This window comes from bacterium, assembly GCA_023145965.1.
Taxonomy (GTDB): Bacteria; UBP14; UBA6098; order UBA6098; family UBA6098; genus UBA6098.
The window spans coordinates 1-50,269 of record JAGLDC010000080.1 but is presented as its reverse complement, the minus strand read 5'-3'; the positions used below and the strand labels follow the sequence as shown (position 1 = coordinate 50,269).

Below are 50,269 nucleotides of genomic sequence, written 5' to 3'. Positions count from 1 at the left end.
CGATATCTTGGGTGCCGGCTTCGAATATGAAGTCCATTACTATATTTCTGCTTGTGATACTTTAGGTATATGCTCCACTCTCCCTGAGAGTTGGCCGCTCGAGTTTTTCGGTTTTTATGTTGGGACAGATACGATAGCTCCAGTAATTCACCACAGACCTTTGAAGGATGCCGCACCAGAGGCGGCACCATATGAGGTTAAATTTGTCGTCGAGGATAATCTTGGGGTAGATAAATGCCTTGTTATATGGTCATTCAACCATGGGTCGCCGGAAACCCTTGTCACTATTCCAGATAGCATTGGGGAGTGCTTGACCTATCTAGAACCCGAATTCATCGATACGGGTGATAACATCGAATACCGTATTGAAGCAATCGATGGAGCGATAATATCGAACATCACGCTTTTGCCTGTTGTTGGGAATTTTAGTTTTTCGATTGTCCGCTCTATTTGGGTTGATTTTGAGAGCGATGATGGCGAATTTATTTCGCCACGCGGTTGGCAATGGGGTATCCCGCGTGAAGATGTTGGTGCCTATTCGGGTAGTAAATGTTGGGGCACGATGCTTACGGGCGATTACAGTAATAACGCTGATTATATATTGAAAACGGATGATTTCGATGTGATCGGATGGAATTCAGGGACTATGGAGATGTGGTCATTCTGGGCTGCTGAAAGGCCATTCGATGGAGGACATCTTCGTATAAGCTCCGATGGTGGTGTTCGATGGTATGATATCGAGCCTATCGGAGGCTATCCATCATCGATGGTTGCTGCGAGTGGTCATGCTGGTTTCAGCGGATATAGCGATAGTTGGGAGAAGGTTATTTTCGATCTAACGCCTTTCATGTCCGGTGGTTTCGATCTAATTAGTTTCGAATTTATCTTCAAATCTGATGATGGCGCCAACGGTCCGGGTTGGTATATCGACGATTTGGCCCTTCTTGAAAAACAAATTGTTTTGTCGCCCGGTAATTTAATTGCTGAATCGGGCTACAATATTCATATTCCTTTAAACTGGGCGTCACCTGATCCTTCATCTGGCACTACAATTCGCTTTAGGCCAGCGAGTTTTGATGGATATAATATTTATCGAGCGTTAAGCCCCGATGATTTTACAATGACTCCAATTAATCCTCACCCGATTATTGACACATTTTACACGGATACAGATGTTGCAAATGAAATCCCATATTATTATCGGGTTACTGCGCTCTATCATGATGAGGAAAGTCTTCCAACAGCCATAGCCGAGGCAATGCCATTCAATGCCATCGCCTCGATAGAACCGGACAGTGTTGCCCTCGTTCTAACATATGGCTCAGAGCCATTCGATACTCATCTATCGATAGCTAATATTGGAAGTGGAGGTTTAGAATTCGAAATATCCGAATTTAATTCTGAACCGGAGACAAGGGAATGCGGCTCTGTGTCGTCCGATTTTGGTAGGCGCATTATGGATGTCCTGAGACATATGAATGAAGGCAGTGCCTTCGACGACTTGATTGTCGATGCTATGACTTCGCCTTCACCAGACGATTGGAGATTTTTGTTACGCGATCCAGACGAGCCTTCGACAGATAAAGATATTCGTGATATTTGGGGTCAACATGACGGTGCTAATGTATGGTTTAAGTTTGATTCGTGGAGCTATATGGGCGATCCCGAGGAGGATTTTGCCGCTGGTTTCGGGATAGATATCGATATGGATCCCAGTACCGGAAGCCCTGACTTCATGGGAGTTGAATATCTTGTTGCCGTGGGCGCAATTCCGCTTCCTACTCCTGGAGTGATTCTTAAATATGCGCCTTCGAGTTCTTATGGTTGGGATCTGGCAGGAACACCACATTGGATAATGGCTAACGGTGATTCCGCTGGCGTTGGTTTCACTAAGGCACAGATAGAAGACCCGTCGTCGATATATATTTACGCTGCAATTATTACCGAATTCACAGGGGTCCCGGTGTTCGAAGATCAGGCTCCGAATCCCGGGAGTTCCCCTATCTTGTATCTTCTATCGGATGCTTGGTGGCTGGATGAATCGCCAATTAGCAGTGTAGTTTCTTCCGAAGCACCGCAGAGTGTGAATCTTCATGTAGATGTTCCCTCTATTTCGATAGGCGAATACAGGGCTTGGCTTGGAATAACAACAAATGATAGAGCTAATCCCAGCAAGGTGATTCCAGTGTATTGCCGGATTGTTCCAGTAGGAATTAGCGAGATCGATAAACCGCTTACTCTTTCTCTTGGAAAACCTTTTCCAAATCCGTTCAATTCCGCATGTCGTTTCGAGTTTTCGACGCCAGAAGGATATGTTGAGATCAAGGTTTTCGATATTGCTGGAAGACGGATAAGAGAACTATTTTCCGGTGATGTGTCGGCAGGGAAATATGGGACGGTTTGGGATGGAACAGACGAAGCTGGGAAGCCGCTTCCGACCGGCGTCTATAATCTCAGTATCTCTATCGGTGAATCGACAGAAACCGCAAAAATTCTTCTCGTTAAGTAAGGTTCTGATGATAACAATTCGACCAGTTATGAATAAAAACGATCTCGGTGATTTTATCCGGGCACCATATCATATCTATAAGCATGATGAAAAATGGGTTGCACCTCTTAAAATGGATGAGTTTAAAAAACTAGATAGAGAGAAAAATCCGTTTTTCGAACATGCCGAAGCCGAGTTTTTTGTTGCGAGAAAGGGGAGAAGATCGGTTGGACGAATCGCAGCGATAGTCGATAGGCTTTTCGAAGAATATCATCGAGAGAAAGTTGCATATTGGGGATGGTTCGAATCCGAGAACGATAAAGCTATGTCCAATGCCCTTTTCGATTCGGCGATAGAGTGGGCGCAAAAGCAGGGAGTTTCTCGAATCATTGGTCCTCTCAGTCCATCTGCAAACGATATCGCAGGTCTGCTAATCGATGGCTTCGATTCCTCGCCTGTCTTGATGATGGCCTATAACCCCCCACATTATATAGACCTTGTCGAGAGATACGGTCATAAAAAATGGAAAGACCTCTATGCGTGGCTAATCGATAAACCCGAGATGCCGGAAAGGCTTGAAAAGATTATTCCTCGGCTTATCGAGAGAGGACGTTTCACTATAAGAAACATCAATATGAAGGATTGGGACAATGAGATAGAGCGTGCCAGAATTATTTATAACGATTTTGAGCAGGTAAATAATATATATACTCCCATGACTGAAGCTGAGTTTAAGCTACTTGGAAAAGACCTAAAAATGATAGTCGATCCCGACCTTGTCTTTTTTGCCGAGATCGATGGTAAACCTGTGGGGCTGTCGATTACCATTCCGGATTTCAATGCAGCTCTTAAAACGGCCCACGGAAGGCTTTTCCCGATAGGTATATTCAAAATATTACAAGCAAAAAAGAGAATAACTCGCGCCAGAGTTATAACTATGGGTGTGATGGAGGGTTTCCGCAATCGCGGAATAGACCTTGTTTTTTATTATAAAACATATATAAACGGTTTAAAAAAGGGATTCACAAGCGCCGAACTATCATGGGTGGACGAGGATAATCATCCTATGAATAACACTGCTATAAAACTCGCAGCAAAAAAATATAAAACTTATCGTATTTATGAATATAAGCTATAGGCTGGATAATGAGGATACTCGTAACAGGCGGTACCGGTTTTGTGGGCTCGCATATAGTCGATAGACTTTGCGAAGAAGGGCATCGTGTGGTTGTCGCGATTAGGGAAAGCTCAAATTTACGTTGGTTGAATAAAGATGCAGAGAGGATCATCGCACCAATGGAAAGGCTCGATGCCCTGAAAACCGTGCTTCCCAAGATGGATGCTGTTGTGCATTGTGCTGGTGCTGTCAGAGCTAAACGGAAAAGCGATTTTTTTAAGACAAACCTTCTGGCGACTGTTAAGTTAGCCGAATTATGTTCGCAGTATGCTAGTGGCCTTAAGAGGTTCGTTTTCATATCTAGTCAGGCTGCAGGAAAACCCGGTCGAGATTGCGAAGTAATTAATGAAACAACCATGGAGTGTCCGGTATCGAGTTATGGCTGCAGCAAACTCGAAGCCGAGAGAGCACTTCGATCTTTTTCTTCGTTGTTTCCAGTAACCATTATAAGGCCACCGATGGTGTACGGCCCACGCGATAAGGATGTTTACACCTTTTTTAAGATGATTTCTAAGGGTATCATTTTATTTCCGGGAGATCCTGAGCGGCAGTTCTCGGCTATTTATGTCAAAGACTTGGCAGAAGCAGTTTCCGTTTCATTGGATTTTAAAAATGATTTTTCGGTTTACTTCATCGAAGATGGCCAAACTTATACTTGGCGTAAATTTACGAGTGCTATTGCCAGAGAATTGGGTAAACGAACACTCAGTATTAGACTGCCTAAATTCTCCTTGATTACGGTTTCGGGACTGGCTAGAGGGCTTTCTCTAATAAATCGAAAGCCACCACTTCTCTCTCTGGAAAAGGCGTATGAGCTTTCTAAAAACTGGGTTTGTGATGGTTCACTTTTCAGATATCAAGCCAATTGGGAACCACATTATAATGTTAAACACGGTATAGCCGAAACAATCGAATGGTATAAAAAAAACGGCTGGTTATAACCAGAGCCTCATAAAACATCTATTTTGGTGATGACCTGTTTAACAGACAAATTCATTTCCATGATTATGGGGACTTTGACACGGAGCTCCATCTCGAAGTAGGATAGGAATTTATAACCGTCTCGATAAGTTAATTTCAACACAGCACTGAAGTCTTTTATTGCGAATGGTTTTCTAGCATATTCGAAATCCATGCGTTCTAAATAGGCGGTTGTCGGATCGAACCAGGCTATCCCATCGATTTTGTTTTTACTTCGTTTTTTAGAGCGAAATCTGATTTTTCTTGTGGATTCGCTGTTTAGTGTAACAACACCGAGATCCTCGTAAATGTAATCTGGGAGAGTGTTTGTGTTGAAAGGCATATCCTCGTCGGCGAGGGTTTCTCTCTCTTCACTGTTTCCCTTGCCATTATCTGGCAATGAATCACCTTCGACTGTGGTGCTAAGAACCTCCACTTCGACGCTATCCTCTCCGTAAATTGTGTATCTTTTTTGAGAAAACACTGCGCCTTTTTTTTCAGTCCTCTTTTTGTCTTGATATGAAATAACTGTTTCCTCAGCAGTAAACATATACTGCTCAGGTGTTCCAAGAGTATCTGAAGCTATAATCCGTGTAACAAAGTCATCAAGCGATTCAGCGCGAGCACATGGAGACGCTGTAAAGAGCAATCCAAGAGTGAGGATAAAAACACCTAATATAGGTCTCATAGCTATTTTACTTAATATATAAAAGTTTTTGTTCTAATGACCTACCTAAGGTTGCAATGCGCGCAAAATAAACTCCTCCTGAGAGGGAATTGTTGGGAGTCCAGATTATAGTGGTATTCTTTGCGGGATGGACGATATTCTCGGAATGCACCTTTTTCCCAAGTATATCGAATATTTCAAGTTCAATTGGCCCAGTGGTGTTTGAAATATCGATTTTACAGGCGCCATTAAATGGATTTGGGTGCGAAGAAACGCTCAGCTTTGCCGGAAGCAAGTTTTTGTCCTCGATGCCGTGAGTGCCTTCTAGCCAGTGATAATTGAAGTTTGGTAAAACATCATAAACTCGTTCGATAGCGCCAGAATTCCATTGGATTACAACCGAATCTATGGATACCTCTTCGCCGATACCGAAATGAGCAATGGGTTCAGATTGGGAATGCAGGCCTCCGTATTGAGCGCCTATCTCGCGAAGCTGACTGATACCTCCGGCGAAAAGATAAATCCTTGTGCCGATACCCAGCTTATTTCCATCGGCGCCATCGAGTTTGAATCTCGCCCAATTATTGGATTCGGAGGTTATTGTAGCGGTTTTATTCTTATAAACCAATTTTTCTCTACCTAACTCCACAACCAGATCGAGATAGCCATCCATATCGATATCGCCCCAACCTGCGGCCGAGGCACCGTTGAGTATAAGTCCGGATTCTTCGGTGACATCGGTAAAGGTGCCGTCAGCATTGTTTTTATATAAAACTGCGTAGTTTCCGGGTGCCATTGCTGTGGCAAAAATGTCGAGCCAACCATCATTATTATAATCGATAAAGCAAGGGACACTGAGGTCATTGTGGTTGGATATACCACGCATTGCACGCTGATCGGTCATATAGAAATAGGGTGGTCCTTCGTTAATATAGAGGAAAGACCTGTCTGCGGTTGAATAACCAAATGCTGGTGATTCATTGGCAACAAAAAGATCCATGTCTCCATCGTTGTCTATGTCTCCGAAGCAAGCCCCCATTGAATTTCCATATATGCCCCCACCTTCATTATATCCATCTACTCCATAGAAGAAAGCTACCTCGCCAAAGGTGCCATCGCCATTGTTTTGCCAAAGATAATTGGAAAAATTGTGGCCATTGGCAACATAGATATCTGTCCAGCTATCATTATTCCAATCGCCCAGAGCGATTCCCGCGCCATATTGGGCAGTGCTAGTAGCAAGGCCAATTCCAGCGGCATCTGTAACGTTGGTGAAATATGCGCCTTCGTTGCGATAGAAAAGGTCTGGATAAAATGTCCATATAGAATCTGTGGAATCAAATGAGGCCGAATTGGTAACATAGATATCGAGATCACCGTCTTTGTCGTAATCCAGCCAGGCGGCAGCCTCGGTGATGTAGTCATTTGCGATGTCTCCCGCAGGCGAAGTTACATCGTGATATAAATACCCGGTTCCACCGTTGGCATACAGCTTGTCGGTTCCTATTCCACTGCAGAAGAAAATATCTGGTTCTCCGTCGAGGTCGAAATCGCCCCAAAAAGGATAACCAATACCGGAAATGCCAGTTCCGGCTACAATCCTAAATGTGCCGGAATCGTTGCGGTAAATTTGGCTTCCAGTTGCAAGGTCGGGATCGGAGTCTGCATCGCAGTCACAAAGCGCTACGCCTAAATTAGTCGAAGTAATGAAACTAGTATCGAAATCGAAGAGTGTTTCATCTGGAATGTTATAATACCAGCCGTGCGCGCGAATAAGATATGTAACATACCAGCTTCCGGTCGAATCAGTATAACTTGGTGGTAACCATTGACGCGACGATGGTATATAAAGATAACTTCGATTCTCGGTATCGACCATACGACTGAGATAAAGTGTTGGCATGAGAGGCGTAATTATTTTCCTGCCGACGAAACACTCACCGAGAGGTGGAAGATATATTTTCGTTGGTAATAATATTTCCTCCCATCCACCGAAACCTGCGGAATCTAAAACTTCCAAGAAAGAAGGAATGAGCTCATGTGTGCTCGGTTTACGAAGCGAATCTACATCCCATATATGCACTTCGAGCGAACCTCCATTGAAAACGTAGAATTCCACGGATTCGAGGCTACACGCGTGTTCGGCTTGGATTCGCAGAGCCTCGCACATGTTTTCGACCGGAGCAGAAAGAGAAAGCGTTGCAAAACCATCGTCGTATTCATAATCGAACGGTTCGGAATAGTCAAAGGGATTTGCGGCTCTCATCATTAACCCGGTGCATTCGGCTTCGAAAGTGACTCTCTGAGGTTTACAAGATGTGTTCGGATTTACTGAGAATGCTAAACCTATAACCAACATTAAAACGATAAACCTATAGAAAATAGACATTTGCTCCTCCGTTATTCGATAATGTTTTTCAATTCATTGAGTTTTAACAATTTATGACCATAATGTTTCATTAACAAAGTTACTATAATGATTGCCGATAATGCAAGTAAAATATATCCCACAAGAGAAAAAACAGGATAAGACAAATTTGCACCCATGCCCCCTTTAATGAAACCCAAGGCCCATATAGATAATGTTACAGCAAACCAAGTTGTTATTATTGAACCGATTATACGATATACCAAAGCCAAGAAGACACCCAGTAGGGTAACTGCAGGGAAAACAGAAATAAAGAACTTACCGATTTCGGCTATTTGGTTCGTCGATAATGGATCCGCTCCAAGAAAGGCGAATGGAGCTAATCCATAGACCAAGCCTGAAATAATCACAGCGGGAACCCAACCGAAATCTTTTGATAGTCGGCCCACGAAGTAGCCCCGAAAAAGGACCTCTTCGGCAAAGGCATGAAAAGCGCCGCCTATTATTAATACAGTCAATGGCAATGGCTCCATAGTGAATTGAAGATAACCGGCAAATCGTGGATCCAAAGAGCGTATGCCCATTATAGCAAATCCTGCAAGAAGGCCTAAACATAAGGCCAGGAGGCCATATTTGCGAGTTATGCCGAGGTCGGAAAGCCGGCCACCGGATTGAAAGGTGGCGAAAACTGCCCAGATAATGTAAGATAAATCTATCAATGGAATAACGAAACCGACGGTGCTTGCATACTCTTGTGGTGATTGAACTAATACTCTAACGAGAAGAAGAATAGCAATACCCATAGCCCATAAAATAAACGGTCCCATACTCCAATGTGTAGGTTTCCATTTAAAAGCGGGGGTTTTATGTGCGCCTATGGCCATTATTTGCATTTCTCCCATAAACGCTCGAATTCATTTGTATATTTCCGCGCGAGTTTTTTATCTCTAATCAAAAGCAAGTTTTCGTCGTTTTTATTCTCTGCTGAATTAGACCAATTATAGCTTCCTGTTAAAATAACAGCGTTATCAATAACGGTGAATTTGTGGTGCATATATCCTGTCGAACCGTCATATCGGACTGGTATTCCGTTATCAGCTAAATATTGAGTTTTGCTATACTTGCCGGAGCTTTGTTTATCGTCGGAAATGACGCGGGTAATAATGCCTTTACTGTGTGCCTCAATCAATGCTCTGGATAGTTCGATATTGGTTAGCGAGTAAACTGCAACATCTATTGTATTGTTGGCAGATAAAATTTTCTTCAAAATTAAGGCCCTGCAATCCTCAACAGCCGAAAAACAGACATCGATATTTTCTATGTTCTCGGATATTTTTTTTGAAGAAAAATCGCCTTCTTTGCCGGAACACGCTGTCGTTAAGATAAGTGATAAAATAAGCGCAAGAAAACTTGAAACGCGTGTTACTTTTTGATAGAAAAATATCAAGTCTTATGTTCCTTCTTTTGAGCAGCGGGGAAAAGAATATTATTGAGAATTAACCTGTAACCAGGTGATTGCTTATGAAGATTGAGATCCGTTGGTGGATCACCTATATAATGAGCATAGTCTTCAGGGTCATGCCCACCTAAAAAAGTCCAGGATCCTTTCCCGAGATTGCCATGGATATACTTAACCGCATTCTTATTCTCATAGCTACCGAGAATAATGCCGTGGGGTTTAAGAACATCCTTGTTATAAGCCGAATTTTGCCCGAGGAAATCCTGAACTATATTCACATGATTCTGAACGAGCATAGTAGGAACAGGGTCGTATTTTGCCGAGAAATCGAAAAGTGTAAAATAACTTGCTTCAGATGAAAATGCTCTCGAAGATGCCTCAGGCTTAACATCAATATTGGAATGCTCATAAACAAGGGGATTAGTAACTATTTCGAAATTCTCGAAAGCTAAGCATTCATCGAAATTAAGTTTCGATTGCGCATCGATATCCATAGGGTCTCCATCGAACTCTGCGGAAACGATGTCAATTTCGCGAGCGGCAAGGGCAATATCCCAAGTGTCAGTTGCACTGCACATCGCGAATAAAAAACCTCCACCGGAGATGAAATCCCTAAGCTTCAGAGCTACGGCGAGTTTCAAATCACTAACCTTCGAGAAACCGAGCTTTCTCGCCATCTCTTGATTGGTAGCTACATCTTGTTTATACCATAGCGTGTTTCTATAACTTGAATAAAACTTGCCAAATTGGCCGGTAAAATCCTCGTGGTGTAGATGAATCCAATCGAACTCGGAGGTTTTTCCTGCTAAAACATCAGCATCCCAAATAGTCTCATATGGCACCTCTGCATATGTGAGTGCAAGGGTAACAGCATCATCCCATGGTTCTTTATTGGGAGGAGTGTATATTGCTATTTTTGGTGCCTTCTCTAATAGCACTACCTCCATGTTGCTTTCTTCGATTTCGGCATAGATATCGGCGATCTTTGCACCATCAACAAGGTCGTAATCCACTCCGTTTAAACGACACAAATCCATAATCTTTTGTTCTGGTGGAGCAAGAAAACTTCCGCCACGATAGTTAAGCAACCATTCGATATTGAATCCTTCTCTCAGAGAATTGAAAGTCACACCATATGCCTTAAGGTGATCGTTTTGCGTCAAGTCCATTGGTATCAAAATCTTCTGTGAAAATAGGGGAAAGGCGATAACTAATAACGATGCAAACAGAACGACAAGCCTTATTTTTTTTACTTTTATTGTTTTTTTGGAAGCCATTTATTCAACCAATCTTTATTGGTGTGGCGAAATCTTCGATTAAATTCGTTCAATTTCATTATTTCAATATTCTCTTTGTCTAAATTTCTGACAGTTACAGTCATTTTAAAAGGATCTATCTTGTCGATAATATATTTTTCTTTCTCAACGAAAATCTTATCGCCCACTTTTGGGAATTTATTAGCCATTTCGCAATAGAAGGATTCTTCATAATCAAGACAACAAAAAAGCCTGCCACATGGGCCGGAAAGCTTACTCGGATTGACTGCGAGGTTTTGATCCCGTGCATATTGAGTAGATATAGGACTGAATTCTTTAAGCCATTTCATACAACATAACTCTATTCCACATGGACCTATGCCACCCATTTTTTTGGTTTCGTCACGCACGCCGATTTGTCTTAGCTCTATTCTTGTTCTGTAGGAGGAAGCCAGGTCTTTAACTAGCTCACGGAAATCGACTCTATGATCAGCGGTGAAATAAAATGTAATTTTATTGCTGTCAAATTGTAACTCGACATCGATGAGTTTCATATCTAAACCACGAAAATTAATCAACTCGCGACATGTTGCTATAGCTTCGTCTTCATCGCTTCGATTGATAGCAAGCTGATCTAACTCGTCCTGGCGGGCTCTATGGAGTATTTCAAGAGGGTATTTGCGTTGTGATTTATCGACTTGTTTTTGTGGTATTTTATTGCGTATCAATCCGAGGTCTCGACCCCTCTCTGCCTGCACAAGAACCCATTCACCGCTTTGTAGATTTAGGTGATTTCTATCTATATAATAGTCGAGGCGGTCCTTCTTGAACTGGACAATGTAACAGTCAGGCCGATGGCTCAATTCAGTTTCGTTTTTTTGTATAGGTTTTTGTTCATTATTCATAAGTTTTTTTCTTAATAAGTCTATAGATTCAATATCTAATTAATATAATCAATGAATTCGTTCTCGCAAGGTTTATCATTTGCAAGAGTTTAGATAGATGTTAAAATGGTGGTTGCGATAATTGTATATAATATTTATCTTAATTCCTCAACTATAAATCGAATTGAGTTTGAAATGAAAGGTTAAGTTCTATATGAGTGAGTTAAGACACGATCCGGTGCAGAAAAGATGGGTAATCGTAGCTATTGAAAGAGCAAGACGCCCTACCGATTTTAAGAAAGACCCAAGTAATGGGCACGTGCCTTCCGTTTGTCCATTTTGCGAAGGTAACGAAGATAAAACCCCTCCGGAAATAACTGCAATTAGGCCCTCTGGAACAGAAGCAAATTCCCCCGGTTGGAAAATTCGTGTAATTCCAAATAAATTCCCGGCTTTAGCTGTCGAAGGTGACCTTGGGCGTCGTGGCCTTGGGATATTCGATGTTATGAATGGTGTCGGCGCTCATGAGGTTATCATCGAATCACCCGATCATACACTTCATATGGGTGATATGCCGATAGAGCACCTTTTTAAGATATGCAAGATATATCGTGACAGGATATCTGATCTTCATAAAGATAACAGACTTCGTTATGTTCTTATCTTCAAAAACCACGGTAAAACGGCTGGAGCGAGTCTTGCCCATCCACATACTCAATTGATAGCCACCCCGATTACACCGAGAACTATAGCCGCTGAGCTAGATAGCGCTCGCGAGCATTATCTCAATAAAGAGCGTTGTTTGTTCTGCGATATAATGAATCAAGAACTCGCTATGCAAGAGCGTATAGTCTTAACTACGGACCAGTTCGTTGTGTTAGAACCATATGCGAGCAGGTTCCCCTTTGAGACGTGGATTATGCCGCGTATTCATTCGCATGATTATACTCAAACTACAGATGAGGTCCTTATGGACTTCGCAACGGTTTTAGGCGAAACCCTCCGAAGAATCAAAGTAGCCTTGGACGATCCTCCTTATAACTTCGTTCTTCACACTTCACCTAATTCAGTTCTTAGGCCGGGCAAAGAACATTATTGGAAAACTCTGCCGTATGATTGGCATTGGCACCTCGAGATAATTCCAAGACTTACAAAGGTTGCGGGATTCGAGTGGGGGACGGGATTCTATATTAATCCCACTCCACCAGAGGTAGCTGCAGAGTATCTTCGTTCACTTCAAAAAAAATAGGATTATCATGAGTGGAAAATTACATTTAGTGCTTCATTCTCATTTACCTTATGTTATGGGTCATGGCACTTGGCCCCACGGTACGGATTGGCTTTTCGAGGCATCTGCGGAGACTTATATACCCTTGCTTATAGCATTTAAAGAGCTTGAAGAAAAAGCCCTTCCCTTTGAGATGAGCATAGGTTTGACACCTGTTTTATGTGAGCAATTATCTCATAGGCAGTTTGCAGGGGCGCTTGAAGCCTATTTGGAAAATAAAATTACCAGCGCTAGGCAAAATCGCGAGGTTTTTTATGCCACCGGAGATAAGCAACTTGCTTCACTAGCGGAGATGTGGGAGAATGAGTATTCGAAGATCAAAGAGTTTTTTGATAAAGAGATAAAGTGTGATATTATCGGTGCCTTTAGATCACTTCAGGATAGAGGCAAGCTTGAAATTATAACCTGTGCCGCAACCCATGGATACTTGCCTCTTCTAGGCACAGACGAGGCTGTTAAGGGACAAGTTTTCACTGGAGTGAAATCTTACGAACGGCATTTCGGAAGACCTCCTAGAGGAATATGGATGCCGGAATGCGCCTACAGGCCTTCATATAATTGGAAACCACCTATTGGCGATGATGCTTCTTTTGATAGGCTCGGCGTAGAGGAAATTCTTAATTCCGCGGGTATCGATTGGACTGTTGCCGATTCACATCTTCTCGTGGGTGGTGAATCACAAGGAGTTTATATCGACCGCTTTGATAGCTTAAAGGCTCTATGGACCAGGTTTGAGAAGAACTACACACCAAAAATATCGAAGGGCGAAAGAACTACTCTTAAACCTTATTTAGTTTCGTCAACAGGCAAACCGGAAGGAACAGCGTTTTTTTTCCGCGATCCTGAAACATGTCTTCAAGTTTGGTCAGCAGAATGGGGATATCCCGGAAATCCTGCCTATCTCGATTTTCATAAAAAACATTATCCTGGTGGCCACAGATATTGGCGTATTACAGACGTAAAGGCCGATCTCGCAGATAAAAAGATATATAATCCAGATTGGATAGAGGGTGCGCTCGAAGAACAGGCTGAACATTTTGTTAAAGCAGTTCATGAAAAGCTCGAGGACGGAGGTATTTTAACTGCTCCATTCGATGCTGAACTTTTTGGCCATTGGTGGTTTGAAGGCCCTAAATGGCTTGCAAAAGTGGCTGAAAAGATTGCAGAAACGCCAGGCATAGAAATGATTTCCGGTTCAAAGGCACTCGAACAATCTGAACTCGACGAAGTTATCAATATTCCTGAAGGATCATGGGGACAGGGTGGATTTCATTATATTTGGTTTAATGAATGGACAGAATGGACATGGAAACATATCTATGAAACCGAAAAGAAAATGACCGAACTTGTTATGAAATGGAATTTAGCGGGTAATCCCAAAGAATTGATTGAACCACTTAAACAAGCGGCAAGGGAACTGCTGCTTTTAGAATCTAGCGATTGGCAATTTTTGATTAGCACATGGTCAGCTAGAGATTATGCGGAAAACAGGATTATCTTTCACCACAACGCATTCGTGAAATTGGCCGAGGGAATAGAGAGTATCTTGAATGGAGGCTCGGTTACTCAGGAGGAACGAACAAGATACCATCTTTTGGAAGAACAAGATAATCTATTTGAGGATATCGATTTGCAGTTTTGGGCTAAGAAATAGAAATTTCAGGAGTTATAAATGAATAAACAAAAAAAACCCTATTTTTCATCGGCGCTTTGGCCAGGGATTGTCCTTGGTATTTTATCTGTTATTCCAATTGTTAATTATGTTAATTTGATTTGTTGTTTATGGGTTATCGCCGGTGGAGTGCTTTCCAGCTTGATATTTAAACAGGAGTTCGGCGACATCACCCCCGGCCAAGGTGCAATAACCGGTCTTATTGCCGGTATAGTGGGTGCTTTTGTTCAGGCAATCGGTGTTGGAGTGTTATGGTATTTCTTTCACGAAAATTACCTGTCGAACCTCTACGAAATAGTTAGTTCTGCGGAATTCGATATAGCAACTCAGGAGATGATGGCTGAAGTTATTACCAATCAATGGCTTATGATTGCAGGGTCGCTAATTGGAGGTATAATGATATATTCCGTATTTGCCCTCTTTGGAGGTCTTATAGGTGCGGCTATCTTCAGAAAAAAGAAGTCTTCATTGTCTTCCGAGAGTGAAACTAAAGAAAGCGAAATTGAAGAATAAACTGAAAATTCGGCTTCTTTGCCTTATTTTATTTTCCAGTTTATGTTGGGGGTTTATTGGGCTTCGTGCTGGTATCGGCCAATTTGTCCCGCTGGACAGCACTTTTGAAGACACTTATGCGAATTCATATCTATTCGAGGGAAGGTTCAGTTTCCATGAACCTATTTTTATTCAAGCCGGAACTAAACTGATCAATGTTCATAATGCTTCTATTCCAATTATTACCGATCCAAGTATTTCTGCGCCTTTAACACTCGGCGCATATAAGCATAGACTGGATGCCATAGGAATTTATGGTGGTATTGGCCTGGGTTTCGAGTTGGGAAATGGGGGAACTGGATTGTTTCCTTATATCTCGGCAGATATCGGTCTTATTTCTCCTCTGATTAGTCAGAGGATTGAGTATTACATGGATGGCGATACTTCGGCTACAATTTACAAGGTCCAACAGGAGCGACATTGGGCATATATGGCTTCGCTATCCGCCGGCCTCGAGGTTAGAGTCATTGGAATTGGGATTTTCATTGAAGGTGACTATATGAAGGGCAGAGCCGTCGATTATGATGCAATTACCATCGATGGGATTGAATTATTCCCCGGAGGGACAATCGAGACAAACGGTTGGTCAATTTTCGTCGGTGTTTCAATAGACTAAAGATTTTCCACTCTTTTTATAATATCCAGAACAATCTCTAGATTAGTTCGTGAAAGCCTGGATAATCGGGAAAGAATATTGTATTTATCGATAAGTTCTCTTTCTCGTGTGTTGAATTCGTATCCCTTTGAATTTGTGGAATTAATATTCAATTCACGTTTGAGTCTCTTCAGAAGCTCCTCGGTCGATTCTCCAGATGCCTCTCCGCCGTAGATAAGGTAATCGCAGCTTGTTCCCAAAATTTTTGCAATTCTGCCGATAATTAAATAGTTCGGTTTATTTTGGTTTCTCTCGATAAAAGAGATCAACCCGGGGCTGGAGCCCACTAATTTGGCAAATTGCCTTTGCGATATATTTTTTTGCAACCGGAGTCTTCTAATTCTATCGCCTATATTCTCCATTATATCTCCTGGGAACATTTTTTAACTAGAGAAATATATCGAAATTCATTTTATATTCAAGTAATAATGATGTGAAGTTTTACAATAATTATTGAAGGTAATGAGAGGGAATGAATAGTATATTGCTTGCGATGTCAATCCTATTGAGCAATTTTAAGCAGAATTTATATCTCTTCGTATTTTCAAAATACAGATTTCAAGAATATATGTTTAATATATAGAATAGATTTTCTTAAAAACGCCCTTTTTGCGGTGAGGTTCTTTTTCCTCCCTGCATATTTGGGACAATTTGATCTTGATTCTGAGGTTGTCTTCTGTCGAATACCGGGCGGTTATCTTTATTGTGGAATCCCGGAGGACAGTAATCCGTGGGTTGTTTTCCCATAACAAATACTTCATGAATGACTTTTGGGCATTGACTTGTGGCTAATTTATGGCTTTCGCTACAGACATCGACAAAAGAAACCTTCCCAGCTGGGATTTGAAAATCTTCAAGCGGATATCTATCGGGGACATGGGCATATAACATAAACTGCGCCCAAATAGGCAAGGCCGCGCGCGAACCAGTCATACCATTACCAATAGGAGTAGAATAATCGTCATAACCCACCTGAACTCCACAACATAATTGGGGAGTAAAACCTATAAACCATGCGTCAGAGTAATCATCAGTTGTTCCTGTTTTTCCGCCGGCAGGTCGATCGAAACCCATAAGTCGTGCGGCGTAACCGGTTCCATGATCCACTACTGTCTGTAGCATGCTGGTCATAACATAAGCCGTGGCAGGTGAAAGGACTTCTTCTTTCACTGGAGTGCGGTTTTCGATGATTTTGCCATTTCTATCGATTATTCTAAGAATGGACGTAGGTTTAACCCTAACTCCCATATTTGGGAAGACTGCATATGCTTCGACGAGATCGATTAGCTTAACATCGCTGGTGCCCATAGAAATGGATAGATACGGTTCCAATTCGGTCGAAATACCCATACGCTTGGCATACCAAACTACTCTTTTAGGACCGACAGCATTACACAGCTTGACGGTAGCCGCGTTTCTGCTAGCTCGAAGCGCCTCTCTTAAAGTGATAGTGCCTTTATATTCATGGTCATAATTTTTGGGTGCCCAAAGTTCGCCGTTTCCCATCGGATATACTTCGGGTGTGTCGAGTAGGGTATCTACCGGTGTCCATCCATTGTCGATAGCTGCTGTATAAACAAAGGGTTTAAAGGCGCTTCCAGCTTGTCGTCCTCCCTGAATAGAACGGTTATATTGGCTTTCAAGGAAATCCCTTCCACCGATCATCGCGCGTATTTCGCCAGTGGCCGGAACAAGAGCTAGTAACGCTCCCTGGAGTTCTTTCCATTGCCTAATAGAATCACCGGAGATGCTGTCATAAGCCATCTCCGTATAGACAGTGTCATCGTTGTGATGTATTTTTCTTTGCCATTTTTCAAGGGCATCGATTTTTTTTGCGAACACAGTGTCCGCAAGTTGTTGAAGTTCCCAATCGAGTGTCGAGTAAATAGTTATTCCTCGTTCATAGAGATAGCTTTCGCCGTATTCGCGTTCGATGTATTGCCTTATATTCTCGACGAAATATGGTGCTTTCCACGAAATGGCTTCTTGATCCTCTTCTATACCTATATCGAGAGCCGAAAGGCTGTCATAGGTCGTTCGATCGAACATCTCGTTGTCGAGCATTAGGGAAAGCACTGTGTTTCTACGGCTTTTGAGCAATTTGAGGTTATTGCTATAATGGCTCGGTCTCTGAAGAAGACCCGCTATTGTAGCGGCTTCCCGTTCATCGACGTCTTTCGCTTCTTTTCTAAAATAGTATTTGCTTGCCGCTTCAACACCGTAGCATCCTTTACCGAGATATTGCTGATTGATAAAAAGCTCGAGTATCTCGGACTTGGAATACATCCGCTCTATCTTGAGAGCTGTCAAGGCTTCACGTATTTTGCGGGTAAGCAGTTTTTCTCTAGACAGGAAAAGTTCGCGAGTAAGTTGTTGGGTAATTGTAGAGGCGCCCTGTGCTCTTCTGCCTTGCTTTATATCGACATAAATTGCTCGAAATATGGCGCTCGCGTTAATACCCCAGTGTTCATAAAACCTCTTGTCCTCCGCCGCAAGTATGGCATTAATGATATTTTCGGATACTTCTGAAATAGGTACCCAAATCCTTTTTTCTCCAGCAAATTCGGCGAGAACTTCGCCGTCTATTGAATAGATGCGAGTAACAACAGCTGGTTGATAATCCTCTAAGACTTGAGGGTCTGGTAGTTGGGGCTGATAAAGTATATAGACAATAAAGATGAGCAAAGCTGGCAATAGGAAACCTAAGACTGCTCCTCCGAAGAGGTAAAATAATAATTTAGGAAGTTTAAAACCCTTTTTATCAGAGCCTAATTTCCTATAATGTCTATTTATTTCTCTATGCATTATATCTTAATGATAACATCAAAGCTATGTTTTTCAAGCCTTTTGTTAATTGCAGTTATGATACCACTGTAAAATAATGCATTCGAGAGATTCAATTGACATCTTTTAGGTTTTAATTTTGTGGGTTGCAATAAAACATAATATCCTTAGCATAACAAGATTTATTAGAATAAAATAAAGGTAGCTCGATAGAATACTTTGCTTCGGATTTGTTTGATTTATTTTTGATGATTTAATTATTAACTATCCGGAGGTTGATATGTCGCTTTATAGAGTCATAATAATATCTGTTATTTGTTTATCGGCTTTGGCTTTTGTGCCAACCGATAGCTACAGTTTTGAAAATTCTAAACTCGCGCGGCCTGAAGCTGAGCCTGCTGCTTTTGGGCCAATGAATGCTATTCCCAATGGCGAAAATCTTCCAGCCTCGCCCTGTTATTATAGAATCGATCCGCTAACCGGCACGTTCAGGATGATCACAGGTTATCCAATACAAATCGAGGGTTATTCCTCGGTTAACGAACAAAACGCCGCTTCGGCCCTTTTGAACTTCGTCGATTCAAATGAAAGACTCTTTGGTGTTCTGACAGAAGACCTTGGAATCATCTCTGTTAAATGGACAAGGAATCGCGCTATTGTTGCTTTACAGCAATACAAAAATGGAATACCTGTTTGGGGTTGTCATCTAACTACGATGATAACAGCCACGGGTGGCATAAGTTTCTTATCGAATAAGTTAATTCCCTCTTTAGAATATTCCAATAAGAACGCCCTTTCCGAGGAATACGCACTTAATAAAGCCATTGCCACGATAGCGCCGACAGATGAACCGATTCGCATCGACATGTTGGGCGAATATCTATTCCCAATTTGGGGCGTCGAAGTTTATTCTCTTGTCGGAGTCTGGGCTTTCGATATTCTCACCAAAGACCCCGTGGGGTTGTGGCGCGTTATCGTCGATGGTCAAAGCGGAAGCATTATTTCGATCTCAAATGAACTTAGAACTGCCGAGCATTCTGGAAATGTTTATGGTAAATATCATTCCGAATTTAAGGATGATCCTCTAGAAACCAGTGCTTGGGAATTTGCGCGTGTTACTTTAAATACCATTCCAATCTATACCGATATTTCCGGTAATTGGGCGACAGATATTTCCGCTGCCACGCCTACATATTCGACATCTCATTATGGTAGATACGCTCACGTTGATAACGATGCTGGCTCTGAAGCATTATATAATGTTGCAAGCTTCACCTCGCCATTTAACCACTCTTGGACTACTTCAAGCTCTCCTGATGATGAGATGAATGCCTATTACCACGTTAATGTAATACACAATTATGTTAAGGATACACTCGGCTTTTCTAGTATGGATTATTCGATGCCTGTTACAGTGAATTATTCCGGAATGGATGATAATGCCAACTGGGATGGCTATGGGATAAATTTTGGTGGAGGAGCTACGATTTTTTACGATATGGTGCTTTTCTGCGATGTAATTTACCACGAATATACACACGGTGTTACACACAATATTTATCCATCTAGCGCACTGCCTTATTCAGGTCAAAGCGGGGCAATCGACGAAGCCCTTAGCGATTATTTTGCCTGCAGCAAAACTGAAAATCCCCTTATGGGTGATGGTGGTTTATATCGCTCGGGGACAGCGTTTATGAGGAGGGTTAACGGCCCTAAGGTCTTTCCGGGCGATTTTTATGGTGAGGTTCACGCCGATGGCGAGATCATTAGCGCATGCTGGTGGCCAATTCGAGAGGAATTAGGCAGATATTTCACCGATTCGCTTGTTCATCTTTCAAGATTTTTGTATCCCGAAGATTTTGAGGAATTTTTCTGGGCTACTGTTAATATCGATGATGATGACGGTAATATCTATAACGGCACGCCCAATGGCAGACTTATTTATGAAAGCTATTACGCCCATGGAATCGGGCCGGGCTTCAATATCGAGGTGAACCATAGGGCATTAAATAATACTGAGGATACGACGGGGACATACCGCGTCGAGGCGACTTTTAATGCTACTCTTGGCGTGGCTGCCGACTCAATTGGCGTTTTCTGGCGTGTGGATTCTGGCCCTTGGTCGTACCTATCGATGGCCGATGTATTTGGAGTTTTTAAAGCCTATGTCCCGGCACAACGGCGCGGAAGCACAATCGATTACTACATTATAGCCGAAGACAACGGTGGAAATCCACTCTCATCGCCGCATGATGCTCCCGATTCGTGGCATACCTTTCATGTAATTATAGACAGCACAGTGCCCACAATAAGCGCGTTGCCTATAGGCCCTTGGTTCGAATATGCGTGGCCACCTAGTTGGATAGTTAATATTTCAGATGATCAAGGAATATCTTTGGCGAGTATCTATGGCAGGATTGGAACTGTCGATCTCGCTCCCCAGCCACTGACTGAGACCGATGTTTGGGATGTATGGTCAGGCGTGTTACCGGGAATGCCCTCCGGAGGCGATACTGTCGATTATTGGGCAGTAGCCTTTGACAATTCCGTCGCGCACCATGTAGCATCTTTTCCACCTTCGGGGTCATTCAAGGTTTATATTTACCCCGGCTATCTTGAGGATTTTGAGGTTCCTGGCAGAGGATACTCGTCGAAGATCGTAAGTGTTGGATATACCAACGAATGGACAAGAGTTAGCCAGAACAATCCTTGGACAGATGGTGATTATTGTTTCTATTTCGGAAGTGGGAGCGAATACTCCGATCAGGCCGATGGCGCGCTTTCGACGCCCGACCTAAACCTAGGGACTGTCGCTTATCTAAAATTTTGGCATACCATGGATGCGGAGGATGAAGGAAGTTATCAAGCTTGGGATGGTGGCATTGTCGAGGTCTCTATCGATGGGGGAGAGCTGTGGCATCAGGTCGAACCTCAGCCCGGTTACAATAGGTATATCAGAGATAATCCAGACAGCCCCTTCGAGGCCGGAACGCCATGTTATTCATCTTCATTTGCATGGCGCAAAGATTCACTCGACTTGTCTCTTTATGCTCCTAGAGCCAGAGTGCGTTTTCGCTTTGGTTCAGACGCGCATGTCACTGCTGGAGGCTGGTATATAGATGATATCGAATTGGTAACCAATATTTCTGACATCGACGAATATGTCGAACAACCCGAAAAACTTAGCCTCAATTTCGCGCCTAATCCATTCAATGCTTCACTCAGTATTGAAATCCAGGGAAATGCCGAGCCATCGAGACTTGAGATTTTCGATATTTCCGGTAGATCGGTAAGGTCTTTTGACCTTGCACCAAAGCAAGGATGCATTATATGGGATGGCAAGGATCACTTGGGGGAGGTTGTTTCAGGTGGTGTTTATCTGATTAAAGTAGCAAACGACCGAAGTGAAAAAACAAAAAAGGCCATACTTATAAAATAATCTTTTCTGTTGTCTCAAAAAAAGAAGGTCGAGGCTTTTTGGCCTCGGCCTTTTTTAACAAACAGAAATCCAAATAGAAGTTTATCCTTAAGGAAAACCAAAGGATTGCTATTGATGGATTAAATCTCGATTTCCTGTCCCGGTTTCAAAATAACGATCTCGCTTGTTCCATTCCTTACGCCTTCGCGAAAAAGATAAGGGTCTTTGTCTATAATTGGCCACGTGCCATAGTGCATCGGTATAGCAATTCTGGGTTTTAAAAGATCGACAGCATACGATGCGTCCTCCGGTCCCATAGTAAAATTATCCCCTATGGGTAATAAAGCTAGATCAATGGGGGTTCTTTCTCCGATGAGTTTCATATCGCCAAAAAGACCCGTGTCACCGGCGTGGTATATATTTTTCCCATCAATTGAGATGATAAAACCACAAGGCATACCAGTATAGAGTATGTTGCCATCTTCGATAATAGCACTTCCATGAAAGGCCTGGGTTAGCTTGATGCTGCCAAAGTCGAAATTCGCTTTACCTCCTATGTGCATTCGATGAGTTCGCGTGCCCATTTTTTCGGTGTAGTATCCAAGTTCGTTTGGAGCTATTATCAAAGAATTGCACCTTTTTGCGATGGGAATTGCATCGCCGATATGATCGCTATGGCCATGAGTGACTAATATGTATTGTGCCTCGATATCTTCCGCCTTAACCGGAGAGCTGGGATTTCCTGAAATAAAAGGATCGATCAGGATTTGGAATTTATTATTGGAGATGAAAAAAGCCGAGTGTCCCAACCATTTTACCTTGACCAAGTGATCCTCCTTGTATTTATTGTAGTAAGAACATACATAAGAATAATAATGAGTGTTTTACTAAAAATCAAGGAACTCCTTTTTGGAAAAAGCCCGGATCAAGAACGCTATATGCTATATATTTATGCGGCGGGATTGTTAGTTCTTATTCTAGCAATAGGATTCGGTTATTCGTTTGCCAAGGCGAAAGGCGCTAGGGTGCCTTTTTGTTGGGTAGCTTTCATGGCTTTGATTGCCCTAATCGTTTTTGGAATTGGAATGAGAATAATGCTTTCATTTGTCGATATTGGTGATTTCGTTTTTAGTAATAATAGTGTTGAAACTGAAAATGCACTCGATTACGAAGATATCGAGGTTTTCGTTTTTAAAAAGGAATTCTTGAAAGCTATCGAAGAATATCAAAAAAGGTTCGAAGATAATAAAGAGGAAGTAATACCGCTTTTTAGAATAGCGGATATATATTGGTTGAAACTAGGTGAATATAAAAAAGCTATAGAGACTCTTTATAAGATAGCCCAAAAACCGGTTGTCGTGGGGCAATCGAGAGAGGAAGCTATTACCAAAATTATGGAAATATATAGACATCACTTGCCAGATTCGCCTGAATTCCTTAACTTATGCAAATGGGTATTGGATAAAATGCCAGGCTCTTTTGCCTCTAAGATAGCTAAAGAAAGACTTTCTAAAGGAGGAGTATAAGAATGCCGTTCAGTGAATTATTCTATCACATAATCATTAAAATAGAAACCGGGGAAAAGCTGCATCCCGTGACTATCAAATTGATTGACACGAAAATCGAGGAAGTTATATCGAGTATAGGCGGAAAGCAAATCGCAGCTAAATCTCTCGAAGATCATGTGCATCTTTTAGTGGCAATGCCGCCGATTGCTGCACCTGATGACATCGTTTCCGAGATAAAGGAACGCACCACAGAGCTTATTTCAGGTTTGGGGCGAGATGAAAAACTCGAATGGGCAAAAGGATACGGTATAGTTAGCGTTTCGAATTCTCATATTGAATTAGTTACTAAATATATAGCAACGCAAGAAAAGCGGCATGCTGAGGGTAAAATCAACGCTACACTTGAAAAAACCGAAACATAGAATTTACTTATCAAAGGAAGCGCATGACTGACAAAGAAAGAATCGACTTATTAATAAATAGGCTTAATTCCCTATCAAAACAAATCGCCTATGGTGATTACGATAATGTCGATGCTCAGGAATTGTTCAAAATGACAGCCAGCGAGGACGTTCCGGTTAAATTTACCGACCTTGCCGAAAATTTTGGTATGATGATGATGAAGGTGGAGGCCAGAGAGTTCCACTTAGAACAGATAATTGCCGAACTTAAAGAGGCTAAGGTGAAGATCGAGGATTACGCGCATCATCTCGAGGATATGGTAGCCGAAAGAACAAAAGAACTTCGTATAGCAAATAAAGAACTCCAGAAACTAGCTAATCTCGATGGCTTAACTAGGATTGCTAATAGACGCTTTTTTAACGAATATATCGAGAGAGAATGGGCAAATTCTATAGAAACCGATACACCGGTAGCGATCATAATGTCCGATGTCGATTGCTTCAAAAAATATAACGATACCTACGGCCATCAGATGGGTGACGAGTGTCTTAAGGCTGTTGCAAGGGTATTCGACAAGGTTGCTCTTCGTCCGGGTGATCTTGCTGCGCGTTACGGTGGTGAGGAGTTTGTTATTGTTCTCCCAGAAACTGCTATTGAGACAGCGCTCGAAATAGCCGAGAATATTAGATTCGGTGTCGAAAATGTTGGGATTGTGCACGAACAGAATCCAGCGAGCAAATTTGTAACGATTAGCCTCGGAGTTGCATCGATATCACCTAGGACTAGTGATTCATTCGAAGGTCTTATTAAATGCGCGGATGATGCCTTATATAAAGCCAAAGAATCTGGTAGAAATCTGGTTATTTGCGCTTCATGACTTGTTTATGAACCCGTGAAGTGTATCCGCGCGCGGTTTTCCATCGAGGGAGCATCGGCGGGCCGCAATCTTCCGCTACTCGAACCGAAATCGATATGTTTTACTTCGCAGTCGTAACCCGAAGATATAATATTATCCACATATACTGTTTTTCCAGTGGGAATGACAACCTCATTGAATGTCGTCATACTCGTTCCGCGGATGTAAGTGTCAGATGTGCCCTCGAACTTGACCGTGCTGTTTGCCGCCGAGAAGGTTCCATTATTTACCCAATTGCCGGTTACTGATAATTGAGAAAAACCTATCATGGTTATACTTCTTCCATTTGTGCCAATAGTAAGATCGCCTGTTTTTTGGGGCCAGTTAGTTGCAGAAGATGGAATGATTACATCAACAGTTGCATCGGGTATCTTGCCCTGCCCCCAATTGAGGCAGTTGTCCCAATTATTGTCCGTGTCTCCAACCCAATAACCGGCTGAGACTGTGTTATTTACATTAAGCACCCTAATCCATCCACTCATTTGATTCCAGTTAGGGCCCTTGCGCGAAAGGCAGGTATAAAGGTGTCCGGGAGAAGCGTCATAGTAGGTTGTCGATGACCAACCGGTAACGGCAGCGCCGTCTTCATGCCATTTATAGGTGGCTGATCCGGAATAACCGTCCGATGGCGCGGTAGCCACGTTAATTCGCACGGTTCCATCTTCGCAAGCGTAAAGAGTATCTATAGATAGGGCGCCAGGATTATAATGAGTTGTAACACCGGCATCGTCAATCCACCAACCTGCAAATTGTAACCTCTGCGTGGAACCTTCTGCGTAATGTGAGCTGTGGACTAATCTGAAAGATACCTGTTTGCCGTTTAGTGAACCTGGAAGTTGAAGCTCAGTATATGTCCAATCCGTCGGAAGAGTGCTATAATAATATGGACTTGGAACCAGATTGACCCAACCTGTTCCCGAATTGTATTGAACATAACATCTGTCTAAAGGTCCCAACTCTCCGCAGTGACTCATAATGAAATAATAGGTTCCATTAAGAGGTATCTGAACTTTCACTATTGTAGAACCGTTCAGAAGTTGAATATAGCGATACACATCGTCGGTGTCGCAATTATTATCCGGTTTAACATAACACATATCGGAACCAGCAGTATGAAGATCATAACTACCGGAATTTGGGCTGGCATCTGTTATCCAGAAATGATATTCCTGGTTCCACGGCACTCCATGGCCGGTAGGTGTATCAAGAGCGCAATCGGGATGATAGCAACCGTAAGCTTGAGGCATGGTAGAATGAACATCTCGGTCCCATATATCCCTGCAAAGATAAAAAGTTCCGCTTCCCCCTGAAGGGGTGCATCCGACCGGCGATGAACAACCGTTATAAATATCTGCACAATCATCGCTGGCTTCATATTCGTAATCCCAATCGTTAGCGGCTCCGCCCCAGGCGCTCGATGAAAAATTCCATCCCACCGGAACACTCCGAACCGTTGTCGAAGCAGTAGTATAGGTAACATAAATCGATGAGAGATTGGAGGTAAATCGCTTCCAAGTAGAAGTGCTGTTAATAAGAGCTATCTGGAACCAATTTGAGCTAAGCCTCGATTGTAGGTTTGAATCAGCTGATGTGCCAAGATCATAATAACCATAATACCTGAAAGAATCTGTACAAGTAAATGCAGTATAATAGCCCGTAGCAAAATCGCTATAGGCCGTCGAATTATAACCTCCATAAGGTCCTGCGGAGCCAGTTACGTCATAAATCGATATGGTGGCCGCCGATGCGGTTCCTCCACCATTGCAATATAAGCGAAGGTCAACATCTGTAACTATTGAGGCATCTGGAATAGAGGTGGTTGTGAACTTACTCCAAGCTCTATAACTGCCTGTTGAATTCGTATAAACATAATACATAGGATTGTTCTCAAGATACCCTCCAGCCGAGGTCATCCAGCCACCCCAATCGCCATAGAGTGTTACCGATGGATCTATAACGACTGGATACTCCCTTTCGGTCGCATTAAGCCATTCCGAAGGCACGGAAATCGAGATAATATATCTTCCGCTATCTGCAATGTTAACTCTATATCCATAATCAGCGCCATCGGGAAAAAGGCAATCCGATGGGTCATCCTTCTCGAAAATCTCTGCTATAGGGAATACAAAAACAGGTTCGGAGTCCCGATTATAAACTTCTATTTGGGAGTGAAGAGTCTCGCTGCCATCTATGCGCTGGCCCCGACTTCCTAGAAAACATCCATCTAGAAGCCTAACAGTTTCTTTAAAAACCAATTCTCCGTTTTCGGGGATAGTCGGACAATTGTTAAGAATATAGGATTTTTTAACTAAGTCATTACAAATAGAAAATTCAAGATCGATTCCTTCGAGTGCTTCTTTGTATAGAATTTTGTTTCCATCGACCTTGGAACTCACAGTTTGGATATCCCTTTTTGAAATAACAATCCCATCTGGCCCACGCACGATCAGCTCTGTTTTTTTCATTATCTCTATTTGATAGTCATTATTGTAAATAATAATGGGTCTATTTAAAACCTTTGGAAAATAGCTTTTTATATTATTCGTCGTGTTCTCGAATGCGTATCCCTCTTTTGTGGAAGGGGCGAGGTCTGTTAATATTTCCCGCCAGTCGCCGTTTTCTGAAAAGTAATGAATCGAACCACCAAAGATCAACGCACGGAAACTGCCGTCGGGGAGGGCATAGTGCTTGGAGAATCTATCTCGCAGCCCCATAGCCTCGCTGTAAGGATCCATCTCCAAAAATTCCTCGGCAATGTCGCTAGAGAGGCTTATCGATATAGCCATTAAACAGGCTATAAGCACATATTTGAAATATTTCTCGCCGAACATCGAACCCTCCAATTATTTTATATATAGCCCTTTCAAAGTCGCCGATCTTCCATCGCTCGAGACCTTGATAAAATATATCCCCGTGCCGGTTCCCTCGGAAGGTTCCCAGATTACCGAACAACCGTTGGGTGAATCTATCCTCTTAGGGTCGATTTCGCCAATTTGTATCACATCGATAAGCTGGCCGGTGATGTCGAATATCTCGATATTTTCAGCACGATATTTTTCAGAACGGATTTCAATAGACAAGCTCGAATTGAATGGATTTGGATAGACTCGCACATCGAAATCTTCTGGCTTCGCAATACCATCGAATATTCCGGTTGTGTTGCGGAAAAACACATTATGAGTGCAATATGATTCATCTATAACGATAGTCGTATCGCTTGGTGATATAGTGAATGTATCTATAGAAGGCGCATAGATACTCCAAGCGCCATCGCAAATTGCAAAGGTATCTGCAATTCTATGTGTGTTATAAGGTAAAGTGAAATTCGATGGGAGATATGGGATATCGGTGCTGAAAGCGATTTCACTGATACTAACCTCGCTTGCCAAAACACCCTCGAAGGAGACTATCAGGTCGGCATTGGCCTCGTCTATATAACTAGTAACAGAAGTCGTTTCCTCCGCATCTACTGATAACGAGATGAAATCTGGATAAATAAAAGCCTCGGCGCTTCCAGTATTACGTATAGTGATATAATAGTCGCCGGTCGGAACACCTGTGAAGCTAAAGAGCCCTGTAGTTGGTGCGACTGTAGTCTCCATGATCGGAGTGTCCCAAAGGTCATAAAGGTCTATTACCAAATCACTAAGATCGAATGGTGAAGGATCTGTTTCATCCTGATACATCAAGCCGTAGATATAACCGGTAGAAATATCTGGGATGTAATCGAAATAGATGTTAAACGCAGTTGGGCTATCGAGTATCTCGATAGTTGTTTCCTCTGGAGAGACTGTCCAACCGGGAATTATAGGCGCAGTGAACGCCCACGAACCATCGGGAAGATTAATAAACATTGATGTATCTTCTATCGAGTATTCAGCGACAATATCGAACCAGTCATCTGGCGGAAGCATATCCGCGATGAGTGTTCTTCCTTCAATTTCACTTGGTTCTATGTCGAAACTGATAGTTATTTCCCCAAAAGCATTACCTATATATATGTCTCTCAATACGGTATCGCCGCTTAAATAGGCAAGATTGAACTCTTGAGGGTATATAAAATAGGAATATGGTGATGGATATTCAGCAACAACGTTGTAATCACCGCGTTCCACATCGAGAAGGATATATTCTATTTCGTCGAGATTTCGATAAGCCTTAGTCGAATAAAGCAGGCTGTCGTCAACAGGGTTTTTCAGGCCGATGGATAATTCCCTCGTGGCTATTGGATATAACGGATCGGGTTCAATAATAATGCTTCCGTGGATACAGGGAGGGGGCGTTACAGCAATGCGTAGTGTGTCTTTCGGCCAATCGAAGGTGTCCGGGTCAGTGATATGCAAAAGTGTTTCTGTGATCTCCGGAGTGAATCCTCCCGGAAGCGAGCTCGGGAGTCTTATTGTCCAGTCTGCATCACAAAGCTGATGATAGCCAAACAGGTTACCCTCGCCGGCATCGAATAGCCTGTATTCGCATTGGAAGAGATGGCCCAAAGTAGAAGGCATCTCGTTGCCTTCTACTTCTATTCTCAGATAGTCATCATCGAGGAAATATGCCGGATAACCATCAAGCGCTATCCAGAGATGATAGCAAGCATAATTGAAGTAAGCATCGATAGTGTCTGCCAGCATGGAAGGGCCGAGTATATATCCCCTTGGGTTAGCTATAAAACCATGCTCTTCAACATATCCAAAGGCAGGCTCGATTTTCACATTCAAATCCTCGGAAAAAATAGGGAATCCACAACGGATATTCGGAATAGACATATCTCCAAGTATTACATCTGGCGTAAAATAGGCAGGGATTGTATCTGAACCGCGATAATAATTCACAACATAGTGATGTGTTGCTATCCAGACATCGGTCTCCCACATATCATCCATGTCTCTTGTCCAATCGATACAAAAATGAGATATAGGCGAGATGATGTTTATTGTAAGGCTATCTCCTGCTCTAACTGGAATGGAACCATTATTTTCTACATAATAATCGAAAATTCCCATAAAATGGCGGTTGCCGATAGTAATGCTGTAAGCGCCCTCGAGTGATGAGCTTATTGGATAGCTAAACCATGTCCCTGCAGAAACCAGCGTATCAACGAAATTTCCCGTAGCTTGATGCATAACCTTTACTTGAAATTCTTCGTCTCCAGCGAAAAGTGAATCTCCGGCCAGGAATATCTCGAAAGAGCTGTCGAGTTCAGCCATAGTGAAATTGATACTATTTACCCCCGGTGAAATCCATCTTTGTATATAATTCTGGGTCATGTAGCCTTCAGCCCATGGACGAATAGAATAAAGGGCATCACTGAAAACCGGTATGTTAACTATTCCCGCATCGATTACTTTGTCTTCATTGTAACCCAGATAAACATAGTGGTCTATGTGAGCTGGATCATCCAGAATACCTCCATCAGCAGTGAAAAGGGTGCCCACACAAGTCGAGCGCATTGCACGGATGTATGTTTGAGCTGTATCACCAGCTAGAATTCTTATATATCGCCCCATAGAATCCGGAACAAACCAGATACCGTGAGTGTCTGGAATACAATCCTCACAATTGCTGAAGATTCTGTATTCGACATCACGCCCTTCGCTTCTAACTGGAATGGGAGTCAGAATTCCCGGTTCAAGAGTCACCCGCGAATACGCCATTAATTCGTAACTGTCAATTTTAAGTGGAAGTTCTGCGGGAAAGGATGGAGTGCCACTGTAATAATCGAATTGTAACCATATTGTGTCGTCTGATTGTATAAGAGTGTCGTAGTATTCGTATTCTAAAGAACCTTCAGAAAGGTTAAATTCCCATGTATCAGAGCAGGGCCACAGTATTCCATCAGGGAGTTTATAATATTCGAATCGGCAAATAACATTGTCACACATACCGGTGGAAATAGGAACCTCGAAAGACCCTCCTACTAAATCGATATATAGTGTATCAGATTCACCACAACTATCATCATAAGATAAGTAAAGGACTATAAGCGAATCTATATCAGAAAAAGTCGAGGAAATATTTCCTCTAAAATAACCTGTATCTGGAATATACCTTGGAATTGTAATGTCCACTCCTGTTTCATGGCCATAGATTTCAACCGATGGCATCAGACCTTCGGTATTCCAACGATCGAAAGGTAACTCGAAAAACATAATCGTTACCGAGCCAGTATCGCCAAACCAATTACATGTATAATCACCAAGAGAATCGCATTTGCCAGCTGTCGCTTCGAATGTTGTAAGATCTAAAGCGACAACCGAGACCTGACGAAGCAATTCATCCGGTGGGGTAATGCCCTCCAGTGTTATTTTCCCTGATAAAGAGTAATCTATAATGATCGGTTCATAGACTGAATATGGATATATAATCGTGTCAGCATCCTCATAAGCGATAATTATAAAATCTCCCGGGGGGAAATTAACAGGCCAGGACATTTCTATTGCGCCGACCGTAGGGTCGCTATCGGAAGGAAATCCGCTTTCATTGTCGTTGAATCCAAAAAGAAAAGCACAATAATCTTCCGGTGATATTGAAGCATCACCCGAAACATCATAATAAACCGAAAGCATGACCTTTCCGTAGGCATCACAGTCCATCTCGAAAACCTGCGATTGTCCTTGAGTTTGAGTGTCAGATTCTGTTCCGTCAACCAAAACGCGAAAATAAGTTAACGGAAGCACAGTTCCACAAATTGTAGCTAAAACCACAAAGATAAGGAGAAATTTGTTGGTTGATTTCATCAATATTTCTTTCTATTTTTTTAAGTGTTTGTTTTACTCCGGATTTCCATTTTTATCATATTTGTTAGCGTCTATGTAAATTTGAGATTCGAAATCTTGAAGGCGGTTAAGTTTTTCATATGGAATTGCCGCTTTATCTATGCGTTTACCGCTCAGTCGATAGCTGAACCGCCCCTCGAGGTCGCCGTGAATAGCTTTAACAATGAATCTCGGTCCTTCCATTCTGCAAAGCAAGTAAACCTCATCCTGTGGAACAGCAAATGGTATAATTGAATTCTCTGCGACAGCGTTATAGAACAACCATAGATCGCTACCTTCTGCTTGGGCTGATAGGTCGATCTCGAAATGTCCATTGATCATATTATTTTCGCCGACAACCTCGACCCGAACACCAATATTTTCCGCCATCCAAGTAGAATACTGCTTATCGCCAATCAAAATAACCGGGTCAACTTCCTGGCAATATATTTTATTGACATTAATCAGGTTCTGACCATTCCAACTTATCGTATTTGTGGGGGAATTAGTGCCGTTAAGGCGCAGAAAAGCGCCGCTGACCTCACTCTCAGTGTAATATCTATTATCGAGATTATAGGAAGCTAATCCAGTAACATGGCCGGAAAAATCGAGTGTTATATCTTGAATAACGTTTCCATCGCTGTTGTTGACGCTTGTTTGGTCAGAAAGATCGCTATGTGCGATTGTTGCGCTAGCTGAGCCGGGAAGGACATTTGATCCTCCAGAAACTGAAATTCCCGCTCCGGAAAGTATATCTCCATTTTGAATCAGAGAAATTGTTCCGGTTGTGCTAATCGGTCCGCCGGTAATAGGGGAGGTTGTAGCAATGTTCGTTATCGTTCCTCCGCTATTATTATCAGAGAATGTAGTTACTAAATCGGAAAGCGTGCCCGATCGGCCTATAGTAAGTGTTTTCGTCGATGTGCCAGTGACACTTACAGCGTCGGCATAGTTATCTGTAACCTCGCCGCCGGGAATATTCACCATAAAAGAGGATGTTCCTGCGTTTTGCGAAATTGTGAGGTTGCGTGTTCCTGTATTAAAGGATAAGCCCGTTACGATCTCATTACCTATTATAAAGTCGTTATCGGAAGTTGTGTGAGAGCTTATTGCATCTGCATTATCATAAATCTGTTGATCGAGTGCGTCGAGAGCATCGTGAACGTCATCCGAAGGTGAGAAAATATAGTGAAAATGACCGAGGCTTGTGATTGGAACTTCCAAATCGAGTTGATTGTCAGAGCCAGAATCATCGAGTGATGACAGGTCGATATTCCGGGTTGCACCGGCATCGACTATTGTCAAAATCGAAGTCCCTGAGGCAAAACTCGCAGAGGTAATAAGTTCGTTTGAAGAGTTCAGATCTGCGTCGTTTGTCATATGGTTGTTGAAAATGTTCCAATCGGAACTAGCCAGATAGCCATCATTTGAGGAATTAGCTCTGTTTATTCTAAGATGATCTGCTATTATCCCCTGGCCATAAATAGGTGGATCGGGTATTACAACTTGTCCTCCCCAATTATCGCCGATTCCAGCATCATCGGCCCACGTCGCGATACCACCTATGTTTTTCAGAACTTGGCCGGTGGTTCCTCCGGCATTGATCTTAGCAGCTGTGACCTGATAATCCAGAATTTTGGTTGTTGTTATAGCATTATCAGCAATCTTAACTCCGGTGACAGCGCCATTCGAAAGCTGAGTTGTAGAAATCCCAAGATCTTTAACTCGGACAAGATCACCCGGCGAAATTTCGATAGTAGCGTCATCCACATTGACACGAATAGCATCGGAGAGAACCGTAATACCATCACCATCACCAACATTTAAAGTAAGTGCCGGCGATTCGGTTAGGCCCTGGCCGGCATGGTATGAATTGCCGTCGTCGGTGCCATCGGCGAAATCGATAGGCACGCCGAGAAGATTTTCCCAATGGATGAGATTAGACCCTGCGTTAGGTGGTGTTCCGTCGCCGGTTTGTAGTTCTGTTTTCGTGAAATATCTATTATCGTGTTGATGAAGGCTAGAGGCTTCATCAACATCTCCATCATTGGTGGTTAGATTATTGTATTCTGAGAAAGTAAGATGATAATACTGTGCCGTAGTTCCACCTTGAAGTGCCAGAAGATCGTTATGGTTGATATCTCCAGCATCGGTTGATTCATCATCGTTGGGCTCCCAACTCGTGCCGGTCCATTTCAGCACCTGATCAGTTGTTGGTATAGTCGTAGAAATCGGCATACTGCGAATAGCACCGACTCTCGGCGCAGGATAACTACCATAAAGATCTCCACCAGCGACATCGCCTTCGTTGATATCATCCAATTCAAAGATATCCCATGCAGTAAAATCAGATAGATCCATATCCGTTCTCGTGATAGTGCCGTTGAGTATCTGAGTAGTTGTAATTCCACCGTCCCTGACCTTTAGTTTATGCATTATAGCATCGACTGTTAGTGTCATATGGTCCACTTTATCGAAAAGATAACCAGGCCATGGATCGAGTGCATCCGCTCGGACGTATTGGTCCTCGACACTTTCCTCATTACTCCATTGAACAACCCCTCCGGCAATCTTCAATACTTGGCCTTCGGTTCCTCCGGTAGGACTAAGCTTGTTATTTCGAATAGTCTCATCGGTAATATGATTATTAATTACGCCGAGGTTTTTAATAGCGATTTTTCCCGAACCATCGATATGCAAGGATATATTATCTACATCGGCTGACCAGGTTACAGGATTAAAGCCGTTATAATCCGACCCCAAAAGGCCGTCTCCTGCAATGTGTCTTCGTATTACTGAATCAGCGGCGGAGACATGCCCTACCCACCCGATGGAATCGATAAATGAAATTGAATCGATGAATGAGATGGAATCGATATATGTTATAGAGTCGATAAATGAAATTGAATCGATGAATGAGATGGAATCGATATATGTTATAGAATCGATAAATGAAATTGAATCGATGAATGAGATGGAATCGATATGAGTAACACTATCGATAAAATGGACATAAGAAATCCCTTCGACAGAATCTGCCCACGCAGCCCTGAAGGCATAAGGCACAGTGTTTAAAGGTTGTCGTGGTATGAGAGTCTCCGATCCGATCCGAATCTCAAGCCAATAATCCTCTCCGAAATCGAGTGAATCAGGGAAGGGAGTTATCGAACCAAGTGCAATATCGAATAAACCTTTGTTTACCGAAACGGAAGGGTGATCTTCCGACCACAGACCATCACCATCTGAAGCCATGTTATAAATAGTGAAATGTATCTCGCAGGTTGAGTCTATTGCCACACTATCGGGGTTTGTTACTTTGCCTTGATAATTAATAGTCCATGGAACAGCGAAAATAGTGCTTGTGATTGCAAGTAAAGCGAAGTAAAAAAGCATTCTCAAATTATTCATAGCCCCACCTCGAGATTATTGTTATGAAAACCCTATCGAATGAAAAATATTCCACTCGACCTTAATTCCTCACAATATGAAGATAAATGGGATAAATCCTTTTGGCAAGGCTTTTCGATGAGGGGATTAAATTTATTTTGGGTAACGTCTATTTAAAATAGCCAATAATAGAAAAATCCCGATCACAGTGCCGATAGGGATAAAAAGAAGCGTTACAATCGATAAAATGACGGAGGCTACCGGAGCCCATTCTTCCAGATGGGTGATTCTTCGGGTGACTTTAAGGTATGCAAAACCAAGTCCAACCGATGCTAAAACGCCTACAAAACTAGCAAATATAACTATCAGGGAAACAACAAAAACTCTTCAGAGTAGTTTGAAATACTCGAATACACTGAAAACGCGATAAGCACTACGAAGCTGAGTGTGCCGATAATTAAAAAGAACCACCCGAATATTTAAATGTCTTAGATACCGCATTCGGTATTTCATATATGTAATTTATTATCCTCGCTTATTCGCTTCTCCATCTTCGCTCGAACCATCGGCAAGCAGAGAATATCTCTTCTGTAGGCCCGATCTCATGTTTCCCCGGTTCGACTAGAAGTGTATCGCCAATCCCATTTTCAATACAGGCTGTATGGAATATCTCGTTATAGTCTCGATTCCAGTCGAATTCGCGAGTGATAATATAGAATAACTGTTTATTTGAGGCTTTTGGATCGAATCTTGTAACTGCACCCAAATGCGCGCAGTCGGAAATCGCTCCAGCGAATAACCGAGGATACTTAAGCGCCACTCCAAGAGCCTGCGCTCCCTGACCACTAAAACCGAATAGAATTATCCTAGTAGGATCGACCTTGGGATTTACCAAAAGCTTCTCAGCAATATGGATAATATCTTTCTCGTTTAACTGTGAGCTTCTATGGTTACGGGTTTTCCCGCAGGTAGCTATAACCCAGCCTAGTTTGTCATGAACAAACGATATTGAATCGAGATCGCTCGGCTTTGCACCATTACAGGAAAGATAGATAAGAACAGGGACTTGTTCTATAATAGGTCCTGAAGGATATTTGAAACAATCGCTATCATCGTCGCAAAAAACGCATGGGGGTATTTCTTTTGGACTCCAACCAGCAAAAAGACCGCAGGGGACGATCAGAAAAACAATAAGCCACGCGTTATTTACTAGAAATCTCACGGAATTCGTTTTTCACCTTCGAGTCTCTTGATTTCGGTAATATCCTGAACAACCTCCACAACACCGAGGTATTTCCTGTTTTTATCTCGAACCGCGAAATAGCGGATGTGTAAGAATCTTTCCCTTTTATTAATCCAGTATTCTGCGGATTCTCGTGTGTCTTTTCGCATCTCGTCAATTATCTGGATAACCTCTGGAAGACATCTCTCTGGATGACTTGAATAAACATCCTTACCAATAGACTCTAATCGCCTCGGAAATATCTTATTATCGCCTTCATTGAAAAAAGCGATTCTATCTTCAGAATCAACGAAGGATATCTCCACTGGAAGAGCTGCAAAAATCCGTTCTATTGTTTTAATATCAATATTTTCTAGCATAAATCCTTAAACCTTTTTTCTAGGTTCACTGCTACCAATTCGGGAACGAAATGTCGAATATCGCCGCCGTGTTGCGCAATAGTCTTCACCATGGTCGAGTTTAAAAATACATTATCCAAACAAGGCATCAAGAATACTGTTTCAGCCTCAGGGAACAACTTTCTATTAGCTAAAGTCATTTGAAATTCATACTCGAAATCCGATATAGCTCTAAGGCCTCTGAGGATGGCTGAAACACCCAGTTGAGCGGCAAATTGAGCAGTTAAGATGCTATACCCGACAACCTCGATATGATCATATTTACTCACTACCTTTTTAATCATTTCGATTCTCTCATCAACGGTAAAAAGGGTTTCTTTTGCAAGGTTGACCCCAACTCCAACGATAACTTTATCAAAAAGCTCTAAGCCTCTAGAGATAATGTCTAAATGACCGTTAGTTATTGGGTCGAAACTTCCTGGATATAGGGCTGTTTTCAATATTATTCCTATTTTTCTACCTGTTCTTGAGGAGGCTGTTGGCCCATCATCTGATTCCAGTTAACATCTTGAAACTCGACACCTTGAGGAATAGCGAATGATTCCTCAGGAATTTCGATGTTGAAAGCAATCTCTGTAGTTATAGTTTTTGATTCGAAGGGTAATAAGGTTTCAGATCTCAGCAAAACCGGAAAATCCGGATTATCAAAAATCCAGAGCTTGGCTTTTTCCTGAGGGCTATCGACTTGATAAACCTTGCACCTCATACCAGCTACATCTTCGATGCCAAGGCTATCAGCACTCTGAAGCAGTTGAGGGTTCTTGCCAAAAGCACTCATGGTTTCTTTCCAGTTCTCAGGCGCGCTCATTGTCTGGCCTGTTGGCTGGTTCTGCGCGAAGTTATATATTTTCTTTCCAATCCATAACTGTATAACTTCTTGTTGGCCCATCTCAGATGTTACGGTGGTTATGGAACGGCTTTTATCTCCAGAAAATACAGTTTCTGTTTTTAATTGACCTGTCATACCATCCTGAGTAATAGTAGAAAGAGTAACGATTTTGCCACTCGTTATGATACTCTCTTCGAGAGCTTTCGTTTTATCCGAACACCCAATGATCAATAGGGCTAGGATAACGCTTAAACAAAGGATATTTTTTTTCATTTTTCTCCTTATTAATTTTTGCCAATTCACTGATAGTTTACAAAATTTATAATGCTTCGTCAATAACTGTATTAGATAGCTTCCCTAAAAGATCGATGTTAATATCGACTCTATCTCCATCGTGTAAAAAAATCGGTTCTTTCCTAAAAAACCCAACCCCGTTAGGTGTGCCTGTTGCCACGATATCCCCAGGTTGAAGGGGGATAGCCTGGCTTATGAAAGAAACCAGATAAGACACATCGAATATCATATTACTTGTGCGCGAATCTTGCATGATGCTATCATTAAGTTCTGTTGTGATATGAAGATCGCTCGGGTCTATTATCTCATCTGCGGTAACCAGATAGGGCCCCATTGGCGCAAAGGTCGGGAAGGTTTTTCCTCTAAGCCATTGCTTATCAGTGAATTGAATATCCCTTGCGCTTACATCGTGGAAGATAGAATATCCCACAATATAATCCATTGCATTCTCTTGCGAAATCCTATGGCAGTGTTTGCCTATAACAAAGGCGAGCTCTCCCTCGAAATCGAGTTTTTCAGTTAAACCCGGTTTTATAATTTCACATTTATGGCCCGTTAAAGCGAATGCAAATTTAGAGAAAAGAATTGGCCTTTTTGGAAAAGGCTTGTTTTGCTCGATGCAATGATCCCGATAATTCTGGCCTATACAAATTATCTTATTTGGGTTGACAATCGGCGGTGCGAAATCAGCCTCGTCTTCTCCGATATAAAAATGACTATCTTCAATTTGATCAGTTTCGACGCGCTCAGCTAACCTATGTATCTCATCGAAAGCCATAACGCCAACCTCGAGAAGAGTGCGCATGTCCCATAGAAATGGGGGGGAGGTCTCGTTGTAAAGGGCTCCATAAGCTCTATCGATTAGAAGCAGCCTATTACCTGTTTTAAGAGCTATTACTGTTCCATCGGAAATTTTAATTGTAGCGAGTTTCACCGAATTACCTCCTATCCCAAAAACACTAATGCTGTTCCTGTAACTGCAATCAATGTGCCGAGGATAGAGACCATAGTAACCTTTTCTTTGAAATAATAATGGGCGATTGGTAAAAGGAATACTGGAGGTAAAGCCATTAATGTCGATGCTATACCCACAAAAGTATTTTGAACCGCGATCATCGAAAGCCACACCCCGAGGAATGGTCCAGTAAAGGCACCAAGAGCAATATACTTAATAGCACCAGTTTTCTTAGAAGAATGGATAGTTGTTCCGATCTTTTTTTGTAAAACCGCAATTAACCATACTAAAGGTATCGCGAAGCTCACTCTAATAAGCGTTGCTGATAGCCCAGAAAAATCACCAAAAAGCCCTTTTTTAGACATAGCAAGACCAACCGCCTGTCCCACAGCACCACCTAAACCGAAAAGAATGCCAGTAAGATAGTGCTTTTGACCATTAGATGGCAGTGATCTTCTGCGGTCGATGATAACTATCATAACACCACTAACTGTAAGGACTATAGCAAGCACAGCCATATAATCGAGATTCTCTCCGAGAAATACCCAGGCGATTATTGCACTGATTATCGGAACTAAAGACATTAATAGCATCGATAAATGTATGCCAATTCGAATAAAAGATTCTAACAAGCATGAATCACCTAGAGCGAAACCAATTATACCCGATAGACCCAGCCATAAAAATCTTTCTGGTGCCGCATCAATAGGATAGAACGAACCATAAATAAGCACATGGAAAATAGAAAGATATAAACCAGCGGCCAAAAGCCTCAGCCTATTGACAACTACCGAACCAACCCGCCGACCACTTTCGGTAAAAAACGCAGAAGTAAAAGTCCAGCACACGGCCGCGCCTAAAGCAGCTATTTCACCGAGATATTGATTCATTAACATGGAAGGCTAATAAGTTATTCACCTTTAGGTGCTTTTAGTTTTATAATTGTAACTTTATTGCCATCCACGGTTTCCGGTTCATAATGAACTTCATCGACGAACTGTTTAACGAGATAGAGCCCTATTCCGCCAATGGCTTGATCGGCGGTGGCTTTGCCATCGTAGCGATCTAGTTTTTCCTTAAAATCGAATGGAATACCATAATCAATAATCTCTATCTTTAAACCACCATCGAATGGGATGAATTTTATCTGAAAGGTTTCAGAGGGATTCCCGCTATATGCATGCATTATTACATTATTAACTATCTCATCGAGAGCCAATTTGATTTGGTATGTAGCCTTATTGTCAAATCCGCAATCATTGGCAATTTGTTCGGCAAGTGTAGCGATTTTATCGAGCACATTAGTATGTGCCGGTAATCTGAGAAGGGTTGATTTTTCCATCTGCAGTTGCGTAGGATACTTGATTGGCTCTTTGTTGTATTTCCGATTTAGGATAAGCATTGTTATATCGTCGCATTGCGGAGCACCATCGGCAAAATTATCTATCTTATCCAATATTTCATGAGCTATTTCCTTACATTCGCGTTCATTGGCTCCTTTAAGATTGAAGGCAAGTTTTTCCAGCCCGAACTCTTTGCCACTTTTATCCATGGCTTCGGTGATGCCGTCTGTGTAAAGAAACATAGTGCTAGATGTTGGAAGTTGGAATTCTGTAGTTTGGTAATGAGTTGTGGGTAAAGCTCCAAGAGGAAGACCAACATTCATTGGTATCTGCTCGACTCGGCCATCGGAGTATATACAAATAGGTGCATTATGTCCAGCACAAGCTAAGCGTATATCCCCGGTGTCCAATTTATATTCGCAATATAATAGTGTTACGAACATCGAGGAAAGATTCCCCTGGGCCAATCTGTGATTGACACGCCTGAGTATTTCGGCGGGGGAGTGGCCCTGTGAAGCGACCTCGCGGATTAAAATCCTTGTCATTGCCATGAAAAATGAAGCCGGTGCGCCTTTGTCCGAGACATCGGCTATAATGAGCGCTATTTTACCTCCATGCAATCTAAAGAAGTCAAAATAATCACCCCCAATTTCGAGTGCCGGCCTGTTAAAACCATATATATCTATTAAGTCAGCCAGTTCCGGGAATGGTGGAAATTCATGAGGTAGAATACTCCTCTGAATTTCTGCGGCAATAGTAAGTTCATGGCGATAGCGCTCTTTTTGAGCAGTCGTCTTGCGAATATTTTCTATATGTTCCGATATTGCTGCACCCATAGTATTAAAAGCGCGGGACAGATCGCGAATTTCTTTCGGCCCATTCTGATCCGATAATCTTTGCTCATAGTTGCCGTCGGTGTATTCCTTTATTTGCCTAACGAGCCGTTTAAGAGGAGAAGTAACGGTCGATGAAATCAATATTACAACCGCAATCAATATTATCACTATTAATCCAGCAAAGAAAAAAGCCTTGTTCCTAAGCGTAATAAGCGGCTTAAGTATTTCATCACTTGGATAAACTATAGTGAAAGTCCAACCGGTAGATTGTATTTCAGTTGTGATTATCCACGATTTCTTCCCGAAGAATGGGTCCGGCATCTCGATATAATTTGCAACATTAGGCTTAATCAATTTGGCAAAATCGCGCATAGCGGGAGTCTCTGAGTTTTCGATCATCTCCCATATAGTCAAGCTGGAAAGGATGTCCTCTCCCGGGTAGGCAATAAAATGACCATCTTTGCTAATAATGAAGGCATAACCCGTTTGCCCAATATGCAATTTCTTTATTCTACTAACGAGCTCGTCAAGCGCGATGTCGATAGTAGCCACTCCTACGGTCTTTCCGTTGCATTTGATGATCTCAGAATATGTTGTCATCAAAATGGAACCGCCACCTTCATCGAAATATGGTTCGCTCCATGAACCGTGTCCGTCAGCTATCGGTCTAGTAAACCATTCCCAAGATGTATAATTATAATCGTCGGTATCGAGGTCATTATAGATAAGGCTATCGCCTATTCTATAGAAGTAGGGCGCGAAACTTCCCATTCGTGTTGCCGAAGGAATGAACGATGCTGTCGAACCATAAATGAATTGGTCCTTTTTGAGGTTATGTCTTAACTTCCTCAAGACATTCTCTTTGGAGCATCCTTTAGAATCCGAAAGAGAAAGCGCAAGTCCTTCCGCAGACATACGAGCCGATTCGAAAAGGACATCGAATTCCTTTGCGTGCGACCGCGCAAGCTCATACGACTCTCGCGTAATTTGTTTTAGGACTGTTTCCTTGCTTTCTTTGAAGCTAATATAAACAAGAAGTCCGAAGAGTATAACAAGTATTGGAACGAGAGTTAAGAGTAAGCGCGATTTAATGTTGGTTATCAACCAAGTTCCTCTATCTTATTAACGATCTTGAATATACTCGAAAAACCGGATATATCGAGAACCTCGGCGACGCTTTCCTGCGGCGAGATGAGGGCCATATCGCCGGTGTTGGCTTTAAGGTTTTTATATGTGGCCAGAAGAACTCTCAAGCCGGCACTGCTCATATAATCTACATCCGAAAGATCGATGGCAATCAGGTGATTGCCTTCGCCTATCTTATCTTTAAGAGCCTGCTCGCAGTCGGGCGAAGTGTGGCCGTCGATTCTACCGGAAAACCCCGCGATTACCCACTTTCCTGAATTCTTGAAATCGATGTTCATGAAACCTCCCAAAAATGATTTGTTGTCTAATAATTATAATGGATTTTTTCCTGATAACCTACCACTTATTGTAATGCACTAAATCTTCGAGTGAAATACGGTTCTTTTCCCTGCCTTCTTCATTAGGGATACCGATAGTCAATAAACCCACAACCCATATCTCATCTGGGACAGAGAGAAGCTTTCCTACTTTGTCATTATTAAAAGCACCCAACCAGCATGTGCCTAATTCTAAGCTTGTTGCCGCGAGTTGCATATGATCGAGGGCTATCGAGCAGTCGATAAAATGCGCAGGATTTCCCGAGGACATGGTATATTCCTCTGTAGAACAGACTGCGATAAGAGCGGCAGCTTCGCCCACGAAGGCTTGATTGCGGCAAGCTGGAACTAATGCTTGTAACATCTCTTTATTTGTTACGACAATGAAAGCCCATTTTTGTCTATTTCGTGCAGAATTAGCAAATCTGCCAGCAGATAGTATCTTATCTAGGGAGCCAGGTGGGAGAGCTTCGCTTTTATACTTCCTTATAGATTTTCGTTTCTTAATAAGTTCATTGAATTCCATGTTGCTCCTACTCAATGTTAATCGATAATTCATAACTGCTGGGACCATCTATGGATGCAACAAGAAGGATGAAATCGTCGCCTCGATATAATGAATTATAGAGTCGTTCAGGGCCATAACCTTCGGTTGCAGCGCTTTGAATGACAGTGAGCGCACTACCGTCATAAAGAAATAAATCAAGGTCGTAACTGGAAGACCAACTGAGCTCGGCGACTAAATATCCTGTCCAAACCGCTTCGAAGTGATATAGGTCCAAATCTCCAGTATATTGGTCTGGTGGGGAAAAACCCCCAGAGGTTAAATCTCCACGAATATTTTTACAGTGAATAATTCCCAGTTCTTGCGAGAGAAAAGCATCATTATTGGGTTCGAGTTCATATACGATAGTATCTGGGAAATCACCATAAAGCGGCACATTGTAATAACTTACATGTCCATAACTTGAAAAAACTACTGCATCGCCTGAACCAAAAGAGCCGTTGCGATTGCCATCGTGAAAACCATAGTAATTCGGATAAATTCCATATGCAGTAGAGGATTCGATCCCATAATTTCCGAAATCGAAGCCCTCAAATTCATATTCGCCAGTATAATCCGGTGTTACTGAATCTACCCGGGCCATTCCAGTTGTCTGGAACTCAACTAAATAGACTTTAATATCTGATGCTGAAACACCGCTAAGTTCGCCTAGATTGACCGAACCAGCGAGTAAATTTTCCGTAGCAGATGGACCAATACCTTCGGAACAGGATAAGCAAAAAATAAATGTAACTCCGATTGCTAGGAGAGTGTAAACACCAGCGATTTTGCCTTTAAAAAACATTATTTATCGGGATAACGCTCCGTTAGGGTAGGATTCGATGCAGATGCTACAGTCCGTGCATAACTCATCGTCGATTTCCACTCGATCAGAGCGGGAAATAGCGCCTTCGGGGCAAATAACAGCACAATTCTGGCATTCAGCATTCTCAGGAACGGAGGTGCAAGAACATTTTGTTTTGCAACCATCGTCTTTCCAACAACAGAAATCGTAACTGACGATTACACCCAATTTTAAACCTCCGGTTTATACATCTTTATCGCCTTGCGAACAAGAAGCATGGTTTCGTTCGCTCTTTCACGTGCGCGCTGGGCGCCTTCTGCAAGATATTCGTCCAATAAGGCTTTATCAGCAAGTAATTCCTCGCGTTTAGCCCTAAAATCCTTAAAAAATTCTATTATTGCTCCAAGAAGTGCCCTTTTGCATCCTACGCATCCTGCCGAGGGATCACCAGCACTGCATTTTTCCTTGAGATCCTCTGGAAGATCGGGATCGTAAATCGTGCGGTATATGTAAACAGGGCAATTTTCGGGATGACCGCGATCTGTTTTGTGAATCTTCGCCGGATCGGTAAACATCGACATGACCTTCTTTTTGGTGATATCCGGGCTATCTCCCAATGCAATAAAATTGCCGTAGGACTTTGACATTTTCTGACCATCTGTTCCAGGAAGTACCTGGAATTTGGTAACCAACGCCTCGGGTTCAGGAAAAACATCCTCGAATAGATAATGGAAACGCCTCACGACTTCGCGTGTAAGCTCAAGATGCGGAAGCTGATCCTTCCCGACGGGCACAACATTGGCGCGGTAAATTAATATATCTGCCGATTGAAGCAAGGGATAGCCAAGAAAACCGTAAGAATCGAGACCGAGAGATTCCAATTTTTCCTTATAACTCGGAACTCTCTCGAGCCATGGAATGGGAATGATCATCGAAAGCAAAAGGTGAAGCTCGGCGTGTTCTTTAACATGCGACTGCACGAAAATCGCTGTCTTCTTAGGATCGAGGCCGGCGGCTATGTAATCCGCAGCCATCTCATAGATACGCGGGATCAGTAACTCTGTATTCTCATAGGAACTGGTTAGCGCATGCCAATCGACAATGCAATTGAACATCTCATAATTACCGCTGTTCTGCAGTTCAACCCAATTGCGAAGCGCACCTTCATAGTTGCCTAAATGCAATGCTCCCGAGGGTTGCATCCCTGATAATAGAACCTTTTTTTTCTTCTCTGACATTCTCCCCACTCTATCTAAATTCTTCAATGAACCCATTTTAAACAATTTTTTCTCAACGTCAAGTTTTGTGCGCCATTATGAAGGTCGTTTATCTTAGAAATTGGAATAAACATAACTTTCCGAAAAGCTCTGTGCTGGAATGAAGTTGGGGAATTTGATTTACTACTTACTGGAATTTCAGCTCTAATTCAAATTTAGTTACCGATCCAGAATCCTGTTTTCTTATTAATAATTGCGAAACCACTCATTCCTGTATATACTTGCAAAAAAAGAAAGGAAGAAGATGCAAAGAGAAAAATCACCGAGGCAAATACAAATCGAACTTCCTCCGGATGTCGCAGAAGGTATTTATGCTAATTTCGCGGTAATTACTCATTCGCCAAGCGAGTTCGTTATCGATTTTGCAAGAATGGTTCCCGGAGCACCAAAAGCCAAAGTCCAGGGCCGAATAATTATGACACCGATGAATGCGAAAATGCTTCTCAAAGCTCTCGGAGATAATATCGAGAAGTTCGAGAAACAGTTTGGTGAGATAAAGACACCGGATAAGAATCCCGATGCAAAGGGTGCTATAGGTTTTGGCAACGAACAATAACTAAATGTTACCGAATATCGCGTCCATAGCATCGAATGCTGTCCGCAAATGAGGAATCACGATGCTTCCACCGATGACGAGCGCAATATTGAGGGTTTCTATGATCTCTTTACGGGTTGCCCCCTCGGCTACCGAACGATCGAGATGGTAAAGAATACACTCATCGCAACGGAGTGCTGTGCTAACTGCCAGACCCATTAGTTCTTTAGCTTTAGATTCTAGCACCGGCTTCATATGCCAAACTATAAGACGGGAAAAACGGTTTATTGGAGCAAAACACTCGGCGAAAATTCTCTTGTTCATTCGAGATCAATAATCGCGGGAGCCTTTTATATCTGTGGTCGCCGTCGAACCTCCATTTTTTAAAAGGATAAATTATGTTAATCGAACCGAATATGCCTGTTGAGATTCTTTTGGACAAGTATCCCGAGTCGCATGTCTGGCTTCTTGAGAAAAGACTACATTGCACTCAATGTGGAGAACCTGTCTGGGGCACAATCGAGGAATTGATAGTTTCAAAAGGTATGGACCCACAGGCGATCTTAACCGAATTGAATGAATTCCTCGAAAAACAAAACCCGATTGTTTAAAGGGAATCAGCATAATATAGAAGAACAGTGCCCTCAGATTCGACTGTGCAATACATGGGGATATGAGGTGCCATTTTTCGGACATAAAGCTTAATATCCGGTGCAAAAAGACCTATAAGGCCTCGTCCGTCAATGTCGAGTTTATAGCATTCGATTGTATCTTCACCAGTCGAGTTGGTAATCATTGCGGCTCCATCGAAGATCCCCTCATACCCATAAACATCTAAATCAGGGGTAACTATGTCGAATTCGACGGCCCAATTATCCTTATGCCATGGAAGACCCCAAAACGCTGCCCACACAAACCAGGCATGCAACGAGAAATCGTCGACGTCTTGGTCTATATATTCAGTGCTTGAACCCTCATACCAGCATGAACCCGTTAAATGGTTACCATTCCATTCTAGATAGGCAGTTTTTTCCTCCGAATCAAGATAAAATTCCCTAGCTTGCCACGGAATCCGGGTAAAAACAGCTCGAAGATTCCAATCGAAGGATATCCCTCTTTCCTGATATACCAGTAGAGTCTCAGATCCTAGAGAAATACTATCTTTGATTGAGATGCATTTTAGATTACCATCTGGATCGATTGCGATATAGCTCACCTCATCTATATCTTCGGGATCATAATCAGGTTCTACAACTGAAGGTCTTGAACAAGAAAGAATGACGAAAAGACTAAAAACCAAAGCAAAATGGTATTCTAAATTATGAATTTAATCATATTCGAGTTTCTTCACCTTGCCGAATTGAAGACCCAGTGTAAAAGAGGGACCTCCTATTTCGATAGGCGAGAAATCGAGCTGTCTTTCATTGGGGCTTCCCTCGATCGATTGAGTTTCCCATGTGAGTGTTTTTTCTTCTCCAAAAAACCATAAATATGAAAACTCGAGGGATATAGCACCTATTTCAGCAATTGGAATTTCCACTCCGAATCTAGGGAGAAGAGCAAATACCGGGACATTTTCGCTTACTTCGCCAGTTTTCCCAAGTTCACTACCTTTAACAGTTGCTAAACCACCACCGGCACCGATTCCTCCCATGATATGAACCGCACTGGTCGTTCTAATGAGGTCAACAAGCAGTGTTGTCCATAAAGCATTAGTTTTGATATAAACATCATCGTTGCCGCTGCTTGCCCAGTTATAACCTCCGATTAGGCCAATACGATACCTACCTCCGGGATATAAATATAATCCTCCTCCGGCCCTAAAGGCAATCGAAGGCAGGGCATCGATGTCTATTGCTTCGGCAACGGTCGGAGAATCGGAATCGACAGAAAACGTGCTTCCGCCGAAAAAACCACCCAAAGTAATACCTTTAAGTGGCAAATCACATCCCGGGCAGGGCTGAATTGAATCGTGTGTTTGTGCAAAGGATATAGTCGTGGCAATTATTACCAATAAAAGAAAAATAGCTGGTTTCAAAATAGCCTCCAATTCTAAAATTTACATACCTCAAATTAATAGAATAATAAGCAGGGAATCGTATATTTTAAACCTGTTTTTTCATGAACTTCAGACCGAGGACTGTAATATCGTCAGTCTGTTCAATACCTTCAGAGAAATGGTCAACCTCTGAAACAATGGCACATACGATATCCTTAATCGAATTATTGAAATGGGTTTTAAGTGCATCTTCAAGTCGTTGCTCAGTAAAAAAGATATTATTTTTGTTTATCGCCTCGGTCACGCCATCTGTATAAAGGAAAATACTATCGCCTTCACCAAGGGCAGTTGTGAGGTCGATATAAATGAATCCTTCGATAACGCCCAAAGCGAGTCTATTTTCAGAATCAAGTGTTTCAATTGCACCATTTTTTCTGATAATATAGGGGTTGTTGTGTCCTCCATTACTGTAAACAAGCATTCCGGTTCGAGTATCGAGGATTCCGCAAAAAGCGGTAACAAACATACATGAACTGTTTTCTCTGCTAAGCTCTTCGTTGACTATCGAGAGGATTTGCTCGGGAGGCAAATCATTTTTCGCGACGAATTTAATAAGTGTTTTTGTAATAGCCATCATCAAGGCTGCGGGAACACCCTTTCCGGCAACATCTCCAATAACAAAGCAAATTCGGTTTTTGTCGATAGGGAAGAAATCATAGAGGTCACCACCTACCTCTTTTGCCGGTTTCATCGTAGCGTATATATCGAAATCATCCCGGTCGGGAAATGCCGGGAAATGCTTGGAAACCATGCTCATTTGAAGCTCATGTGCAATTTCAAGTTCGCGCTTCATTCGTTCATTTTCGGCAAGTTCTTTGTAGTAACGGTCGCGTTCTCTTTCTGTTTCGCGTTCGCGTCGTAAATTATGAACAATGAAAATAAATATCGCCATACCGACAAGATTGGCTCCTATCATGGGAATAGTCACCATCTTGGCAGCCGTAAGAGCCGCTGAGAAAGGTTTAGCGATAAGTAAAACCATTCCATCGTGCACCAACTCGATAAACAGCACTAAAAGAAGGCCCTCCCATATCTCCACGCGGCGCAAGCCTTTGTGTTTTGCATAGAAACCGGCTATAACACCTGCAAGAACAGTCGAAAGACCGCAGGCTACACGGGTGAAACCGGGCATAAAAAAACACCTATGTGCGCCACCGATGAGACCTGTAAAAAGACCTACGATAGGGCCACCAGCAAGTCCGGCAACGATAGGCCCTAAGTCACGCACATTAACTATAGCTTCTCCTATCTTAATGTCGGTTAAAGAACCATAGATTGAGAAAAGGCCGAAAACGATTATTAAAAAAAGCCGGTTTTTAAAATAATACCGTCTTTCGATGGCATCTATAAAAAATCTTGTTCGAGTGGCAAGATAGGCTACTACTATAATCACAGATAGTTTTTCGATTAAAGCTAATAGGTTATCGAAAATCAAACTAAATCCTGCTAAGTGTTAATTATTTCGCAAAATAATCGTTCAATGTGTGTTAGGCAAGCGATTAAAATTTAAACATGAATATTCGCGAATAGAATTCAAATCTCCAACAATCAAATTCTAGATCAGGATGAACCATAAAATCATCGTTGGATAATTCATCCCATACGAAACCTCTTCCAATCAAAAAAGCGAAACTAGCTCTTTTTGATAATGCTCTTTCAAGTCCCATCTTGAATGCTACTTCATAAGCGGTTCCAGTTATTTTGAGGCCGTTATGTTCTAATGTCATCCAACGATATGAAGCCGACAATTTCATTGGAAATAACCATTTCCCCGAATCCGACATCTCGTAGTTATAGATTGTGACTAAACCGAGCGATCTGCTCTCGATATCAGTCATTTGAAAATCGCCAAACAGGTCTGAGGAGTGTGAATAAGCAATATTTGCTCCGAGTGAAAAACCATGCGTTCGCACCAAAAGCGAGAGTGATGGTGAAAACTCATCGTATAGAATGCCCTCATCGATAAAAAGGGGAGAACCACCGGAAGGTTCGGTAACGTTTATCATAGTTAAGTAACCGAGCGTGGGCATGATCTCGATTTGGGTAGCGCCTATTTCAGCAATAAACAGAAATAATAATAGGGCTAATATTTTATATAAAGTTTTGAAATTCATAGACATAAGATAAAGCTATGATGTAAGTTCGCAATATAATTTAAAAAATTTACTGTTAGAAAAAACAATTGAACAACGACAATCCGATAATATACTCTATGAAAGAAAGGTTTTTTATGTTCAAAGTAAAAGCGCTTATTTTAATGATTGTCTTATCTCAAGTAGCTCAATCGATACAAGTTTCCCCTGCTTTTTTCACCTTGCTAGATGTTCGCCTTGGAGAAAATTACCCCATAAAAAAAGAACTGATCATTTTCAACGAAAGCAACGATAGCGTCGAATACAAAATAGATGTTTCCGGTATTACGCTAGATAAAGTGATACTCGAAGGCTACTTGCCTTTACCCAGTGGGGATTTCTTAAGTGTCGAGGGCGAAGGGACTTTTATTATTCCCCCAAGATCTAAATTATCGAGAGAGATGTTTTTAAGCATTCCTTGTGGCGTAAGCTATTATAATCAAGCATGGGAAGCAAACGTTCGTGTTTCCAGCGGAAACAGCACATTCAGGACTGCTGTGACAACGCGCTATTTTATCGAAACGCCATCAAGTCCTATGCGAAAAAGGCATAGCCCATCTGGGGAATTAGCAGTTGCACCATCCTCTATTTCTCTAAGCAGCGATTCCCCAAAAGCTGAATTTCGGGTTTATAACAACAGCGGAAATTCACTCGAGCTAGAGTTATTTGTTTTTGTGCCAATCAGTAAAGATGGACTCACTATAGAATCCACGCCCGGGTGGAATTTTAGACCTGAATTATTATCAGCAATAGAGTTGGATAAATCCACAATCTCAATCGAACCCGGGAAATCAAAAAAAGTAAGGATCAAAAAGACGAGGACCACAAACATAGATGGTGAAGTATTAATTATGATTTCGTCAGAATTTTACAATCGGTTTATAAGGGTGTTTGTTGAGCGGACTCCATAATTTGCAGTCAGATTATACAACAATCTAAGAGACATTTCGATTAGCGTGA

At 42.2% G+C, this 50,269-nt stretch carries 44 protein-coding genes; 15 read left to right on the top strand and 29 right to left on the bottom strand.

Annotated features, from left to right (window positions below):
• The 3 genes from KAH81_07950 to KAH81_07940 form a co-directional block, all read left to right on the top strand.
• The coding region (locus tag KAH81_07950; GenBank protein MCK5833587.1) for a hypothetical protein at positions 1-2,509 on the top strand (2,509 nt) is incomplete at its 5' end.
• A gap of 28 nt (positions 2,510-2,537) precedes the next feature.
• Positions 2,538-3,626, top strand: a complete 1,089-nt coding sequence (locus KAH81_07945; GenBank protein MCK5833586.1) for an N-acetyltransferase — start codon at positions 2,538-2,540, stop codon at positions 3,624-3,626.
• Positions 3,627-3,634: 8 nt separating this feature from the next.
• Positions 3,635-4,606, top strand: coding sequence for an NAD-dependent epimerase/dehydratase family protein (locus KAH81_07940; GenBank protein ID MCK5833585.1), 972 nt, complete (start codon positions 3,635-3,637; stop codon positions 4,604-4,606).
• A gap of 8 nt (positions 4,607-4,614) precedes the next feature.
• Here the strand turns inward: KAH81_07940 and KAH81_07935 are convergent, their stop codons facing one another.
• From KAH81_07935 to KAH81_07910, 6 genes are read right to left on the bottom strand one after another with little or no spacing between them, the layout of a single operon-like run.
• Positions 4,615-5,313, bottom strand: a complete 699-nt coding sequence (locus KAH81_07935) for a hypothetical protein (protein ID MCK5833584.1) — start codon at positions 5,311-5,313, stop codon at positions 4,615-4,617.
• Positions 5,314-5,320: 7 nt separating this feature from the next.
• On the bottom strand, positions 5,321-7,681 hold the full coding sequence (locus KAH81_07930) for a VCBS repeat-containing protein (GenBank protein ID MCK5833583.1): 2,361 nt from the start codon (positions 7,679-7,681) through the stop codon (positions 5,321-5,323).
• Between the two features lie 11 nt (positions 7,682-7,692).
• Positions 7,693-8,562: a CPBP family intramembrane metalloprotease gene (locus KAH81_07925; protein ID MCK5833582.1), complete on the bottom strand. Its 870-nt coding sequence runs from the start codon at positions 8,560-8,562 to the stop codon at positions 7,693-7,695.
• Positions 8,544-9,107, bottom strand: a complete 564-nt coding sequence (locus tag KAH81_07920; GenBank protein ID MCK5833581.1) for a phospholipase D family protein — start codon at positions 9,105-9,107, stop codon at positions 8,544-8,546. The genes KAH81_07925 and KAH81_07920 overlap by 19 nt, the downstream gene beginning before the upstream one ends.
• Positions 9,104-10,396 (bottom strand): asparagine synthetase B, encoded by a 1,293-nt coding sequence (locus KAH81_07915; protein MCK5833580.1) that lies wholly within the window; start codon positions 10,394-10,396, stop codon positions 9,104-9,106. The genes KAH81_07920 and KAH81_07915 overlap by 4 nt, the downstream gene beginning before the upstream one ends.
• The gene (locus KAH81_07910; protein MCK5833579.1) at positions 10,375-11,280 is read right to left on the bottom strand and encodes a hypothetical protein; all 906 of its coding nucleotides are present in this window, start codon (positions 11,278-11,280) and stop codon (positions 10,375-10,377) included. The genes KAH81_07915 and KAH81_07910 overlap by 22 nt, the downstream gene beginning before the upstream one ends.
• Positions 11,281-11,473: 193 nt before the next feature.
• Here KAH81_07910 and galT point away from each other — a divergent pair, with 193 nt between their 5' ends.
• The 4 genes from galT to KAH81_07890 are packed head-to-tail and all read left to right on the top strand — an operon-like array spanning position 11,474 to position 15,387.
• Positions 11,474-12,508, top strand: coding sequence for a galactose-1-phosphate uridylyltransferase (gene galT / locus KAH81_07905; protein ID MCK5833578.1), 1,035 nt, complete (start codon positions 11,474-11,476; stop codon positions 12,506-12,508).
• A 7-nt stretch (positions 12,509-12,515) separates the two neighbouring features.
• Positions 12,516-14,201, top strand: coding sequence for a DUF1957 domain-containing protein (locus KAH81_07900; GenBank protein ID MCK5833577.1), 1,686 nt, complete (start codon positions 12,516-12,518; stop codon positions 14,199-14,201).
• Positions 14,202-14,219: 18 nt separating this feature from the next.
• Positions 14,220-14,732, top strand: a complete 513-nt coding sequence (locus KAH81_07895) for a hypothetical protein (GenBank protein MCK5833576.1) — start codon at positions 14,220-14,222, stop codon at positions 14,730-14,732.
• Positions 14,722-15,387 (top strand): hypothetical protein, encoded by a 666-nt coding sequence (locus KAH81_07890; GenBank protein MCK5833575.1) that lies wholly within the window; start codon positions 14,722-14,724, stop codon positions 15,385-15,387. The genes KAH81_07895 and KAH81_07890 overlap by 11 nt, the downstream gene beginning before the upstream one ends.
• On the opposite strand, the gene KAH81_07885 is transcribed toward KAH81_07890, so the two are convergent.
• Positions 15,384-15,788: a helix-turn-helix transcriptional regulator gene (locus tag KAH81_07885; GenBank protein ID MCK5833574.1), complete on the bottom strand. Its 405-nt coding sequence runs from the start codon at positions 15,786-15,788 to the stop codon at positions 15,384-15,386. The genes KAH81_07890 and KAH81_07885 overlap by 4 nt on opposite strands.
• A 232-nt stretch (positions 15,789-16,020) precedes the next feature.
• Positions 16,021-18,231, bottom strand: coding sequence for a PBP1A family penicillin-binding protein (locus KAH81_07880; protein MCK5833573.1), 2,211 nt, complete (start codon positions 18,229-18,231; stop codon positions 16,021-16,023).
• A 259-nt stretch (positions 18,232-18,490) separates the two neighbouring features.
• Here KAH81_07880 and KAH81_07875 point away from each other — a divergent pair, with 259 nt between their 5' ends.
• Positions 18,491-21,649, top strand: coding sequence for a hypothetical protein (locus tag KAH81_07875; protein MCK5833572.1), 3,159 nt, complete (start codon positions 18,491-18,493; stop codon positions 21,647-21,649).
• A 119-nt stretch (positions 21,650-21,768) separates the two neighbouring features.
• On the opposite strand, the gene KAH81_07870 is transcribed toward KAH81_07875, so the two are convergent.
• Complete coding sequence (locus tag KAH81_07870; GenBank protein MCK5833571.1) at positions 21,769-22,455, bottom strand: metal-dependent hydrolase; 687 nt, start codon at positions 22,453-22,455, stop codon at positions 21,769-21,771.
• A 48-nt stretch (positions 22,456-22,503) separates the two neighbouring features.
• On the opposite strand from KAH81_07870, the gene KAH81_07865 reads away from it, so the two are divergent.
• The 3 genes from KAH81_07865 to KAH81_07855 all read left to right on the top strand — a co-directional run bounded on the left by KAH81_07865 (position 22,504) and on the right by KAH81_07855 (position 24,415).
• Positions 22,504-23,154, top strand: coding sequence for a hypothetical protein (locus KAH81_07865; GenBank protein MCK5833570.1), 651 nt, complete (start codon positions 22,504-22,506; stop codon positions 23,152-23,154).
• Positions 23,155-23,156: 2 nt separating this feature from the next.
• Positions 23,157-23,558, top strand: coding sequence for a transposase (locus tag KAH81_07860; GenBank protein MCK5833569.1), 402 nt, complete (start codon positions 23,157-23,159; stop codon positions 23,556-23,558).
• 197 nt (positions 23,559-23,755) lie between these two features.
• Positions 23,756-24,415 carry a GGDEF domain-containing protein gene (locus tag KAH81_07855; protein MCK5833568.1) on the top strand — a complete coding sequence of 220 codons (660 nt, stop codon included), beginning with the start codon at positions 23,756-23,758 and terminating at the stop codon, positions 24,413-24,415.
• Positions 24,416-24,420: 5 nt separating this feature from the next.
• Here KAH81_07855 and KAH81_07850 read toward each other — a convergent pair whose 3' ends face one another.
• The 3 genes from KAH81_07850 to KAH81_07840 all read right to left on the bottom strand — a co-directional run bounded on the left by KAH81_07850 (position 24,421) and on the right by KAH81_07840 (position 34,617).
• The gene (locus KAH81_07850; GenBank protein MCK5833567.1) at positions 24,421-27,285 is read right to left on the bottom strand and encodes a hypothetical protein; all 2,865 of its coding nucleotides are present in this window, start codon (positions 27,283-27,285) and stop codon (positions 24,421-24,423) included.
• 12 nt (positions 27,286-27,297) lie between these two features.
• Entirely contained in the window at positions 27,298-31,158 is a 3,861-nt protein-coding gene (locus KAH81_07845; protein MCK5833566.1) for a T9SS type A sorting domain-containing protein, read from the bottom strand.
• 66 nt (positions 31,159-31,224) lie between these two features.
• Entirely contained in the window at positions 31,225-34,617 is a 3,393-nt protein-coding gene (locus tag KAH81_07840; GenBank protein MCK5833565.1) for a hypothetical protein, read from the bottom strand.
• A gap of 187 nt (positions 34,618-34,804) precedes the next feature.
• Between KAH81_07840 and KAH81_07835 the strand changes: the two genes are divergently transcribed.
• Entirely contained in the window at positions 34,805-35,026 is a 222-nt protein-coding gene (locus tag KAH81_07835) for a hypothetical protein (GenBank protein ID MCK5833564.1), read from the top strand.
• Positions 35,027-35,131: 105 nt separating this feature from the next.
• Here the strand turns inward: KAH81_07835 and KAH81_07830 are convergent, their stop codons facing one another.
• The 12 genes from KAH81_07830 to trpS are packed head-to-tail and all read right to left on the bottom strand — an operon-like array spanning position 35,132 to position 44,544.
• A complete protein-coding gene (locus KAH81_07830; protein ID MCK5833563.1) occupies positions 35,132-35,818 on the bottom strand; it encodes a hypothetical protein in 687 nt (228 codons plus the stop codon).
• Complete coding sequence (locus tag KAH81_07825) at positions 35,815-36,198, bottom strand: PAS domain-containing protein (protein ID MCK5833562.1); 384 nt, start codon at positions 36,196-36,198, stop codon at positions 35,815-35,817. Before KAH81_07825 ends, KAH81_07830 begins: the two co-directional genes overlap by 4 nt.
• Complete coding sequence (gene coaD / locus KAH81_07820; GenBank protein ID MCK5833561.1) at positions 36,192-36,680, bottom strand: pantetheine-phosphate adenylyltransferase; 489 nt, start codon at positions 36,678-36,680, stop codon at positions 36,192-36,194. The genes KAH81_07825 and coaD overlap by 7 nt, the downstream gene beginning before the upstream one ends.
• 5 nt (positions 36,681-36,685) lie before the next feature.
• Positions 36,686-37,339, bottom strand: a complete 654-nt coding sequence (locus tag KAH81_07815) for a hypothetical protein (protein ID MCK5833560.1) — start codon at positions 37,337-37,339, stop codon at positions 36,686-36,688.
• A 46-nt stretch (positions 37,340-37,385) separates the two neighbouring features.
• Complete coding sequence (locus tag KAH81_07810; GenBank protein ID MCK5833559.1) at positions 37,386-38,294, bottom strand: fumarylacetoacetate hydrolase family protein; 909 nt, start codon at positions 38,292-38,294, stop codon at positions 37,386-37,388.
• Between the two features lie 11 nt (positions 38,295-38,305).
• On the bottom strand, positions 38,306-39,205 hold the full coding sequence (locus KAH81_07805) for a DMT family transporter (GenBank protein MCK5833558.1): 900 nt from the start codon (positions 39,203-39,205) through the stop codon (positions 38,306-38,308).
• A 20-nt stretch (positions 39,206-39,225) separates the two neighbouring features.
• Positions 39,226-41,598, bottom strand: a complete 2,373-nt coding sequence (locus tag KAH81_07800) for a SpoIIE family protein phosphatase (protein MCK5833557.1) — start codon at positions 41,596-41,598, stop codon at positions 39,226-39,228.
• Positions 41,595-41,918, bottom strand: coding sequence for an STAS domain-containing protein (locus tag KAH81_07795; protein MCK5833556.1), 324 nt, complete (start codon positions 41,916-41,918; stop codon positions 41,595-41,597). The genes KAH81_07800 and KAH81_07795 overlap by 4 nt, the downstream gene beginning before the upstream one ends.
• 58 nt (positions 41,919-41,976) lie before the next feature.
• Positions 41,977-42,483, bottom strand: a complete 507-nt coding sequence (locus KAH81_07790) for a nitroreductase family protein (GenBank protein ID MCK5833555.1) — start codon at positions 42,481-42,483, stop codon at positions 41,977-41,979.
• Between the two features lie 7 nt (positions 42,484-42,490).
• Positions 42,491-43,306 carry a hypothetical protein gene (locus KAH81_07785; protein MCK5833554.1) on the bottom strand — a complete coding sequence of 272 codons (816 nt, stop codon included), beginning with the start codon at positions 43,304-43,306 and terminating at the stop codon, positions 42,491-42,493.
• A gap of 3 nt (positions 43,307-43,309) precedes the next feature.
• Positions 43,310-43,534 (bottom strand): hypothetical protein, encoded by a 225-nt coding sequence (locus tag KAH81_07780; protein ID MCK5833553.1) that lies wholly within the window; start codon positions 43,532-43,534, stop codon positions 43,310-43,312.
• Between the two features lie 2 nt (positions 43,535-43,536).
• Positions 43,537-44,544: a tryptophan--tRNA ligase gene (trpS, locus tag KAH81_07775; protein ID MCK5833552.1), complete on the bottom strand. Its 1,008-nt coding sequence runs from the start codon at positions 44,542-44,544 to the stop codon at positions 43,537-43,539.
• A 283-nt stretch (positions 44,545-44,827) separates the two neighbouring features.
• Between trpS and KAH81_07770 the strand changes: the two genes are divergently transcribed.
• On the top strand, positions 44,828-45,139 hold the full coding sequence (locus tag KAH81_07770) for a DUF3467 domain-containing protein (GenBank protein ID MCK5833551.1): 312 nt from the start codon (positions 44,828-44,830) through the stop codon (positions 45,137-45,139).
• On the opposite strand, the gene KAH81_07765 is transcribed toward KAH81_07770, so the two are convergent.
• The gene (locus KAH81_07765; protein MCK5833550.1) at positions 45,140-45,442 is read right to left on the bottom strand and encodes a carboxymuconolactone decarboxylase family protein; all 303 of its coding nucleotides are present in this window, start codon (positions 45,440-45,442) and stop codon (positions 45,140-45,142) included. It abuts the gene before it with no gap.
• Between the two features lie 74 nt (positions 45,443-45,516).
• On the opposite strand from KAH81_07765, the gene KAH81_07760 reads away from it, so the two are divergent.
• Positions 45,517-45,729, top strand: coding sequence for a DUF1858 domain-containing protein (locus KAH81_07760; GenBank protein ID MCK5833549.1), 213 nt, complete (start codon positions 45,517-45,519; stop codon positions 45,727-45,729).
• On the opposite strand, the gene KAH81_07755 is transcribed toward KAH81_07760, so the two are convergent.
• The 4 genes from KAH81_07755 to KAH81_07740 all read right to left on the bottom strand — a co-directional run bounded on the left by KAH81_07755 (position 45,726) and on the right by KAH81_07740 (position 49,291).
• On the bottom strand, positions 45,726-46,418 hold the full coding sequence (locus KAH81_07755; GenBank protein ID MCK5833548.1) for a hypothetical protein: 693 nt from the start codon (positions 46,416-46,418) through the stop codon (positions 45,726-45,728). The genes KAH81_07760 and KAH81_07755 overlap by 4 nt on opposite strands.
• Before the next feature lie 27 nt (positions 46,419-46,445).
• Positions 46,446-47,156: a hypothetical protein gene (locus KAH81_07750; GenBank protein ID MCK5833547.1), complete on the bottom strand. Its 711-nt coding sequence runs from the start codon at positions 47,154-47,156 to the stop codon at positions 46,446-46,448.
• 67 nt (positions 47,157-47,223) lie between these two features.
• Positions 47,224-48,612 carry a SpoIIE family protein phosphatase gene (locus KAH81_07745; protein ID MCK5833546.1) on the bottom strand — a complete coding sequence of 463 codons (1,389 nt, stop codon included), beginning with the start codon at positions 48,610-48,612 and terminating at the stop codon, positions 47,224-47,226.
• A 64-nt stretch (positions 48,613-48,676) separates the two neighbouring features.
• Entirely contained in the window at positions 48,677-49,291 is a 615-nt protein-coding gene (locus KAH81_07740; protein ID MCK5833545.1) for a hypothetical protein, read from the bottom strand.
• 98 nt (positions 49,292-49,389) lie between these two features.
• Between KAH81_07740 and KAH81_07735 the strand changes: the two genes are divergently transcribed.
• A complete protein-coding gene (locus KAH81_07735) occupies positions 49,390-50,220 on the top strand; it encodes a hypothetical protein (GenBank protein ID MCK5833544.1) in 831 nt (276 codons plus the stop codon).
• The last annotated feature ends 49 nt before the right edge of the window (positions 50,221-50,269 follow it).

Bases quoted from the DNA above. Each gene is read 5' to 3' on its own strand.
- KAH81_07945 (MCK5833586.1), top strand. From the start codon at position 2,538: ATGAATAAAAACGATCTCGGTGATTTTATCCGGGCACCATATCATATC.
- KAH81_07940 (MCK5833585.1), top strand. From the start codon at position 3,635: ATGAGGATACTCGTAACAGGCGGTACCGGTTTTGTGGGCTCGCATATA.
- KAH81_07935 (MCK5833584.1), bottom strand. From the start codon at position 5,313: ATGAGACCTATATTAGGTGTTTTTATCCTCACTCTTGGATTGCTCTTT.
- KAH81_07930 (MCK5833583.1), bottom strand. From the start codon at position 7,681: ATGTCTATTTTCTATAGGTTTATCGTTTTAATGTTGGTTATAGGTTTA.
- KAH81_07925 (MCK5833582.1), bottom strand. From the start codon at position 8,562: ATGGGAGAAATGCAAATAATGGCCATAGGCGCACATAAAACCCCCGCT.
- KAH81_07915 (MCK5833580.1), bottom strand. From the start codon at position 10,396: ATGGCTTCCAAAAAAACAATAAAAGTAAAAAAAATAAGGCTTGTCGTT.
- KAH81_07910 (MCK5833579.1), bottom strand. From the start codon at position 11,280: ATGAATAATGAACAAAAACCTATACAAAAAAACGAAACTGAATTGAGC.
- galT (MCK5833578.1), top strand. From the start codon at position 11,474: ATGAGTGAGTTAAGACACGATCCGGTGCAGAAAAGATGGGTAATCGTA.
- KAH81_07900 (MCK5833577.1), top strand. From the start codon at position 12,516: ATGAGTGGAAAATTACATTTAGTGCTTCATTCTCATTTACCTTATGTT.
- KAH81_07895 (MCK5833576.1), top strand. From the start codon at position 14,220: ATGAATAAACAAAAAAAACCCTATTTTTCATCGGCGCTTTGGCCAGGG.
- KAH81_07885 (MCK5833574.1), bottom strand. From the start codon at position 15,788: ATGGAGAATATAGGCGATAGAATTAGAAGACTCCGGTTGCAAAAAAAT.
- KAH81_07880 (MCK5833573.1), bottom strand. From the start codon at position 18,231: ATGCATAGAGAAATAAATAGACATTATAGGAAATTAGGCTCTGATAAA.
- KAH81_07875 (MCK5833572.1), top strand. From the start codon at position 18,491: ATGTCGCTTTATAGAGTCATAATAATATCTGTTATTTGTTTATCGGCT.
- KAH81_07865 (MCK5833570.1), top strand. From the start codon at position 22,504: ATGAGTGTTTTACTAAAAATCAAGGAACTCCTTTTTGGAAAAAGCCCG.
- KAH81_07860 (MCK5833569.1), top strand. From the start codon at position 23,157: ATGCCGTTCAGTGAATTATTCTATCACATAATCATTAAAATAGAAACC.
- KAH81_07855 (MCK5833568.1), top strand. From the start codon at position 23,756: ATGAAGGTGGAGGCCAGAGAGTTCCACTTAGAACAGATAATTGCCGAA.
- KAH81_07850 (MCK5833567.1), bottom strand. From the start codon at position 27,285: ATGTTCGGCGAGAAATATTTCAAATATGTGCTTATAGCCTGTTTAATG.
- KAH81_07840 (MCK5833565.1), bottom strand. From the start codon at position 34,617: ATGAATAATTTGAGAATGCTTTTTTACTTCGCTTTACTTGCAATCACA.
- KAH81_07825 (MCK5833562.1), bottom strand. From the start codon at position 36,198: ATGCTAGAAAATATTGATATTAAAACAATAGAACGGATTTTTGCAGCT.
- KAH81_07815 (MCK5833560.1), bottom strand. From the start codon at position 37,339: ATGAAAAAAAATATCCTTTGTTTAAGCGTTATCCTAGCCCTATTGATC.
- KAH81_07805 (MCK5833558.1), bottom strand. From the start codon at position 39,205: ATGAATCAATATCTCGGTGAAATAGCTGCTTTAGGCGCGGCCGTGTGC.
- KAH81_07795 (MCK5833556.1), bottom strand. From the start codon at position 41,918: ATGAACATCGATTTCAAGAATTCAGGAAAGTGGGTAATCGCGGGGTTT.
- KAH81_07790 (MCK5833555.1), bottom strand. From the start codon at position 42,483: ATGGAATTCAATGAACTTATTAAGAAACGAAAATCTATAAGGAAGTAT.
- KAH81_07785 (MCK5833554.1), bottom strand. From the start codon at position 43,306: ATGTTTTTTAAAGGCAAAATCGCTGGTGTTTACACTCTCCTAGCAATC.
- trpS (MCK5833552.1), bottom strand. From the start codon at position 44,544: ATGTCAGAGAAGAAAAAAAAGGTTCTATTATCAGGGATGCAACCCTCG.
- KAH81_07770 (MCK5833551.1), top strand. From the start codon at position 44,828: ATGCAAAGAGAAAAATCACCGAGGCAAATACAAATCGAACTTCCTCCG.
- KAH81_07765 (MCK5833550.1), bottom strand. From the start codon at position 45,442: ATGAACAAGAGAATTTTCGCCGAGTGTTTTGCTCCAATAAACCGTTTT.
- KAH81_07760 (MCK5833549.1), top strand. From the start codon at position 45,517: ATGTTAATCGAACCGAATATGCCTGTTGAGATTCTTTTGGACAAGTAT.
- KAH81_07740 (MCK5833545.1), bottom strand. From the start codon at position 49,291: ATGAATTTCAAAACTTTATATAAAATATTAGCCCTATTATTATTTCTG.
- KAH81_07735 (MCK5833544.1), top strand. From the start codon at position 49,390: ATGAAAGAAAGGTTTTTTATGTTCAAAGTAAAAGCGCTTATTTTAATG.